The sequence below is a fragment of the Pseudomonas sp. Y5-11 genome, assembly GCF_022368695.1.
Lineage (GTDB): Bacteria > Pseudomonadota > Gammaproteobacteria > Pseudomonadales > Pseudomonadaceae > Aquipseudomonas > Aquipseudomonas parakoreensis.
Window position 1 is genome coordinate 6,196,569 of the sequence record NZ_CP058974.1, and the last position, 57,671, is coordinate 6,254,239.

General features: G+C 60.2%; 54 protein-coding genes (2 of these 54 cut by a window edge). 22 read left to right on the plus strand and 32 right to left on the minus strand.

Annotated features, from left to right (window positions below; translation table 11 throughout):
• From clpB to rluD, 3 genes are all read right to left on the minus strand, one after another.
• Nucleotides 1–589 carry the start of an ATP-dependent chaperone ClpB gene (gene clpB, locus HXW87_RS27875; RefSeq protein WP_047296631.1) on the minus strand. 1,976 nt of this gene lie to the left of the window's left edge, so 589 of the gene's 2,565 nt are visible here — the first part of the coding sequence; it begins with the start codon at nt 587–589; its stop codon lies off the left edge, out of view.
• Between the two features lie 131 nt (nt 590–720).
• Complete coding sequence (gene pgeF / locus HXW87_RS27880; protein ID WP_182402525.1) at nt 721–1,443, minus strand: peptidoglycan editing factor PgeF; 723 nt, start codon at nt 1,441–1,443, stop codon at nt 721–723.
• On the minus strand, nt 1,440–2,402 hold the full coding sequence (rluD, locus tag HXW87_RS27885; protein ID WP_047296633.1) for a 23S rRNA pseudouridine(1911/1915/1917) synthase RluD: 963 nt from the start codon (nt 2,400–2,402) through the stop codon (nt 1,440–1,442). Before rluD ends, pgeF begins: the two co-directional genes overlap by 4 nt.
• Nucleotides 2,403–2,553: 151 nt before the next feature.
• Here rluD and HXW87_RS27890 point away from each other — a divergent pair, with 151 nt between their 5' ends.
• The 4 genes from HXW87_RS27890 (at nt 2,554) to HXW87_RS27905 (ending at nt 6,857) form a co-directional block, all read left to right on the plus strand.
• Nucleotides 2,554–3,576, plus strand: a complete 1,023-nt coding sequence (locus HXW87_RS27890; RefSeq protein WP_047296635.1) for an outer membrane protein assembly factor BamD — start codon at nt 2,554–2,556, stop codon at nt 3,574–3,576.
• Between the two features lie 125 nt (nt 3,577–3,701).
• Nucleotides 3,702–3,935 carry a PP0621 family protein gene (locus HXW87_RS27895; protein ID WP_027612810.1) on the plus strand — a complete coding sequence of 78 codons (234 nt, stop codon included), beginning with the start codon at nt 3,702–3,704 and terminating at the stop codon, nt 3,933–3,935.
• On the plus strand, nt 3,925–5,514 hold the full coding sequence (locus HXW87_RS27900) for an ATP-binding protein (protein ID WP_047296636.1): 1,590 nt from the start codon (nt 3,925–3,927) through the stop codon (nt 5,512–5,514). Before HXW87_RS27895 ends, HXW87_RS27900 begins: the two co-directional genes overlap by 11 nt.
• Nucleotides 5,511–6,857 (plus strand): sigma-54 dependent transcriptional regulator, encoded by a 1,347-nt coding sequence (locus tag HXW87_RS27905; RefSeq protein ID WP_108183840.1) that lies wholly within the window; start codon nt 5,511–5,513, stop codon nt 6,855–6,857. The genes HXW87_RS27900 and HXW87_RS27905 overlap by 4 nt, the downstream gene beginning before the upstream one ends.
• A gap of 114 nt (nt 6,858–6,971) precedes the next feature.
• Here HXW87_RS27905 and thiO read toward each other — a convergent pair whose 3' ends face one another.
• The 7 genes from thiO to HXW87_RS27940 are packed head-to-tail and all read right to left on the minus strand — an operon-like array spanning nt 6,972 to nt 13,744.
• Nucleotides 6,972–8,072: a glycine oxidase ThiO gene (gene thiO, locus HXW87_RS27910; RefSeq protein ID WP_239778161.1), complete on the minus strand. Its 1,101-nt coding sequence runs from the start codon at nt 8,070–8,072 to the stop codon at nt 6,972–6,974.
• A gap of 58 nt (nt 8,073–8,130) precedes the next feature.
• The gene (locus tag HXW87_RS27915) at nt 8,131–8,532 is read right to left on the minus strand and encodes a type IV pilin protein (protein WP_041065326.1); all 402 of its coding nucleotides are present in this window, start codon (nt 8,530–8,532) and stop codon (nt 8,131–8,133) included.
• A gap of 15 nt (nt 8,533–8,547) precedes the next feature.
• Complete coding sequence (locus HXW87_RS27920; protein WP_239778163.1) at nt 8,548–11,637, minus strand: PilC/PilY family type IV pilus protein; 3,090 nt, start codon at nt 11,635–11,637, stop codon at nt 8,548–8,550.
• Entirely contained in the window at nt 11,624–12,103 is a 480-nt protein-coding gene (locus HXW87_RS27925; protein ID WP_239778164.1) for a PilX N-terminal domain-containing pilus assembly protein, read from the minus strand. Before HXW87_RS27925 ends, HXW87_RS27920 begins: the two co-directional genes overlap by 14 nt.
• 11 nt (nt 12,104–12,114) lie before the next feature.
• A complete protein-coding gene (locus tag HXW87_RS27930; protein ID WP_047296646.1) occupies nt 12,115–12,828 on the minus strand; it encodes a prepilin-type N-terminal cleavage/methylation domain-containing protein in 714 nt (237 codons plus the stop codon).
• Nucleotides 12,825–13,274 carry a type IV pilus modification protein PilV gene (pilV, locus tag HXW87_RS27935; RefSeq protein WP_041065314.1) on the minus strand — a complete coding sequence of 150 codons (450 nt, stop codon included), beginning with the start codon at nt 13,272–13,274 and terminating at the stop codon, nt 12,825–12,827. The genes HXW87_RS27930 and pilV overlap by 4 nt, the downstream gene beginning before the upstream one ends.
• Nucleotides 13,271–13,744: a GspH/FimT family pseudopilin gene (locus tag HXW87_RS27940; RefSeq protein ID WP_121187261.1), complete on the minus strand. Its 474-nt coding sequence runs from the start codon at nt 13,742–13,744 to the stop codon at nt 13,271–13,273. Before HXW87_RS27940 ends, pilV begins: the two co-directional genes overlap by 4 nt.
• Before the next feature lie 131 nt (nt 13,745–13,875).
• Here HXW87_RS27940 and HXW87_RS27945 point away from each other — a divergent pair, with 131 nt between their 5' ends.
• Nucleotides 13,876–14,445, plus strand: coding sequence for a GspH/FimT family protein (locus HXW87_RS27945; protein WP_239778166.1), 570 nt, complete (start codon nt 13,876–13,878; stop codon nt 14,443–14,445).
• Here HXW87_RS27945 and ispH read toward each other — a convergent pair.
• From ispH to murJ, 6 genes are all read right to left on the minus strand, one after another.
• Nucleotides 14,402–15,346 (minus strand): 4-hydroxy-3-methylbut-2-enyl diphosphate reductase, encoded by a 945-nt coding sequence (gene ispH, locus HXW87_RS27950; protein ID WP_086792860.1) that lies wholly within the window; start codon nt 15,344–15,346, stop codon nt 14,402–14,404. The genes HXW87_RS27945 and ispH overlap by 44 nt on opposite strands.
• A 233-nt stretch (nt 15,347–15,579) precedes the next feature.
• Entirely contained in the window at nt 15,580–16,017 is a 438-nt protein-coding gene (gene fkpB, locus HXW87_RS27955; protein ID WP_179295010.1) for an FKBP-type peptidyl-prolyl cis-trans isomerase, read from the minus strand.
• A gap of 7 nt (nt 16,018–16,024) precedes the next feature.
• A complete protein-coding gene (lspA, locus tag HXW87_RS27960; protein ID WP_007963824.1) occupies nt 16,025–16,537 on the minus strand; it encodes a signal peptidase II in 513 nt (170 codons plus the stop codon).
• On the minus strand, nt 16,530–19,361 hold the full coding sequence (gene ileS / locus HXW87_RS27965; RefSeq protein ID WP_047296655.1) for an isoleucine--tRNA ligase: 2,832 nt from the start codon (nt 19,359–19,361) through the stop codon (nt 16,530–16,532). Before ileS ends, lspA begins: the two co-directional genes overlap by 8 nt.
• 13 nt (nt 19,362–19,374) lie before the next feature.
• Entirely contained in the window at nt 19,375–20,313 is a 939-nt protein-coding gene (ribF, locus tag HXW87_RS27970) for a bifunctional riboflavin kinase/FAD synthetase (RefSeq protein ID WP_003228347.1), read from the minus strand.
• A gap of 129 nt (nt 20,314–20,442) precedes the next feature.
• The gene (murJ, locus tag HXW87_RS27975) at nt 20,443–21,981 is read right to left on the minus strand and encodes a murein biosynthesis integral membrane protein MurJ (RefSeq protein ID WP_095668282.1); all 1,539 of its coding nucleotides are present in this window, start codon (nt 21,979–21,981) and stop codon (nt 20,443–20,445) included.
• Nucleotides 21,982–22,233: 252 nt separating this feature from the next.
• Between murJ and rpsT the strand changes: the two genes are divergently transcribed.
• Nucleotides 22,234–22,506 (plus strand): 30S ribosomal protein S20, encoded by a 273-nt coding sequence (rpsT, locus tag HXW87_RS27980; protein WP_003228351.1) that lies wholly within the window; start codon nt 22,234–22,236, stop codon nt 22,504–22,506.
• A gap of 120 nt (nt 22,507–22,626) precedes the next feature.
• On the opposite strand, the gene HXW87_RS27985 is transcribed toward rpsT, so the two are convergent.
• The 5 genes from HXW87_RS27985 to rplU all read right to left on the minus strand — a co-directional run bounded on the left by HXW87_RS27985 (nt 22,627) and on the right by rplU (nt 26,371).
• Nucleotides 22,627–23,094, minus strand: a complete 468-nt coding sequence (locus tag HXW87_RS27985) for a CreA family protein (protein ID WP_003228353.1) — start codon at nt 23,092–23,094, stop codon at nt 22,627–22,629.
• Between the two features lie 12 nt (nt 23,095–23,106).
• Nucleotides 23,107–24,225 (minus strand): glutamate 5-kinase, encoded by a 1,119-nt coding sequence (gene proB / locus HXW87_RS27990; RefSeq protein WP_041065290.1) that lies wholly within the window; start codon nt 24,223–24,225, stop codon nt 23,107–23,109.
• Nucleotides 24,226–24,348: 123 nt separating this feature from the next.
• Complete coding sequence (gene cgtA / locus HXW87_RS27995; protein WP_041065287.1) at nt 24,349–25,572, minus strand: Obg family GTPase CgtA; 1,224 nt, start codon at nt 25,570–25,572, stop codon at nt 24,349–24,351.
• A gap of 194 nt (nt 25,573–25,766) precedes the next feature.
• Complete coding sequence (rpmA, locus tag HXW87_RS28000) at nt 25,767–26,024, minus strand: 50S ribosomal protein L27 (protein WP_003228360.1); 258 nt, start codon at nt 26,022–26,024, stop codon at nt 25,767–25,769.
• Nucleotides 26,025–26,059: 35 nt separating this feature from the next.
• The gene (gene rplU / locus HXW87_RS28005; protein ID WP_003228361.1) at nt 26,060–26,371 is read right to left on the minus strand and encodes a 50S ribosomal protein L21; all 312 of its coding nucleotides are present in this window, start codon (nt 26,369–26,371) and stop codon (nt 26,060–26,062) included.
• Nucleotides 26,372–26,612: 241 nt separating this feature from the next.
• On the opposite strand from rplU, the gene HXW87_RS28010 reads away from it, so the two are divergent.
• The 3 genes from HXW87_RS28010 (at nt 26,613) to HXW87_RS28020 (ending at nt 28,546) form a co-directional block, all read left to right on the plus strand.
• Entirely contained in the window at nt 26,613–27,581 is a 969-nt protein-coding gene (locus HXW87_RS28010) for a polyprenyl synthetase family protein (RefSeq protein ID WP_047296661.1), read from the plus strand.
• Between the two features lie 159 nt (nt 27,582–27,740).
• Entirely contained in the window at nt 27,741–28,082 is a 342-nt protein-coding gene (locus HXW87_RS28015; RefSeq protein ID WP_041065279.1) for a zinc ribbon domain-containing protein YjdM, read from the plus strand.
• Nucleotides 28,083–28,288: 206 nt separating this feature from the next.
• Nucleotides 28,289–28,546 carry a hypothetical protein gene (locus tag HXW87_RS28020; RefSeq protein ID WP_008078558.1) on the plus strand — a complete coding sequence of 86 codons (258 nt, stop codon included), beginning with the start codon at nt 28,289–28,291 and terminating at the stop codon, nt 28,544–28,546.
• 135 nt (nt 28,547–28,681) lie between these two features.
• Here the strand turns inward: HXW87_RS28020 and HXW87_RS28025 are convergent, their stop codons facing one another.
• The 3 genes from HXW87_RS28025 to HXW87_RS28035 form a co-directional block, all read right to left on the minus strand.
• Nucleotides 28,682–29,299, minus strand: a complete 618-nt coding sequence (locus HXW87_RS28025) for an FKBP-type peptidyl-prolyl cis-trans isomerase (protein WP_047296663.1) — start codon at nt 29,297–29,299, stop codon at nt 28,682–28,684.
• 122 nt (nt 29,300–29,421) lie between these two features.
• On the minus strand, nt 29,422–29,727 hold the full coding sequence (locus HXW87_RS28030) for a DUF6482 family protein (protein ID WP_027612827.1): 306 nt from the start codon (nt 29,725–29,727) through the stop codon (nt 29,422–29,424).
• Between the two features lie 135 nt (nt 29,728–29,862).
• Nucleotides 29,863–30,351: a TIGR00645 family protein gene (locus HXW87_RS28035; protein ID WP_007963798.1), complete on the minus strand. Its 489-nt coding sequence runs from the start codon at nt 30,349–30,351 to the stop codon at nt 29,863–29,865.
• Nucleotides 30,352–30,525: 174 nt separating this feature from the next.
• Here HXW87_RS28035 and HXW87_RS28040 point away from each other — a divergent pair, with 174 nt between their 5' ends.
• Nucleotides 30,526–32,358 (plus strand): hypothetical protein, encoded by a 1,833-nt coding sequence (locus tag HXW87_RS28040; RefSeq protein WP_239778168.1) that lies wholly within the window; start codon nt 30,526–30,528, stop codon nt 32,356–32,358.
• Nucleotides 32,359–32,364: 6 nt separating this feature from the next.
• Here HXW87_RS28040 and HXW87_RS28045 read toward each other — a convergent pair whose 3' ends face one another.
• On the minus strand, nt 32,365–32,694 hold the full coding sequence (locus HXW87_RS28045) for a hypothetical protein (RefSeq protein ID WP_047296668.1): 330 nt from the start codon (nt 32,692–32,694) through the stop codon (nt 32,365–32,367).
• 324 nt (nt 32,695–33,018) lie between these two features.
• Nucleotides 33,019–35,457, minus strand: a complete 2,439-nt coding sequence (locus HXW87_RS28050) for an ATP-binding protein (RefSeq protein ID WP_239778169.1) — start codon at nt 35,455–35,457, stop codon at nt 33,019–33,021.
• A gap of 277 nt (nt 35,458–35,734) precedes the next feature.
• On the opposite strand from HXW87_RS28050, the gene HXW87_RS28055 reads away from it, so the two are divergent.
• From HXW87_RS28055 to HXW87_RS28070, 4 genes are all read left to right on the plus strand, one after another.
• A complete protein-coding gene (locus HXW87_RS28055) occupies nt 35,735–36,223 on the plus strand; it encodes a DUF3015 domain-containing protein (protein ID WP_007909797.1) in 489 nt (162 codons plus the stop codon).
• A gap of 259 nt (nt 36,224–36,482) precedes the next feature.
• Nucleotides 36,483–38,336, plus strand: coding sequence for a DUF4105 domain-containing protein (locus HXW87_RS28060; RefSeq protein WP_239778171.1), 1,854 nt, complete (start codon nt 36,483–36,485; stop codon nt 38,334–38,336).
• 154 nt (nt 38,337–38,490) lie between these two features.
• Entirely contained in the window at nt 38,491–38,847 is a 357-nt protein-coding gene (locus HXW87_RS28065; protein WP_121187276.1) for a hypothetical protein, read from the plus strand.
• 70 nt (nt 38,848–38,917) lie between these two features.
• Nucleotides 38,918–39,412 (plus strand): GreA/GreB family elongation factor, encoded by a 495-nt coding sequence (locus HXW87_RS28070; RefSeq protein WP_121187278.1) that lies wholly within the window; start codon nt 38,918–38,920, stop codon nt 39,410–39,412.
• Here the strand turns inward: HXW87_RS28070 and gdhA are convergent.
• Nucleotides 39,409–40,746 (minus strand): NADP-specific glutamate dehydrogenase, encoded by a 1,338-nt coding sequence (gdhA, locus tag HXW87_RS28075; RefSeq protein WP_121187280.1) that lies wholly within the window; start codon nt 40,744–40,746, stop codon nt 39,409–39,411. The genes HXW87_RS28070 and gdhA overlap by 4 nt on opposite strands.
• Nucleotides 40,747–41,094: 348 nt before the next feature.
• A complete protein-coding gene (ettA, locus tag HXW87_RS28080; protein WP_047296679.1) occupies nt 41,095–42,759 on the minus strand; it encodes an energy-dependent translational throttle protein EttA in 1,665 nt (554 codons plus the stop codon).
• 286 nt (nt 42,760–43,045) lie between these two features.
• On the opposite strand from ettA, the gene HXW87_RS28085 reads away from it, so the two are divergent.
• From HXW87_RS28085 to HXW87_RS28115, 7 genes are all read left to right on the plus strand, one after another.
• Nucleotides 43,046–46,894: a bifunctional diguanylate cyclase/phosphodiesterase gene (locus HXW87_RS28085; protein ID WP_121187282.1), complete on the plus strand. Its 3,849-nt coding sequence runs from the start codon at nt 43,046–43,048 to the stop codon at nt 46,892–46,894.
• A 236-nt stretch (nt 46,895–47,130) separates the two neighbouring features.
• A complete protein-coding gene (gene glyA / locus HXW87_RS28090; protein ID WP_041065242.1) occupies nt 47,131–48,384 on the plus strand; it encodes a serine hydroxymethyltransferase in 1,254 nt (417 codons plus the stop codon).
• A 226-nt stretch (nt 48,385–48,610) separates the two neighbouring features.
• Nucleotides 48,611–49,183: a hypothetical protein gene (locus HXW87_RS28095; protein WP_239778173.1), complete on the plus strand. Its 573-nt coding sequence runs from the start codon at nt 48,611–48,613 to the stop codon at nt 49,181–49,183.
• A gap of 83 nt (nt 49,184–49,266) precedes the next feature.
• Nucleotides 49,267–49,821, plus strand: coding sequence for a hypothetical protein (locus HXW87_RS28100; RefSeq protein WP_239778174.1), 555 nt, complete (start codon nt 49,267–49,269; stop codon nt 49,819–49,821).
• Between the two features lie 255 nt (nt 49,822–50,076).
• Nucleotides 50,077–51,390 (plus strand): C4-dicarboxylate transporter DctA, encoded by a 1,314-nt coding sequence (locus HXW87_RS28105; protein ID WP_239778176.1) that lies wholly within the window; start codon nt 50,077–50,079, stop codon nt 51,388–51,390.
• A gap of 84 nt (nt 51,391–51,474) precedes the next feature.
• The gene (locus HXW87_RS28110; protein ID WP_047296689.1) at nt 51,475–52,179 is read left to right on the plus strand and encodes a FadR/GntR family transcriptional regulator; all 705 of its coding nucleotides are present in this window, start codon (nt 51,475–51,477) and stop codon (nt 52,177–52,179) included.
• Nucleotides 52,180–52,202: 23 nt separating this feature from the next.
• A complete protein-coding gene (locus HXW87_RS28115) occupies nt 52,203–52,913 on the plus strand; it encodes a GntR family transcriptional regulator (protein ID WP_239778177.1) in 711 nt (236 codons plus the stop codon).
• Nucleotides 52,914–53,035: 122 nt separating this feature from the next.
• Here HXW87_RS28115 and yjiA read toward each other — a convergent pair whose 3' ends face one another.
• The 3 genes from yjiA to HXW87_RS28130 all read right to left on the minus strand — a co-directional run bounded on the left by yjiA (nt 53,036) and on the right by HXW87_RS28130 (nt 56,451).
• On the minus strand, nt 53,036–54,007 hold the full coding sequence (yjiA, locus tag HXW87_RS28120; RefSeq protein ID WP_239778179.1) for a GTPase: 972 nt from the start codon (nt 54,005–54,007) through the stop codon (nt 53,036–53,038).
• 164 nt (nt 54,008–54,171) lie between these two features.
• Nucleotides 54,172–54,369, minus strand: coding sequence for a YbdD/YjiX family protein (locus HXW87_RS28125; RefSeq protein WP_239778181.1), 198 nt, complete (start codon nt 54,367–54,369; stop codon nt 54,172–54,174).
• A 15-nt stretch (nt 54,370–54,384) separates the two neighbouring features.
• On the minus strand, nt 54,385–56,451 hold the full coding sequence (locus HXW87_RS28130) for a carbon starvation CstA family protein (protein WP_095668272.1): 2,067 nt from the start codon (nt 56,449–56,451) through the stop codon (nt 54,385–54,387).
• 159 nt (nt 56,452–56,610) lie between these two features.
• Between HXW87_RS28130 and HXW87_RS28135 the strand changes: the two genes are divergently transcribed.
• On the plus strand, nt 56,611–56,979 hold the full coding sequence (locus HXW87_RS28135) for a PilZ domain-containing protein (RefSeq protein ID WP_095668271.1): 369 nt from the start codon (nt 56,611–56,613) through the stop codon (nt 56,977–56,979).
• A 151-nt stretch (nt 56,980–57,130) separates the two neighbouring features.
• Here the strand turns inward: HXW87_RS28135 and radA are convergent, their stop codons facing one another.
• Nucleotides 57,131–57,671, minus strand: the final stretch of a protein-coding gene (gene radA / locus HXW87_RS28140) for a DNA repair protein RadA (RefSeq protein WP_003228407.1). 827 nt of this gene lie beyond the right edge of the window; 541 of the gene's 1,368 nt are visible here — the last part of the coding sequence; its start codon lies off the right edge, out of view; the stop codon is at nt 57,131–57,133.

Genomic DNA, 57,671 nt, shown 5'->3' on the forward strand with positions numbered 1-57,671 from the left:
GACGTTGCAGCACCTGAATGGTCCGGCGGATTTCGTCGTCACGGCCGATCACCGGATCGAGCTTGCCGTCTTCGGCGCGCTTGGTCAGGTCGACGGTGTACTTGTCCAGTGCCTGACGCGACTCTTCATGGTTGGCGTCATTCACCGCCTCACCACCGCGCAGGTTGTTGATCGCGTTTTCCAGGGCTTTCTTGCTCACGCCCTGGCCGAGCAGCAGTTTGCCCAGTTTGCTGTTCTCGTCCATCGCGGCGAGCAGCACCAGTTCGCTGGAAATGAACTGGTCGCCCTTCTGCTGGGCCAGACGATCAGCCTGATTGAGCAGACGCGCCAGATCCTGCGACATGTTGACGTCGCCGGTCGGGTTCTGGATTTTCGGTAATTGATCGAGCTCTTTGGTCAGCTCTTTGCGCAGGCTGTTGACGTCGAAGCCCACTTGCATGAGCAGAGGTTTGATCGAACCACCCTGCTGTTCAAGCATGGCTTGCATCAAGTGCGCCGGCTCGATGGCCGGATGATCGTGGCCAACGGCCAGGGATTGGGCGTCGGACAACGCCAACTGTAATTTGCTGGTTAAACGGTCTATACGCATGGGGTCACCTTCCTTTTGAGCAGGTCGGACCTAAAAACCATCCTGAATAAAGAAACCTGCCAGATACCACTGTAGATGCGGTCGATTCTGGGAGATTCAAGCGTCGGGAGATTGATGTAGATCAGACAAGCTTAGCGGGTGAGCCAGACAAGGGAGGCAAAGCGCCCCGTGCGCGACGCACGGCGGTAAGAAAAGAAGCGCGGATCGGTCACCGTGCAGAAACCGCCACCATAAACCGCCGTGACACCTTTGGCCGCCAGACGCAGACGCGCCAGCAGATAGATGTCAGCCATGAACTTGCCAGCATTGTGGCTGGGCACGAAGGCGGCTGCCGCTTCCGGCAGTTGCTTGACGAAGACTTCGCGTACTTCCGGGCCGACTTCAAAGGCTTTCGGGCCGATGGCCGGGCCGAGCCAGACCAGCACGTCCGCCGCAGCGGTGTCGAGATGATCGAGGGTGGCTTCCAGTACGCCCGCCGCCAACCCGCGCCAACCGGCATGGGCCGCCGCGACGCGAGTACCGGCCCGGTTGCAGAACAATGCCGGCAGGCAATCGGCAGTCATCGCCGTGCAGGCAATCCCGGGAGTTGCCGTCCAACTGGCATCGGCGGTGGCCACCACGCCCGGATCAGCATGGGCCACGACAATGCCGTGCACTTGCTGCAACCAGGCAGGCTTTATAGAGAAATGTTCGGTCAGACGCCGACGATTCTCGGCGACTGCGTCCGGGCGATCATCGACATGATCGCCCAGATTGAGGCTGTCGAACGGCGCCTCGCTGACACCTCCCTCGCGGCTGGTGACACAGGCCCTGACGCTGGCCGGCGCAGGCCAGTCCGGCGTCAGCCAGTTCATCCGACGAAGGCCTCGCGATCCTGCTTGAGCAAGGTCAGCAGCCAGACGAAATCTTCCGGCAGCGGCGATTCCCAGCTCATGCGCTCACCGGTGGTCGGATGATCCAGCTCAAGGAAGCGCGCGTGCAGCGCCTGACGCGGGAAGTGCTTGAGCGACTCGACCATGGTCGGGTTCGCAGCAGGCGGAATGCGGAAACGACCACCGTACGCCGGGTCGCCGACCAACGGGAAGTTGATGTGCGCCATGTGCACACGGATCTGGTGGGTCCGGCCGGTTTCCAGCTTGACCCGCACGTGGGTGTGGGACCGGAAACGCTCCAGCACACGGTAGTGACTGACGGCCGGCTTGCCGCCTTCCATCACGGCCATGCGCTGGCGCTGCTGACCATGGCGACCGATCGGCGCGTTGATCTTGCCCCCGGCGGTCACCACACCGATCACGATGCACTCGTAGATCCGGCTAACACTGCGGCTTTGCAGCTGGGCAACAAGCTTGGTCTGCGCCTGGATGGTCTTGGCCACCACCATCAGACCGGTGGTGTCCTTGTCCAGGCGATGCACGATACCGGCGCGCGGGACATTGATGATGTCCGGCACGTGGTGCAGCAAGGCATTGAGCAAGGTGCCATCGGCGTGGCCGGCAGCCGGGTGCACCACCAGGCCCGCAGGCTTGTTGATCACCAGGATGTCGTCGTCTTCATAGACGATGTCGAGTTCGATGTCCTGGGCGATCCACTCGCCCTGGGCTTCCTGCTCGGCAGTCAGCTCAAGGACGGCACCGCCATGCACGATGTCGCGCGGGCGGATGACCGCCCCGTCCACAGTCAGGCGACCTTCTTTGATCCAGGCGGAAAGGCGCGAGCGTGAGTGCTCAGCGAAGAGTTGGGCGGCGACTTGATCGAGGCGTTGGCCGCCCAAATCGGACGGCACCTCTGCGCGAAGTTCAATTTTATCGGACATGCTCTGACTGGGCGTCGGCACAGCCTTTGGTTTCGGCTGCGCGCTTGTGGTTAAATACGGCGTCTTTTGCCCCGAGGCTTTTCAACGGGGCGCTCATCATAACAGGACGGCCCCGCCCAAGACAGCGGCCGTCATAGGGACGCAAGCCGCCATGCAAGTGAAACACCTGCTGCTGATCGCCATCCTCGCATTGACCGCTGCTTGCTCATCGAAGGAAGTCGTCGACGAAAACCTGAGCGAAGCCGAGCTGTACCAGCAGGCTCAGACCGACCTGGACAACAACAGCTACACCAGCGCCACGGCCAAGCTGAAGGCTCTGGAGTCGCGTTATCCGTTCGGTCGCTACGCGGATCAGGCACAGCTTGAACTGATTTATGCCAACTATAAAAACGCCGAGCCGGAAGCTGCCAAGTCCGCCGCCGAACGTTTTATCCGTTTGCACCCACAGCACCCGAACGTGGACTATGCCTATTACCTCAAGGGGCTGACCTCGTTCGACCAGGACGTCGGCCTGCTGGCGCGCTTCCTGCCGCTGGACATGACCAAGCGTGACCCGGGCGCTGCCCGCGACTCGTACAACGAGTTCGCCCAACTGACCAGCCGCTACCCGAACAGCCGCTACGCGCCGGACGCCAAGCAGCGCATGATCTACCTGCGCAACCTGCTGGCCGCCTACGAAATCCACGTAGCCGACTACTACCTGACCCGTCAGGCCTACGTCGCCGCCGCCAACCGTGGCCGTTATGTAGTGGAAAACTTCCAGGAAACCCCATCGGTCGGCGACGGCCTGGCGGTGATGACCGAGGCTTACCAGCGTCTGCACCTGGACGAACTGGCCGCTACCAGTCTGGAAACCCTGAAACTCAACTACCCGAATCACCCAAGCCTGCAGGACGGTCAGTTCGTGCCTTCGGTTGCCGAAGCCGACAACCGTTCGTGGCTGAGCAAGGCCACTCTTGGCCTGATCGAGTCGCGTCCACCGCTGCCGCCGGGAGAAACCCGCGCCAACCAGGACGTGCAGAAGCAGTTCCAGGACGCGAAAGACGCGATCCCGAACGAGCTCAAGCCTAAAGACGAAAACGGCGACGTGATCGAGGAAGAGCGTCATGAAGCCGAAGGCAACAACGAAGATCGTTCGTGGTTCAGCTACATGACCTTCGGCGTGTTCGACTGATCACATCGGGTACATAAAAAGGGAGATCTGCGGATCTCCCTTTTTTGTGGCGGCGCGTTAATAGTCTGTGCGCCTGCCGGCTCCTTGGCTAAACTGCCGAATCATTAGCCGAAAAGCCGCCCATCATGCTTCGTTTACTGTTCTGGATTGTCCTGATTTTCGCCGCGGTATGGCTGTGGCGCAAATTCAAGGCGCCCGCCTCTTCTGCTCAATCGCCCCGTGAGCAAGACGCCGCCCCGATGGTGCGCTGCGCCCACTGCGGCGTGCATCTGCCCCGCGACCGTGCGCTGAACCTTCAGCAACAATGGTATTGCAGCCAGGCTCATCTTGAGCAAGGCCCGGGTGCCAGTGATCGCTGAGGCCGCCAACGCCGACCGTAAACAGGCGCAGCGCCTGCTGCGCCTTTATCATCTTTACCGTTTGAGCGTCGGCATCACGCTGGTGCTGCTGATCTCCAGCAATATGGACAATCGCCTGCTGACGTCGGCCGACGACGATCTGCTGCGCAGTGGCAGCTGGTTGTATCTGGTGCTGAACATCCTGCTGGTGGTGTTTCTGGAAAATACCCGGCGGCCCTCGCAGCTGTTCAGTCTGGCGCTGGTGGATGTGCTGCTGCTGTGCGGTTTGTTCTACGCGGCGGGCGGGGTGGCCAGCGCGATCGGCAACCTGCTGATTGTCTCGGTGGCGATCAGCAACACCTTGCTGCGCCGGCGCATTGGCCTGCTGATTGCCGCCATCGGCGCACTTGGCATTGTCGGCTCAAGCTTCCTGCTGAGCCTGAGCCATCCCCTGAGCGCCAATGACTATCTGCAAGCCGGAACCTTGGGCGCCTTGTGTTTTGCCGCATCGCTGCTGGTCCAGGGCCTGATCCGGCGCCTGGAAGTCAGCGAAAATCTCGCCGAACAGCGCGCCAGCGAAGTCACCAGCCTTGAAGCCCTCAACGCTCTGATTCTGCAACGCATGCGCACCGGCATCCTGGTGCTCGACGAGCAGCGTCGGGTACAGCTGGCCAACCACAGTGCGAAGACCCTGCTGGCCCAGTCGCATCTTGAAGGCCATTTGATCAGCGACTATTCGCCGGCATTGGTCGAGCGCCTGCAACTGTGGCTGAGCAACCCGACCCTGCGCCCGCAGAGCCTGAAGATTCCCGGCAACGGCCTGGAACTGCAACCGAACTTCATCGCCCTCGATCAGAGCCCCAACCAGCAAACCCTGGTGTTCCTCGAAGATCTGGCGCAAGTTGCGCAGCAGGCCCAGCAACTCAAGCTCGCCGCGCTCGGGCGTCTGACCGCCGGCATCTCCCATGAAATCCGCAATCCACTGGGCGCCATCAGTCACGCCGCGCAGCTGCTGGGCGAGTCCGAGGAACTCGATGGTGCGGATCGGCGTCTGACGCAGATCATTCAAGACCACTCCCAGCGCATGAACCGAGTCATCGAAAACGTCCTGCAACTGTCGCGCCGCCAGCAGAGCGCCCCTCAGCGCCTGGATCTCAAGCCATGGCTGGAGCACTTCGTTGCCGAGAGCCGCGAACAGGCGAGCGAGCGGCAGTCGATTCATTTGCGGATCAATTCCGGGGACTTCATCACGTTGATGGATCCGGATCAGCTCACGCAGATTCTCGACAATCTGTTACGTAACGGCTGGCGCCACAGCGCCCTGCTACACGAGCAGGCCGAGGTCTGGCTGGCGCTGTTCATCGACCCCGAGAGCCAGCTGGCGGTGCTTGAAGTCCAGGACAATGGCCCCGGTGTGCCGCTGGATCAACAACCGCATCTGTTCGAACCCTTCTTCACCACCAGCAGCCAGGGCACCGGTCTTGGGCTTTATCTGTCCCGTGAGCTGTGCGAAAGCAATCAGGCGCGCCTAGACTTCAAACCACGCCAAGGCGGCGGCTGCTTTCGCATCACCTTTGCTCACGGACGGAAACAAAGTTGAACACGAGCCCACGGCAAAAAATCCTCATCGTCGACGACGAGCCGGATATCCGCGAACTCCTGGAAATCACCCTGGGACGGATGAAACTCGACACCTTCAGTGCTCGCAACCTCGGCGAAGCCCAGGCGCTGTTGCAACGCAATGCGTTCGACCTGTGCCTGACCGACATGCGCCTGCCCGACGGCACGGGGCTGGACCTGGTGCAGCACATTCAGCAACGTCATCCACAACTGCCGGTGGCGATGATCACCGCGTATGGCAGTCTGGAAACCGCGATCAACGCGTTGAAGGCCGGCGCCTTCGACTTCCTCACCAAGCCGGTTGATCTGACGCGCTTGCGCGAACTGGTCAGCACCGCGTTGCGCATGCCGGCGGTGGGCGGCGCCGGCACGTCGATAGATCGGCGCCTGCTCGGCGACTCGCTGCCCATGCGCGATCTGCGCAAACAGATCGACAAGCTGGCGCGCAGTCAGGCGCCGGTCTACATCAGCGGAGAGTCGGGCAGCGGCAAAGAACTGGTCGCACGGCTGATCCACGAACAGGGACCGCGCGCCAGCAAGCCATTTGTGCCGGTCAATTGCGGGGCGATTCCGTCCGAGCTGATGGAAAGCGAGTTTTTCGGCCATCGCAAGGGCAGCTTCACCGGCGCGGTCGAGGACAAGCCCGGGCTGTTCCAGGCCGCGCACGGCGGCACCCTGTTTCTCGACGAGGTGGCGGACCTGCCGCTGGCGATGCAGGTCAAACTGCTGCGGGCGATTCAAGAGAAAGCCGTGCGCAGTGTCGGCGGGCAGCAGGAAGCGGTGGTCGATGTGCGCATTCTCTGTGCTACCCACAAGGATCTTGAGGCCGAGGTCGCCGCCGGGCGCTTTCGCCAGGACCTGTATTACCGCTTGAACGTGATCGAACTGCGCGTGCCGTCCCTGCGCGAACGGCGCGATGACATTCAGGTGTTGGCTGCACACATGCTCCAGCGTCTGGCGGCAGGCAGCGGTCGAGCGGCGGCCCGCCTGCACCCACAGGCGCTTGAGGCGCTGAAGAGTTACCGCTTCCCGGGGAATGTGCGAGAGCTGGAAAACGTCCTCGAACGGGCGCACACACTGTGTGAAAACCAGTTGATCGAGGCGGCGGACTTACGCCTCAGCGAAGGTAATTGCGCGGTCGAGGGCGGCATCGCCGATCTTACCCGGATCGACAACCTTGAGGATTATCTGGAGAACGTCGAGCGCAAGCTGATCCTGCAGGCGCTGGAGGAAACCCGCTGGAATCGCACGGCAGCGGCGCAGCGCTTGAGTCTGTCATTTCGCTCGATGCGCTATCGGCTGAAGAAACTCGGTCTGGATTGAGGGCCCCTTCGCGAGCAGGCTCGCTCCCACATTGGATTTTGTGACCGACAAAGATCAACTGTGGGAGCGAGCCTGCTCGCGAAAGCGATCTGCCAGGCTACAGAAAATATCAGACTAAATGCGACCTTCAGGCGCATACGGCGCCGGATCGATAATCGGCGTACGCCCGAGCATCACATCGGCAAACAACTGACACGACGCCGGCGCCAGCACCAGGCCGTTGCGGTAATGCCCACAGTTCAGCCACAAACCGTCAAACCCTGGCACCCGGCCGATATACGGAATCCCCTCCGGCGAACCCGGGCGCAAACCGGCCCAATGCCCCACCACTTCGGCCTCCGCCAGCGCCGGCAGCAATTCGACTGCCGAAGCCTTGAGGCTCTCCAGCGCGACCTCGGTCGGGCTCTTGTCGAAGCCTTCGTGCTCCAGCGTACTGCCGATCAGAATGTGCCCGTCGCGACGTGGAATCGCATAACGTCCCTTGGCCAGCACCATGCTCGGCAGGAAATCCGCTGCACACTTGTAGAGAATCATCTGGCCCTTGACCGGCTCCACCGGCAGCGTCAGATCCAATGTCTTGAGCAGATCACCGCTCCATGCCCCGGCCGTCAGCACGATCTGCTCGCCGCGGATCAGGCCCTTGGACGTCTCGACGCCAATCACTCGCTCGCCTTCGCGAACAAACCCGCTGACTTCGCATTGTTCGTGAATCGTCACGTTCGGCAGCGCCAGCAACGCCGCTTTCAGCGACTTCACCAGCCGTGGGTTACGCACGTTGGCCACATCGGCCATGTAGATCGCCCGGGCGAACCCGCCACCCAGCACCGGCACCGCGTCGTGCACCGCCGAGATATCCACAGCCCGCAGCGGACGGTTTTCCCGCTCGGCCCAGGCCAGTGCTTCGGTTTCATCTTCCAGATCCAGCCAGTACAGGCCGGTGGTGTGCACTTCGGGATCAACCCCGGTATCGGCAAACAGCCGCTCGCCCAGCTGTGGATAAAAATCCTGCGACCAATGCGCCAGCGCAGTGACGGCCGGGCTGTAGCGCCACGGGTACAGCGGGGAAACGATGCCGCCACCGGCCCAAGACGATTCCTGGCCGACGTTCGAGCGATCCAGCAGCACCACGCTGCGCACTTCGGAGGCGAGGTTGTAGGCGGTCAGCAGGCCAATCACCCCGCCACCGACAATCACCACTTGCTGTTGCCTGGTCATGTTTGATCCAACCGTAATGAAGACAGCGGGCGCAAAGAGGCGCCCGTAAGAAGTTACCTCAGCGGCCCCAGCAATCCTTGGTGGTCAGCCCGGTGGTAGCGTTGTTCATGCTTCTGACGCCGGTGTTGGTCAGGGTGAAATCCCCGCACTTGTCGGTCGCCATGGTCGTACCGGCCTTGCGGGTGGCGGTCAGCAGGAAAGTCTGGTCGGCGATCGTCGGGGTGATGGTGTAAAAATCATTGCCCGTGCTCAGACCGGTGATGCCGGTGTAGACGTTGTTTTTGGTGTAGAAGCGCTCGAGGATCTGCGCCTGTTCCGAAAGCAGCGACACCACTTCGGCGCGCCGGCCCTTTTTCAGGTACTCGGTGTAGCTCGGTGCGGCGATGGTGATGATGATCCCGATGATCGCAATCACGATCATGATTTCGATCAGGGTGAAGCCCCGGTTGAATCTGCGCATGCCTCAAACTCTCACTTACTGTATTTGTCGCCACATGATACGACGGCTGCCGCCACCGGATTTTTCCACCAGCGTGGTCACGGTGCCACTGGAATCGTTGACGAGCTTGCGAGTCCCGCCGTTGACGATGGCGTTCAGGGTCGGAATCCCGCCGGTGAACACCACGCCACTGGAAATCGTGTCGTTGCTGTCGACCACGCCATCGGAATTGGTGTCGAGCACCGCGTAGTTGAGCATCTTACCGCTGAACGCATCGAGTTCGACCAGTTTGCCGGTACCGAAACTGGCACATGGGTCCGTGGTGTCGACACTGGCGGTGGTAAACACGACGCGTCCGAGCACCAGACTGGCCTGATTGATCACCCGCTCGCCGGTCAGCACATTGTTGTACACCAAAGGCAGATACCAGCCCTTCTCCCCCGGATAGGTCGTGTCGTTCTGGCTGGTGGTGATGAACTGTCCGGTGCTGCCGGAGAACACGCCGGTCACCGCCTGCGCCTGCAGGCTGCTGACCGTCAACTGTCCGGAACCGCCGTCGGCATCCCACACCGAGTAGAACGCCTGCAAATCCTTGTTGGTCTTGTCGGCGGTCTCGTTGAATTTGCCGGTGCCGACGAAGATCTGTTTGCCCCCCAGCGAATTGTCCGCCAGCAACGGCTGCGCGGTGATCGGCTGAGTCGCCCCGCCCGCCGTGGTGAACAGTGGTTTGCCGGAAAACGCCACGCCCCAGCTGTCGGTCGACGTCGCGCTCAGATCGAATTTCCACAGGCGCCCTTTCAAATCACCGCCGTAGGCGGCCTGCACCACGTTCGAAGAATTGACCTTGAGCTTGACCGACGACAGACCATTGGTGGTCTCGGTGCTGTCGATGACGATCTTCTTGATCAACGAACCGTCACGCACATCCAGCACATACAAAGCCGCCACTCCGGAGTTGCTGCCATAACCATTGGCAATGAACGCTGCCCAGCGACCATCGGCCAAGCGTGCCACTTCCGGGCGCGCGTAGGCATAACCCAGATCATTAAATGCGTTGGCTGTGTTCGCTGTGGCGGGTGCGCTGACTTCCCACAAGGCATTGAGCACATTGCCCGCAGACGCGTCAAACAGTTGCAGCGCGTAGAAAGTCTTGCCGCCAGCACCGGTGCCGCCGATGGCCAGGGTTTTCCAGGCGCTGTTGATTTGCGCGTCATACACACCGACCTGACCGTCCACCAGAAATTTGTGGCTGACGCCATTGATGTACGCCGGATCGGCAATCAGCCGCAGGGACGGCAACACGCTGGACGGCATGTAGGCATAACGTCGAGTGCCGTTGGCCGCGTTGATCACGTTGACGAAGCCGTCGTTGGCGTTCACCACCAGACTCGAATTCATGTTCGCTGCCTTGGTGGTCAGGTACGTGGTGTAAGTGGTGTCGCCCGACAGGTCGGAGGCGGTTTTATCACTGGGCGAAGCCAGCACCAGTGGCGAGTTGATGATGTCGCCGAGCAATACGCTGCGCACCTTGAGCCCGGTCTTGTTGGTGCCCTTGCTCCACTCCACCAGATCGCTGCCGCTGATGCCGGTGGGCAGGCTCTGGCTGAGCGCCGTCTGTTGGGACGCGGAAAAGTTGCCGTAGGCCAGCGTCACGGCGGCGTTGCTGCTGGTGTTCCACGATTGATAGGTCGGTGCGGTCGCGCCCGGGACAATGGTGGTATCGGTGGTCCACAGGGCCGTCGAGGTGTTCACCGCGCCCGCCGAAGTGAAGCCGAATGACTTGATCGTGCCGCGCCAGTCCTTGGGGTCGTAGCTGGTCTGGAAATAACTGGTGCCACTGGCCAGCGTGGTGCCGCTGGTGACTCCCGCGCCACCGGAACCGGCCTTGGAGGTGATATCGCTCAACGCCGAAGACAATGCGGTGTTGAGACCGGTGCTGTCGGTCGCCTGATAATAGCGGCCCTGCCCGTAGCTGGCAGCGTCCGAGAGCATGTCGTTGTCGGCGGTAAAACCGACGGTGTAGGTATTCATGTTCTGCTTGGGAAAATCCACCGCGTTCCAGCTTTTGCCGGCAGCGTCGGTCCCCGTCGAACGCATGTCGATGTCGAACGCAAACTTGGCAATGTCATCCAGATACAGCGTGTCACCCTCGTTATCGCCATTGGGGTTGTTGCCGTCATTGTTGATGCCGTCCCAGTTCGGCAGACGACTGCCGCCCAACGGATCGTTGCTCGGGAAGGTGCGGTCGTAAGTCGGCAGACCGTCGGTGATGACCACGCCGTAGTTTTTCTGGCAGCGGTACTGGATTGGACTGGTGTAAGTCGTCGGCGTGCTGTTGTAGTACGGCGCCATGCCGCGCATGTAGCGGGTGATTTCGTAGTAGGTTTCCGCCAGCGGCGTGTTGGCCACGGCACCTAAAGCGTTGATCGAGGAAATCAGCGCGTTGTAGTTGGTGTCGGCCTGCGCCTGGGTCACGCTGCCGGACACCGGAGACAGGTCGCTGATGGCGCGGGCAATGTAGCCACCATTCCCGGGATTGTTGTTGGTGACCGGGTTGAAGGTCGACAGGCCCATGCGCAAGTTACGGTTGCTGGTGACCAGGGCGGTGGACACGTTGCGCGCGACGTTGATCCGGTAGTCGTTGGGAATCGCCCCGGTGGTGAAGTCGCGGGTGCCGTTGTTGATCGCCAGACTGACCACATAAGAAATGTAATCCCCCGTGTAGCGCGTATTGCCGCCGCCCACCGGATCAGGCAGTTTCAGGCACAGCGGTGCAATGCTGTTGTTGTAAAAGGCGAAGGCGCCGCCGGAACAGCCGGATGTCGGCAGGCTCGATAAAAACACCGGATCGCCGGTAATCGCGGGCGCATTCAATGCCGAACACAGGCCAAGGAACGCATTGCACTGCCGGGCCGGGGTGCGCGTGACGTTCGGGTCGAATCCTGCCGCGTAAATGATGCTGTTCATACTGCCGGAATCGTCGATCAGCAACATCACGTTGGGCGGCACCGCCGCTGCGCTCAAGAGTGGCGAATCGGACGGCGTGAACGCATACGCCGGCGCCGCCAGATACAAGCCCAGCAGCATGCCGGTCAACAGTGTCCGGCAGCGCTCAATACTTCGCATAGACACTCTCCACTACACTGCGCGAAGTGCCAGCGATACCGACCGCAGTGACCCGATACAGGGTCGCCGACGTGTTGCTCGGCACGTTGACCGCCGTCAGAGTGGTACCGATGTTCTGTACACCATAAAAGCCGTTACCGGCTGCGATCCACGTGACGCCGGAAGTCGAATTGAGCCCCGCCGCACTGACCACCGAGGACTCTGCTGGCGGCGCACACTGCGTGGTATTGGCACACACCGCCAGCGAGTAGCTGTCGAGTTGCACCGCACTCTCACCGATGCGCAACGCTGCCTCGGCGGTCTGGAACGACTGATTGCGCAGGCTGACGCTGCCGGCCATTTTTTCCTGCAGGTTGGCGCTCTGCATCGAGGACAGCCCGATCAAGGTCAACAGCAACAGGAACACCAGACTGACCAGCAGCGCCATTCCGCGCTGGTTTTGCCGCTGGTTGAAGCTTGTCTTCATCGGCCCGATCCTCACTGCAAGCGGTTGCGCAATGCGGCAACCACGTTGAAGGTTTGATTGGCCACCCGATTGCTCGGGTCGGTGAGGGTCAGGCTCAGGCGCACACTGCGGATACGCGCCGGATCACTGGGGTTGGCGCTGTAAGAGGAAGCCGCGACGTCAGTGGCGGACGCGGCCAGGCCGAAGGTCACATTAAAGGCACTGACGTTATTCACCAGCACCTGTTGGGTCGGGGTGCCGCTGCCGCTGCCCATGAGAATCTGGTTGTTGCTGAAGCTGTAGATCAAGCGGCGGATCGGAAAGGCGATCTGCCCGCTCGCCGCCGCCCGCAACCCGGTATAAGCCGTGGCGCTGTTGCGGCAATCAGAGAGCACCGTCCAGGTCGGAGTGCCGCCACTGCCGCCAACATCGGCGGTGACCAGGGTCAGCTTGAGGTTGCTGTTGTCCCAGTTGATCGGCGTGACCTGCGCCGCGTAGAAATCCCCTGCCGAACTCGCGTCAGTAATCGTGCCCAGGCAGCCAAACATGCCGACCATGCGCAGTTCCTGGATCATCTTGCTCAGGACAAAACGCGCGTCTTCCTGCATCGCAGCGGCGGTGTTCTGGCTGACGTAAGTGTTTTTGGCTGCAAGGAACGTCTGCACCACCCCCAGTACGATGATCAGCCCAAGCGCCAACGCGATGAGCATTTCGATCAGGCCGAACCCTCGCTGATCATGCTTCATGGCGTGGCCACCGGGTCGACCGTGGCGCGACTGGTCAGAACGAAGCTGCGTGTGGTACCGGTGGCATTCGCGGCCCGCGAGTCATTCCAGTTGATGGTGATGGTGTACACCCGCTGATTGAGGGTGATCGTGCCCGTGGCGGTGGGCCCGCCGAAATTGACGATGTTGGTGGTGAAGTCGTAAAGATCCTGATCGCGGGCCACGCCGAGATTGCCCGAGGTCGGCGGCGTCACCGTGTAGTCGGCGGCAGCGTTGGCGCGGATGCGGTCCATCATGTCGTAGGCGATAAAGCTGGCCTGACTGGTCATCCGTGAACTGTCGGTGTATTTGAGCGCATTGAGCTGCACGGCGGCTGCGCCCAATATCCCGACCGTCAGAATCAGCAACGCGACCAGCACTTCGATCAGCGACATGCCCTCCTGTGCCTGTGTGCTCCCTGCCCTCATCCGCAACTTCCACCCGATTGAATTCGTCCGTTCAGACACACGTTCAGCGTCCTGCTTTGCGTTCCCAGCACGTAACTGATGACCACCGCTGTCGACGGCGCCGCCAGGCCACCCAGATTATTGAAATCCAGTGCGGACACTCCTGAGGGTAGCGTCAGAGTCGCGCCGCTGCTCATCGCTGGAACAACCCGCAATACATTGGCCGCAGTGCCAGTACCGTCGTAGACCGACAATTCGCCGGTCCACACGCTGCCGCCGGCGCTCGGGCGCAAGCGTGTGGTCACGCCGCGATCAATCGCCTCCAGCCGCGCAAAGTTGATGGCACGCTGCAGGTCGCCCATTTCCGTATCGGCCTTGCTGCTCTGGATCGAGCGGGTGAAACCCGGCACCGCCAGGGTGATGAGGATCACCATCACGGCGACCGCAGCCAACAACTCGGGCAGCGTGAAACCTTTTGTACGATGATCCATCGATGCCCTCCGTTGCCGTCGGCTATACCTGCTTCTACAAACTAGAACATTCGACCGGCCTGCGTCGGTTGATTTGCCCTGCCCGACGAAAAGGATCGTGCCGGGCTTCATGCTCCACGGAGGGAGTCGTCATGCCGCAACAGGGTTTCAGCCTGATCGAATTGCTTATGGGACTGGCGATTGGCGCAATTGTTCTGTCACTGGTCAGTCCGGCGTTCGCCGCCTTCACCGAGTCGACTCATCGCGAGCAGGCAGCGCGGTCGCTGCTCGAGGGCATTCGCAACGCCCGCACCCTGGCCATCACCCGCAACCAGAGTGTGGTAATCCATGGCATCAATGGCGACTGGAGTCAGGGCTGGCGGATCATTCTGGATCTCAACGGCGAGGGGCCGCAGGACAGCAGCAATCCGCTGCTGGTAGAACAGGCGAGTGACGGACGAATACCGATCGTCGGCAATTGGACGGTGAGTCGTTATGTGCGTTTCAGCAGTCTGGGACAACCGCTGATGCCCGGGCGGGCGTTTCAGGCGGGAACGCTACATATTTGCTCAGCGCGCGAGCCGGTCAGCCAACTCCAGGTGGTGCTGGCGGCAACCGGTCGGGTGCGCCTGACCAGCGCAAAGGCTGAGCAGGCGCTGTGCCTGAAGACGAAGAACGTCAGATCGAGCGGACGCGCAGCTCTTTCGGCATCGAGAAGGTGATGTTCTCTTCGCGGCCGGCCAGCTCATCGGCCCCCGTCGCGCCCCAGGCCTGCAACTGCTGGATCACGCCGCGCACCAGAACTTCCGGCGCGGAGGCTCCGGCGGTGATGCCAATGCGCTCAACGCCATCGAACCAGCTTTTCTGCAGGTCTTCAGCGCCGTCGATCAGGTAGGCCGGCGTGGCCATGCGTTCGGCCAGTTCACGCAGGCGATTGGAGTTGGAGCTGTTCGGGCTACCCACCACCAATACCACGTCGCATTCGTCAGCCAGTTGCTTGACCGCGTCCTGACGGTTTTGCGTGGCGTAGCAGATGTCGTCCTTGCGCGGACCACCGATGGCCGGGAAACGTGTGCGCAAGGCATCGATCACGCGACTGGTGTCGTCCATCGACAGGGTGGTCTGGGTCACGAACGCCAGTTTTTCCGGGTTACGCACCTGCAGTTCGGCCACGTCTTTTTCGTCTTCGACGAGGTAGATCGCGCCGCCATTGCTGGCGTCGTACTGGCCCATGGTGCCTTCGACTTCCGGGTGGCCGGCGTGGCCGATCAGGATGCACTCACGACCATCGCGGCTGTACTTGGCGACTTCGATGTGCACCTTGGTCACCAGCGGGCATGTGGCGTCGAATACCTTCAGGCCACGGCCGGCGGCTTCATTGCGCACGGCCTGGGAAACGCCGTGGGCACTGAAGATCACGATGACGTCGTCCGGCACTTGATCCAGTTCTTCGACGAAGATCGCGCCACGGTTGCGCAGGTCTTCGACGACGAACTTGTTGTGCACCACTTCATGACGCACGTAGATCGGCGGCCCGAAGACTTCCAGGGCGCGGTTGACGATTTCGATCGCCCGGTCCACGCCGGCGCAGAAGCCACGGGGGTTGGCGAGTTTGATTTGCATGCTGTGCCTCGTGTCTTGCGCGCAAGAAATAGCGAAAACGGTTGAAAACATTGTGGGAGCGAGCCTGTTGTGGCGAGGGGATTTATCCCCGATCGATTGCGAAGCAATCGTCAAAACAGTCAACGCTTTCCGGCTCTGGATCGCGGTGATCGGATTCGGGGCCGCTTCGCACCCCATCGGGGATAAATCCCCTCACCACAAAAGCCCATTCCCACACTGGTTCTGCTGTGTACTCAGATCGCTTTGACGTTGATGATCTCGACGTCAAAGGTCAGCGTCTTGCCTGACAGCGGGTGGTTGAAGTCGATGGTCACTTGCGCGTCGTCGAACGCTTTCACCACACCCGGCAGCTCAGTATTGGCCGCATCCTTGAAGATCACCAGCAAACCCGGCGACAGTTCCATGTCGACAAACTGCGAACGCGAGATGATCTGTACGTTTTGCGGGTTCGGCTGGCCGAAGGCGTTTTCCGGCTCAACGGTCAGCGTACGCTTGTCGCCGGCCTTGAAGCCGAACAATGCCGCTTCGAAACCCGGCAGCAGGTTGCCATCGCCGACCTTGAAGGTCGCCGGGGCTTTGTCGAATGTGCTGTCGACCGTGTCGCCGTTCTCCAGGCGCAATGCAAAGTGCAAAGTGACTTCCGTGTTCTGGCCGATGCGTTGCTCAGCCAATACCTGTTCAGTCATGAACGGCTTCTCCGGTTTTCTTCGATTTGAACATGTCCAGTGCCAGCATCACCGCACCCACGGTGATAGCGCTGTCGGCGAAGTTGAATGCCGGGAAGTACCAGCGGTTCTGCCAGTGCACCAGAATGAAGTCGATCACATGGCCCAGGGCAATGCGGTCATACAGATTGCCCAGCGCACCGCCCAGCACCAGCGCCAGAGCGACGGCCAGCCAGGTATCGTTGCGGCCCAGACGCTTGAGCCAGACCACCAGCACCGCACTGACCACGATCGCGATCAAGGCGAACAGCCAGCGCTGCCAGCCGGAGCTGTCAGCCAGGAAGCTGAACGCCGCGCCGGTGTTGTAGGCCAGGGTCCAGCTGAAGTAATCGGGAATGATCACGATCTGCTGGAACATTTCGAGCTTGCCTTCGAAGTAGAACTTGCTGGCCTGGTCGATGACCAGAACCAGCAAGCTCAACCAGAGCCAGCTCAGCCGTCCGAAACGGCCAACGGCGTTAGGCATAGTGACGAACCTCGCCGGCGCCATCGATGTTGTCGACGCAACGGCCGCAGATTTCCGGATGCTCCGGGTTCACGCCAACGTCTTCGCGGCAGTGCCAGCAACGGGCGCATTTCGGGAAGGCCGATTTGACGATCTTCAGTTTCAGGCCGCTGACTTCGGTGGCTACCGCGTCCGCAGGAGCCTGAACGAAAGGTGCCACGCTGGCAGTCGAGGTGATCAGGACAAAGCGCAGCTCGTTGCTCAGCTTGGCCAGGTCGGCGCTCAGCGCGTCTTCGGCGAACAGCGTCACTTCGGCTTGCAGGTTGCCACCGACGGCTTTGGCCGCACGCTGGATTTCCATTTCTTTGTTGACCGCCACCTTCACTTCCATGATGCGATCCCAATAGGCGCGACCCAGCTCGAAGCCCTCCGGCAGTTCGGTCAGACCTTCGTACCAGGTGTTGAGCATCACCGACTCGTTGCGCTCGCCCGGCAGGTACTGCCACAGCTCGTCGGCGGTGAACGCGAGGATCGGCGCGATCCAGCGCACCAGCGCTTCGGAGATGTGGAACAGCGCGGTCTGGCACGAGCGACGGGCCTTGCTGTCGGCGCCGGTGGTGTACTGGCGGTCCTTGATGATGTCGAGGTAGAAGCCACCCAGTTCCTGCACGCAGAAGTTGTGGATCTTCGAGTAAACGTTCCAGAAACGGTATTCGCCGTAGTGTTCTTGCAATTCGCGTTGCAGCAGCAGCGTGCGATCCACCGCCCAGCGATCCAGCGCCAGCATGTCTTCAGCCGGCAGCAGGTCGGTGGCCGGGTTGAAACCGGTCAGGTTCGAAAGCAGGAAGCGAGCGGTGTTACGGATACGACGATAAGCGTCCGCGCTGCGCTGCAGGATCTGTTCGGACACCGCCATTTCGCCGGAGTAGTCGGTCGACGCGACCCACAGACGCATGATGTCGGCGCCCAGGGTGTCGTTGACTTTCTGCGGCGCGATCACGTTGCCGAGCGATTTGGACATCTTGCGGCCGGACTCATCGACGGTGAAGCCGTGGGTCAGCAGTTCGCGGTACGGCGCGTGGTTGTCGATGGCGCAACCGGTCAGCAGCGACGAGTGGAACCAGCCGCGGTGCTGGTCGGAACCTTCCAGGTACAGGTCGGCGCGCGGGCCGTTCTCGTGACCCATCGGGTGCGAACCGCGCAGCACGTGCCAGTGGGTGGTGCCCGAGTCGAACCAGACGTCGAGGGTGTCGCTGATCTTGTCGTACAGCGGCGCTTCATCGCCCAGCAGTTCGGCAGCGTCGAGTTTGAACCAGGCTTCGATGCCTTCGACTTCAACGCGCTTGGCGACTTCTTCCATCAGTTCGACGGTGCGTGGGTGCAATTCGCCGCTTTCCTTGTTCAGGAAGAACGGGATCGGCACGCCCCAGTTGCGCTGGCGGGAGATGCACCAGTCCGGACGGTTGGCGATCATCGAGTGCAGGCGCGCCTGGCCCCAGGCCGGCACGAATTTGGTGTCTTCAATGGCTTTGAGCGAGCGCTGACGCAGGGTGTCACCGGACACAGGTTCTTTGTCCATGCCGATGAACCACTGCGCGGTGGCGCGGTAGATCAGCGGGGTCTTGTGGCGCCAGCAGTGCATGTAGCTGTGTTCGATGACGGTGGTGTGCATCAGCGCACCGACTTCGGTCAGCTTGTCGACGATGGCCGGGTTGGCCTTCCAGATGAACTGGCCGCCGAAGAATTCCAGCGACGGCACGTACACGCCGTTGCTTTGCACCGGGTTGAGGATGTCATCGTTGACCATGCCGTATTTCTTGCAGGTCACGAAGTCGTCCACACCGTAGGCCGGAGCGGAGTGAACCACACCGGTGCCAGCGCCCAGTTCGACGTAGTCGGCCAGGTACACCGGCGACAGGCGGTCGTAGAACGGGTGGCGGAAGTTGATCAGTTCCAGCGCCGAACCCGGCGCGGTGGCCAGTACGGTGCCTTCAACGCCGTAACGGGTCAGGCAGGATTCAACCAGCTCTTCAGCCAGGACCAGCAGCTTGTCGCCGATATCCACCAGCGCGTAGTTGAACTCAGGATGAACGTTCAGTGCCTGGTTGGCCGGGATGGTCCACGGGGTGGTGGTCCAGATCACGATCGAAGCAGGCTTGCCCAGCGACGGCAGACCGAACGCGGCGGCCAGTTTGGCTTCATCGGCAATCGGGAACGCCACGTCGATGGTCGAGGACTTCTTGTTCTCGTACTCGACTTCGGCTTCGGCCAGTGCCGAACCGCAATCGAAGCACCAGTTCACCGGCTTGAGGCCCTTGAACACGAAACCGCCCTTGACGATTTCGGCGAGGGCGCGGATTTCACCGGCCTCGTTCTTGAAGTCCATGGTCTTGTACGGGTTGGCGAAATCGCCGAGGACGCCGAGACGGATGAACTCGGTCTTCTGCCCTTCGATCTGCTCGGTGGCGTAGGCACGGCACAGCTCGCGGGTCTTGTCCGCGCCCAGGTTCTTGCCGTGGGTCACTTCAACCTTGTGCTCGATCGGCAGGCCATGGCAGTCCCAACCCGGAACATACGGCGCGTCGAAACCCGACAGGGTTTTCGAGCGGATGATCATGTCCTTGAGAATCTTGTTCAGTGCGTGACCGATGTGGATCGTGCCGTTGGCGTACGGAGGGCCGTCGTGCAGGACGAACTTCGGACGATCCTTGCCAATCTCGCGCAACTTTCCGTACAGGCCAATACTGTCCCAGCGCTGCAGAATCTGCGGTTCGCGCTGTGGCAGGCCGGCCTTCATTGGGAAGGCGGTGTCCGGAAGGTTTAGCGTGGCTTTATAGTCGGTCATTTAAGGCTCTTCATTAGCGATGGGCGCTAGGTGCGGCTAGTGCACGGGCGGCGGCGACATCCGCGTTGATCGCCGTTTTCAGTGCCTCCAGGGAGGCGAAACGCTGCTCTTCACGCAGCTTTTGGTGGAAAACCACCGTCAGACGCCGGTCATACAGATCGCCGGCAAAATCCAGTAGATGAACTTCAAGGTGGGCTTTGCCGTCACCTTGGACCGTGGGCCGCACGCCGATGTTGGCGACGCCTGGCCAGGTCTTGCCGTCGATGTCCACATCCACCAGGTAAACCCCGGTGAACGGCACGCGACGACGCTTGAGTTGAATGTTGGCAGTGGGCGTACCCAGTTGCCGGGCCAGTTTCTGACCATGCAGCACGCGACCGGCAATCCGGTAAGGACGGCCGAGCAAGCGTTCGGCCAAGGCAAAATCGGCGGCGGCCAACGCATTGCGCACCTGGGTGCTGCTGACGCGAATGCCATCCAGCTCGACGGTTTGCGCGGCTTCCACGGTAAAACCGTGGACCTGGCCAGCCTGCAGCAGAAAATCGAAATCGCCAAGGCGATCGCAGCCAAAGCGGAAATCGTCGCCGACTTCCAGATGCTGCACGCCAAGGCCGTCCACCAGGATGGTATCGACGAACTCACTGGCGCTGAGCTTGCTCAGGCGCTGGTTGAATGCCAGGCACAACACCCGGTCGACACCTTCGGCAGCCAGCAGCTGCAATTTGTCGCGCAAGCGGGCCAGACGTGCCGGCGCGGTCTCCGGGGCAAAGAACTCCCGGGGTTGCGGCTCGAAAATCACCACGCAGCTGGGTACGCCCAACTCAAGCGCACGCTCACGCAGCCGGGCCAGGATAGCCTGGTGACCACGGTGAACACCGTCAAAGTTGCCAATAGTGGCGACGCAGCCCCGATGCTGGGGGCGCAAGTTGTGGAGGCCTCGAACCAGCTGCATAACGCGCTTCTTGCTCATAAAGTGGTCGATTATAACCACACCCGACGGTCGACGACAGGCAACACCGTAACGCAAAGTGCTCGAGCCGACAAAACTGCCGGCCCGCGCCCGTATTTAAAGGCTGAAACCTCAGCTCAAAGCCTTGCGATTGAAGTCACGCAGGCGGAAACCGAGCAGCAGCAACATACCGAAATACGCAACCACACCAGCAACCACCAGCGCCCCCAGACGCAGGAAGCGCTCCAGCATGTGCCCCTGATCCCAGGCCGGCATGAAATGCATGCCCAGCAACAGAACTGCCGACATCACCGCCACCGCTACCACCAGCTTGAAACCGAACATGTACCAGCCCGGTTGCGGCTGATACATCTTTTGCTTGCGCAGTTGATAGAACAGCAACCCGGCATTGAGGCAGGCTCCGGCACTGATCGCCAGCGCCAGACCGGCGTGTGCCAGCGGGCCGATCAACACCAGATTGAACAACTGCGTGCACACCAGCGTGAAGATTGCGATTTTCACCGGAGTGCGGATGTTCTGTTGCGCATAAAAGCCCGGCGCCAGCACCTTTATCACGATAATTCCGAGCAGACCGACAGAATAGGCAATCAGCGCACGCTGGGTCATAGACGCATCGAACGCGCTGAATTGCCCGTACTGGAACAGGGAAACGGTCAGCGGTTCGGCGAGAATCCCCAGCGCCAATGCACACGGCAGCACCAGCACAAAGCACAGGCGCAGGCCCCAGTCGAGGATCCGCGAATACTCGTGGCGATCCTTGCTCGCATAGGTCTTGGCCAATGTCGGCAGCAGAATCGTGCCCAGCGCCACACCGAGCACGCCGGACGGCAGCTCCATCAAACGGTCAGCGTAATACATCCACGACACCGACCCGGCCACCAGAAACGAAGCGAAAATGGTGTTGATGATCAGCGAAATCTGACTCACCGAGACGCCAATAATCGCCGGCAACATCTGTTTCATCACTCGCCAGACGCCGGTATCACGCAGGTTCAGGCGTGGCAGCACCAGCATGCCGATCTTTTTCAGGTGCGGCAGTTGATAGAGCAACTGCGCCAGACCACCGACCAGCACCGCCCAGCCCAACGCCATCACCGGCGGATCGAAATAGGGCGTCAGGAACAGCGAGAACACGATCATGCTGACGTTAAGCAAGGTCGGCACGAAGGCCGGCACCGAAAAACGGTTCCAGGTATTGAGAATCGCCCCGGCCAGCGATGACAGGGAGATCAGCAATATATAAGGGAACGTCACCCGCAACAGATCAGAGGTGAGCTGGAATTTTTCCGGCGTGTCGGTAAAACCCGGAGCCGTGGCCCAGATTACCCACGGTGCAGCGATCATCCCCAGCGCGGTAACCAGCGCCAGCACCAGGGTCAGCAGGCCGGAAACGTAAGCGATAAAGGTGCGAGTCGCCTCTTCGCCCTTTTGGCTTTTGTATTCGGCCAGAATCGGTACGAAAGCCTGCGAGAACGCCCCCTCGGCAAAGATTCGTCGCAACAGGTTGGGCAATTTGAAGGCAATGAAAAAGGCGTCCGTCGCCATTCCGGCGCCGAAGGTGCGAGCGATGAGCGTGTCACGGACGAACCCCAGAATCCGGGAAAGCATCGTGATAGAGCTGACAGCGGCCAACGATTTGAGCAGATTCATTGAGGAAATTAGTGCCTGTCGATAAACAGCAGGCGAACAATGCGCCCACTTGTGCGATACTCCGCGCCGCAACAGCACAGAGCCAAAGCTCGCGAGTTTACAGGTCAAGCGCCGGAAATAAATATCCCGCCTCTTTATACCTACCACTTAGCGGAACGTTTCAAGCGCCCTTGACAAGACTTCTCTTCATCGGCATGATTCGCGGCCTATTTTGTTTGCTATTTCCTAAAAAGTCTTTCGAGGAGCTCGACGGTGGCCAACTCACCTTCCGCCAAAAAACGTGCAAAACAGGCTGAGAAGCGTCGCAGCCACAACGCCAGCCTGCGTTCCATGGTTCGTACCTACATCAAGAATGTAGTTAAAGCCATCGACGCAAAAGACGCTGAAAAAGCTCAAGCTGCATACGTTCTGGCTGTGCCAGTTATCGACCGTATGGCCGATAAAGGCATCATCCACAAGAACAAGGCTGCTCGTCATAAGAGCCGTCTGAATGGCCACGTCAAGGCACTGAAAGAAGCTGCTTAATCGACGTAGTCATTAAAAAACCGACCTTAGGGTCGGTTTTTTATTGCCTGCAATTTGATAAACGCAGAGCAAAAAAATGCAGGAGCGAGCAAGCTCACCCCTGCAATTGGTTTTGCGCTGTTACTGCTGGACCGGCACCCACGGCACGATCGGAATTGCGGTTACCGCATTCTGCGGACTCCCTTCGATCACGCGATCGCTGTAAACCAGGTACACCAGCGTATTGCGCTTCTTGTCGAGGAAACGCACCACCTGCATGGTCTTGAACACCAGCGACGTGCGCTCCTTGAACACCTCGTCGCCATCTTTCAACTCGCCCTTGAACTTGATCGGACCAACCTGGCGACAGGCAATCGACGCTTCGGCGCGATCCTCGGCCAGACCCAGACCACCCTTCACCCCACCCGTTTTGGCGCGAGACAGGTAGCAGGTCACGCCGTCGACTTTCGGATCATCGAAAGCCTCGACTACGATTCGGTCATTCGGGCCGACGAACTTGAATACCGTCGACACCTGACCGATTTCCTCGGCCGAGGCCAGCAATGGCAACGCCATCAACAGCCCTAACAATCCTTTTGCCATGCGCATGCGTAATTTCCCTTAGACCAGAATCAGGTTGTCACGGTGAACCAGTTCCGGCTCAGCCATATAGCCCAGCACGCCGACAATCGCATCCGACGACTGACCGATGATTTTTTGCGCCTCAAGCGCACTGTAGTTGGCCAGGCCACGGGCGATCTCACGACCATCAGGTGCCACGCAGACCACCATTTCGCCCCGGCGAAAACTGCCCTGGACCAGTTTCACACCGACCGGCAACAGACTCTTGTGGCCCTGCGACAATGCCGACACCGCACCTTCGTCCAGCACCAGCGTGCCGCGAGTCTGCAGATGCCCGGCCAGCCACTGCTTGCGCGCCGCCAGCATGCCGCGCTCAGGCGACAGCAGCGTGCCGATGCGCTCGCCAGCCTTCAGGCGATCGAGCACTCGCTCCAGACGCCCACCGACGATGATGGTATGCGCCCCGGAACGCGCTGCCAGACGCGCCGCACGCAGCTTGGTCTGCATGCCGCCACGCCCCAGCGCACCGCCGGTGCCACCCGCCACCGCATCCAGGGTCGGATCATCGGCACGCGCCTCGTAAATCAGTTGCGCATCGGGGTTATTGCGCGGATCAGCATCGAACATGCCGTCGCGATCAGTGAGGATTACCAGCAGATCCGCCTCCACCAGATTGGCCACCAGCGCCGCCAGCGTGTCGTTGTCACCGAAACGGATTTCGTCGGTGACCACGGTGTCGTTTTCGTTGATCACCGGAATGACCTTCAGCTCGACCAGCGCACGCAGGGTGCTGCGGGCATTCAGGTAACGCTTGCGGTCGGACAGGTCGTCATGGGTCAGGAGAATCTGCGCCGTGTGCCGACCATGCTCGGCAAAGCTCGATTCCCAGGCCTGCACCAGACCCATCTGACCGATTGCCGCGGCAGCCTGGAGCTCGTGCATCGCACTGGGTCGCGCGGTCCATCCGAGACGGCTCATGCCGGCAGCCACAGCACCGGAAGACACCAGCACCAGCTCGACACCCGCCTCATGCAAGGCCACCATCTGCTCGACCCAGACACTCATTGCCGCGCGATCCAGCCCTTTGCCATCAGCTGTCAGCAAAGCGCTGCCGATCTTCACGACCCAACGCTGCGCACCTGTCACCTTGCTCCGCATCATCTTCAACCTTAGCTTGAGGGCAGCGCGACCCAGCGCCGCCCATGTCGTTATTTGTGACTTGCGATTTCCAGATACTAAAACGCCGCTCGATTGAGCGGCGCTTAAGTTTACTGCAACGAATCAGTCGCGCACGTAAATGATTTCCGGACCGTCTTCATCATCCACATCTTCTTCGTCCCAGTCATCGTCGCCGATGTCGTGGACCGACTTCACGCCGCTGCGGCGCAGGGCACGCTTGTCGTCCAGTGCCTGCAACTGTGCACGAGCTTCGTCTTCGATACGCTGATCGAGATCGGCCAGCTCTTCCTTGTACGCCGGGTCGTTAGCCAGACGATCGGCACGGTCTTCCAGGTAACGCATGATGTCGCGCGTCAGACGCTCAGTGCCTTCTTTGGCGATGGCCGAGATCACGTAGACCGGACCTTCCCACTGCAGGCGATCAACGATTTCCTTGACGCGCTCTTCGTGCTCTTCCTCAAGGATCTGGTCGCATTTGTTCAGCACCAGCCAGCGATCACGCTCAGCCAGCGAAGGACTGAATTTGACCAGTTCATTGACGATCACTTCAGCCGCGTCCGGTGCACTGCTGTCATCCAGCGGCGCCATGTCGACGAGGTGCAGCAACAGACGCGTACGCGCCAGGTGCTTGAGGAAGCGAATGCCCAGACCGGCACCGTCGGAAGCGCCTTCGATCAGCCCCGGAATGTCGGCAATGACAAAGCTTTTCCAGCGGTCGACGCTGACCACACCCAGGTTCGGCACCAGCGTGGTGAACGGGTAGTCGGCAACTTTCGGCTTGGCCGCCGACACCGAACGGATAAAGGTACTTTTACCGGCATTCGGCAAGCCCAGCAGACCCACGTCGGCCAGCACTTTCATTTCCAGTTTCAGGTCGCGCTGCTCACCCGGCTTGCCCGGCGTGGTCTGGCGCGGCGCACGGTTGGTACTGGATTTGAAACGGGTGTTACCCAGACCGTGCCAACCGCCCTGCACCACCATCAGTTTCTGGCCGGCCTTGGTCAGGTCGCCAATCACTTCCTGGGTGGCCGAGTCGATCACGGTGGTACCGACCGGCACGCGCAGGATCAGGTCTTCACCCTTCTTGCCGGTGCAATCGGTGCTGCCGCCGTTGGAGCCACGCTCGGCATCGAAGTGCCGGGTGTAACGGTAGTCGACCAGGGTGTTGAGGTTTTCGTCGGCCATCATGTAGATGGAACCGCCGTCACCGCCATCACCGCCGTTCGGGCCGCCGTTTTCAATGAATTTTTCCCGACGGAAACTCATGCAGCCATTGCCGCCGTCGCCAGCTTTTACGCGGATCGATACTTCGTCTACAAACTTCATAACTCAACGCCTCTCGCCATACGGACGAGCCGAAAAACAATCAAGACATAAGACTCTTGCAAAAATGAGCGCAGCGACCCCAAAACACGACCTGCATCGCACGCCGACAGCCCATACAAACAGTTTTGCAAGAGACTCACCCCACAAACGAAAAAGCCCCGTCGCAAGACAGGGCTCTTCCAGCGATCTCGCGATTAAGCCGCGACAACGCTCACGTAACGACGACCGAAGGCGCCTTTTACTTCAAACTTGATCACGCCTTCGATTTTCGCGAACAGGGTGTGATCTTTACCCATGCCAACGCCGTAGCCAGCGTGGAATTGGGTGCCGCGCTGACGTACGATGATGTTGCCGGCCTTGATGACCTGGCCGCCATACATCTTCACGCCAAGGCGTTTGGCTTCTGAGTCGCGACCGTTACGGGTACTACCACCAGCTTTTTTGTGTGCCATGAGTTCAATTCTCCTAGTGAGGAATTAGGCTGTAATTAAGCCTGAATACCGGTGATTTTGATCTCGGTGAACCACTGGCGGTGGCCCATACGCTTCATGTGGTGCTTACGGCGACGGAACTTGATGATGCGGACTTTATCGTGACGACCTTGGGAGATCACTTCAGCCTTGACGGTTGCGCCAGCAACAACAGGTGCGCCGATGTTCACGTCGTCGCCATTGGCGACCAGCAGAACGCGGTCAAAAGTCACGGATTCGCCAGTAGCGACTTCCAGTTTTTCGATCTTCAGGTATTCACCTTCAGCGACCTTGTATTGCTTACCGCCGGTAACGATTACTGCGTACATGGTATTTCTCCGATAATCCTGCTCACCCAGCTCTTTATAAGAAGAGGTATTGGCTGGCATGGCTGCATGGGGCTGGAACGGCCCAAGTGCAATTGCGTAAGGCAGGTGCTGCCCAGGAAGTTCAGGGTGCGCGATTGTACGCAAGCATCGAGAGTCACGCAAGAGGCCGTCCATCGCGCCTTGACAGGCCCCGGTGGGGGTCCTAGCATGCCGCGCAACCCTTCTGGAGCAACTGTCGCTGATGCAACCCCAAGCTTTCTACCGCGCGGTGGCGGACGATTTTAGCGCCGTCGACGGCATCATCAAGAAGCAGCTGACTTCCCGAGTGCCGCTGGTATCGAAAATCGGCGATTACATCACCTCGGCCGGCGGCAAACGCCTGCGTCCTTTATTGGTGCTGCTGTGCGGCAAGGCCCTCGGTCGCGAAGGCGACGACCTGCGTCTGCTGGCCGCCACCATCGAATTCCTGCACACCGCGACCCTGTTGCATGACGACGTGGTCGACATGTCCGGCATGCGCCGTGGTCGTTCGACCGCCAACGCCATGTGGGGCAACGCGCCAAGCGTGCTGGTCGGCGATTTCCTGTACTCGCGCTCGTTCGAAATGATGGTCGAACTGGGCTCGATGCCGGTGATGAAGATCCTGTCCCAGGCCACGCGCATCATCGCCGAAGGCGAAGTGCTGCAACTGTCCAAGGTGCGCGACGCCAGCACCACCGAAGAAACCTACATGGAAGTCATCCGCGGCAAGACCGCGATGCTCTTCGAAGCCTCGACCCACAGCGCTGCCGCACTGGCCGGCGCCACCGCCGAGCAGAGCGAAGCCCTGCGCACCTTCGGCGATCACCTCGGCGTGGCGTTCCAACTGGTCGACGACTTGCTGGACTACAAGGGCGACGCCGAGACCCTGGGCAAGAACGTCGGTGACGATCTGGCCGAGGGCAAACCAACCCTGCCGCTGATCTTTACCATGCGCGAAGGCACGCCGGAACAGGCTGCCCTGGTACGCCAGGCGATCCAGAAAGGCGGAATCGAAGACCTCGAAAGCATCCGCATCGCCGTGGAGGCCTCGGGTTCGCTGGAGTACACCGCGCAACTGGCCCGTGACTACGTGGCCCGTGCGATCAAGTGCCTCGACGCGCTGCCGGCCAGCGAATACCGCGATGCACTGGTAGAACTGAGCGAGTTTGCGGTCGCCCGCACGCACTGAATTCGCCAGGCAGATCAAAAGATCGCAGCCTTCGGCAGCTCCTACATCAATCACCTGTAGGCGCTGCCGAAGGCTGCGATCTTCTGCTTTTGGCTCCATCAAAGGCTAAAACCTTATACAATGTGCGACTTTTAGCGATCCACATCCCAAGGAGCCTTAGTGAGCACGTTGCCACCCTGCCCGAAATGCAATTCCGAATACACCTACGAAGACGGTGCCCAGCTGATCTGCCCTGAGTGCGCCCACGAGTGGTCGGCCAACGGCGAAACCGAAGTGGCGTCCGATGATGCCGTGAAGAAAGATTCGGTCGGCAACGTCCTGCAGGACGGCGACACCATCACCGTGATCAAGGACCTGAAGGTCAAGGGCACCTCGCTGGTGGTCAAGGTCGGCACCAAGGTCAAGAACATCCGCCTGTGCGATGGCGACCACGACATCGACTGCAAGATCGACGGCATTGGCCCGATGAAACTCAAGTCCGAGTTCGTCAGAAAGGTCTGATCCGCTTGTCATCCATCCCGCGCCCGCCGTGGGATGGAGCTCCGACCTCTCCTGCTTTGCTCCCGCATACTCGCGTAATAGCCAGACGCCAGCCGTTTTGACCTTACGCAATCTTTACCCGGAAAAAATCGCATTCCGCCAATAGGCACTTGCTATTTGACGAATAAGAATTATTCTCATTGAAACCTTTCAAGGAGATGAGACCCATGACTTATTTGATCGATGCCTGGCTGGATCGCCCACACCCGTACCTCAGGATCCTGCATCGGGAAACCGGCGAAGTCTGTGCGGTTCTGGAAGAAGAAGCCCTGCATGAGCTGCAGGATCAGGGCGACCTGGACGTCAGCAGCCTGAATTCCAGCGAGCCGCTGGTGCTCAAGGAGCTGGTGCGCAATCTGTTCCTGTTCTGCTATGCCCGGGCGTTGCGCCCGACCCATGAGCTGCATCACAAGATCGAAATATGAGTAGCGCGGAAAAAACTGTGGGAGCCAGCCTGCTGGCGAAAGCGGTGTGTCAGGCACGGATGATTGCCTGAAAGGACGCCTTCGCGAGCAAGCCCGCTCCCACATTATTGACCTGTCACCGGGACAGGCCAGGCATTACAGAACGTCCAGCAGCTCGACGTCGAATACCAGAACGCTGTGCGGCGGGATGCTGCCAACGCCTTGAGCGCCGTAAGCCAGTTCGCTCGGCACGTACAGGCGCCATTTGCTGCCGGCGTTCATCAGTTGCAGGGCTTCGGTCCAGCCGGCGATCACGCCGCCCACCGGAAACTCTGCTGGCTGGCCACGATCGTAGGAGCTGTCGAACACGGTGCCGTCGATCAGCATGCCGTGGTAGTGAGTACGCACGGTGTCTTCACGGGATGGCTTGGCGCCTTCGCCCTGGGTCAGCACTTCGAATTGCAGACCGGAAGCCAGGGTGGTGATGCCGTCTTTCTTGGCGTTTTCAGCCAGGAACGCACGACCTTCGCCAGCAGCCGCTTCAGCTTTGGCGGCGGCTTCGGCTTGCATGATCTCGCGGATCACCTTGAAGCTGGCGGACATGGCTTCCTGATCGACACGGCTTGGCTTGCCGGCGAATGCGTCGGTCAGACCGGCCAGGATGGCGTCCAGGCTGACACCCGGTGGCGGGTTGTCGCGCAGCTGGTCGCCCAGCTGACGGCCAATGCCGTAGCTGACGCGGGTTTCGTCGGTGGACAGATTTACTTCGGACATGACACTGCTCCGCTGTGCGGACGGCCGCAAGACTTGCCGTGCGTGCACAGCGCGTCCCGGCGCGCCCGGAACCTAAAAGGGCGAGCAGACTAGCACAGATGCCCAGCGATGGCGCGCAACGCCTACAGGGCCGAGCGCCACGCCAGCGGCACTTTCAGGCTTTCATCGACGCTGCCGCCCAGGCCGCACATTTCATCGTGCACCGAGGTATGTACGAGGTTGAACGGCAGCACCGGGAAGTTATGCAGCAAATCCCGCGCGTGCTCCACCGAACGCAGCTGCAGCATCTCGCCCTTGAGATCACTCAACGGATACGCGGCGCCATGCATCCGCGCTTCGAGCAGATAAATCCCGCCCTCCATGGAGATCAGGTTCAGCTCATCGACCTTTCTGGCGATGGCAAACGCATTCAACTCTTGCAGGTTCATGAAGGCACCTCGTGCGATGGCGAGCCAGGACCTTTACAGGGATATGCCCGCGCGCACCAAAGCACAAGCCACAAACGACACCGCCCGTCTGTTTCGCAACAGACGGGCGATGCATTTGCAGCGAGCAATCAATGATCAGTGCTTGGTGAGCTTGTCCAGATAGCCCATCGCAAACGCCGAGATCACGAAGGTCATGTGGATGATCACGTACCACATCAGGTGCTCGGGATCGACGTTCTTGGCGTCCATGAAGATCCGCAGCAGGTGGATCGAGGAAATCGCCACGATCGACGCCGCCACTTTCATCTTCAGCGACGAGGAGTCCATGGTGCCCAGCCAGCTGAGCTTCTCTTTGCCTTCGTCGATGTTCAGCTCGGACACGAAGTTCTCGTAGCCGGAAATCATCACCATCACCAGCAAACCGCCCACCAGCGCCATGTCGATCAACGACAGCAGCACCAGGATCAGATCCGATTCGGCCATGGAGAACACGTTGGGAATGACATGAAACACTTCCTGGAAGAATTTCAATGCCAGCGCCAGCAGCCCGAGGGACAGCCCGATATAGATCGGCGCCAGCAGCCAGCGCGTGGCGTACATTGCATTTTCGATAAAGCGTTCCATTGACTCTCACACAATAAGGATTGAAATCGGCGGCGAGTATACCAGCCGACCGTGACAGCCAGAAACGGCCCGGCCCGCCCCTCCAATCAGCGCAACCTGCGTGTGTGTATGATTTTTTTTCTGCTACTGTCCAAACCATTGACCGCCTAGCGAAAGTGGACAGGACGACTGGAAATGCATGTGCGATTGCCGTTGAAAACTGCCGGGATTTGCCTCGCTCTGCTGCTGGGCGGCTGCTCTCCCGGCGAAGAGAAAAAAACCTCGGTCAGCCTCGACGCGAAGACGGCAACCTTCGAACATTCACTGGACGCCATCACCGATCCGAAGCTCAAGGATGCCGTGACCGAACTCGGCGGTTCGCTGCTGTTGCTCGAACGCGCGCAACTCAAGCTCGATAGCCCTCCCCTGAAAACCGTCTACGGCGAAGACACCCTCGGCATCCTCAAGCACTACCCTTCGCCGCAGGCGCTGGTCGATACATTCATCAACGGACTGTTCGTGCTGCACAAGGACGCCAGCTCCGACTACCTCACCGACCTGCAACCAGTGTTCCCGTTCAACCTGAACATTCCCGGTGGTTTTCTGTTTCCGCATGGCGTGGAATGGCAGTCGGTGACCCTGAGCAACAAGCGCGTGATCACCTATCAGCCGGAATGGTCGGAAACCGATCCCGGCATTCAGTTGAGCCCGTCCAGTTCCAATGTCAACAACCCCGATGACCTGACGGTGACCTACCCGTTCATCGAGGGGCTGGATGTCGACAAGAAGACACAACCGCAGCCAGTGAGCCTGCAGGGCAACGTCGAAGTCATCACGCCGCGCCGCCTGTTCACCTTCAACCTGAGCCAAAAGGATGTCGGCCAGACCCGTACCGACGACAACCTCAGCGTCACCCTGCTGAAGCTTGCAAAAAACTACGCCGAAATCGAATTCAGCAACAGCCTGCCATTGGCCCCAGAGGTTGAGGGTGCGCAGCTCAATCCGTTGATCGTTCAGGCCCGCGACACCACCGGGCAATACCTGGTGCGCGCCGGCTCAATCAATGAGAGCCCGGCACAGGTGGCTTTCTACGAGAAACAACTGGCACATCTGCAACAGCAGAAAACCTGGAGCGAGGCACTGGAAAAACAGCTGGAGGACGAACAGCGCGCCTTCGAGCAGCAACATCCGCACCGCTATAACAAGGTTTACTTCAACGGCCCCGTCGACACCCTTGAGGTCAGCGTGCTCGATTTTTCATCGGCGACCGTGACCCGCAAGGCGCTGGATTTGCCGGTGCGCACTTTCAGTCAGCACACCACGGAAAAGACCATCCAGCCGCTGGACCCGGACGTAGTGGTCTATGACGATCTGGCGCCGAACTGGCTCAAGGGCGCGAGCCTGACCGAGGAAGCGTTGAAGGCCGGCATCCGCATCCATCAGTCCGTGGAGGATCCGAGCGCCGCGCGCATCCAGTTCTCCCACCGGCGTACCTTCAACGATGAATTGCTCGGCGATGATTTCAGCCCGGGAGAAAGCCCGGTGACGTTCTTCACCGAGAAACGCAGCGGCAAACTCGACGAGCCGATCGAACTGCCAGCCGAGGCCTATCAGGTCGATCCGCTGCAAGCGACGATCACTTACGATTTGAACCTGTTCCCGGAAACTCCGGCAATTGCTGTGGGTTCGATGCCGCTGTTTCTGGCGAGCGTCGACAAGAAAACCTACGACGCCAAGGCCCTGCCCAAAGGCCTGGAGATCAAGAACAACACACTGGTGGTGGACCTGAAACGGTTCCCGGCCAACGCCTGGCGTTTCTTCGTCAAGGACGACAGCGGCAACTACCTGAAACAGATTCTCTCGGTCAGCCATGACGCGAGTGCGCAAGGCCCGGCGCTGTTCGGCGTGCATTACTTCTATGGCCGTCCAACGCAAGTAGAGACCTATCAGCGAACTGAACTCAATACCGTGCAATACGGGTTTGAGGTCAAGCTCGACAAGGCGCCGTTGCCCGACACGGCGCGGTGATTGCGCCTAATGGTCGAACACGCCGACCGGACGCCCACGGCCACCGTTGATCTGGCGCAGCTGCGCCTGCAGGTGCAGGCTCCAGATCTGCGGATCGTTGGCCAGTTCGTAGCCGTGCATCGTCAGGCTTTCCACAATGGTGTCGAGAATCGACTCGGCGGCAACCGGCCCGTGAAACGGGCCCTGGGCCTTGATGGCGGAGGGTTGTTCGCCGGCCATGCCGGCGGCGAAGAGCAAGGTCCACATGCCGTTATCGCCGGCCAGGGGTTTAATGGCGCATTCGATACGGGTCACAAGACCCAGGCATTGACGGGTGAGGCAGAGGTTGCGCGACATGGCGGCGACCCTCGGTAAAACCTGTATTCAGCCTTCACGCGAAGGCTGTTTCGATCCAGTGATACTGTCGATGTCCTTGAGCTGAGAATAGAAGAAAAGTCCGCTGCGCAAGCCGGATAGAACCAGAAGGCGCCGAATGGTCATTGTGTGAATTCTGACGCCAGAGTAGTGGCACTTTTCCCGAAGATCAGCGCAAAAATCAATCTGGAAAAACACAGTGGGAGCGAGCCCGCTCGCGAATGCGGACTGTCAGGCAACTTATTCGTCGTCTGATACAGCGCTTTCGCGAGCAGGCTCGCTCCCACTGCTTTACTGCATGAAGGCTCAGGCTGGTTTGGCCTCTGCCAACGCTTCTTGCGCCAACTCCTTCTCCGCTTCCTTCAGATCCTCTTCGCTGATCATCTCGGCAATCACCCGCAGACGTTCAACCACGCGTGCGTTGACGCTGCCCTCAGGAAATTCGCCTTCGGCATTCGGCTCACCGGCCGGCTCGCCGACCAACAGGCTCAAAGCCTCGTCAGCCTGACGCACCGCGTACACGTGGAACTGCCCGGCGCGCACGGCCGCCAGCACCTTCTCGTCGAGCATCAGCGTGGCGACGTTGGCCTGCGGAATGATCGCGCCCTGCTCGCCGGTCAGCCCACGCGCTTCGCAGAGACGGAAGAAGCCTTCGATCTTCTCGTTGACGCCACCGACCGCCTGCACTTCGCCGAACTGGTTGATCGAGCCGGTGATCGCGAAGCACTGCTTGAGCGGGGTTTTCGACAACGCCGAAATCAACGTGCAAGCCTCGCCCAGCGACGCACTGTCGCCATCGACGTAACCGTAGGATTGCTCGAGCGCAATGCTCGCGGAAATCGCCAGCGGGAATTCCTGGGCGTAACGGCTGCCCAGATACCCGGTGAGGATCATCACGCCCTTGGAGTGGATCGGCTGACCGAGATTAACCTCGCGTTCGATGTCGACGATGCCGCTGCCGCCCGGGTACACCGTGGCGGAAATCCGCGCCGGTACACCGAACGCCGAATCGCCGACTTCCAGCACGGTCAGCCCGTTGCACTTGCCGACCGCGGCGCCGTCGGTGTCGATCAGGATGATCCCGGCGAGCATGTCGTCGAGAATCCGCGCCGATACGCGGCCAGTGCGAGTGGCTTTGGCTTTCAGCGCACGCTCGATGTGCCCGGCGTCGGTCATTTCATCACCGGCCAGATGGCGAATGAAATCCGCCTCGCTGACCAGTTGGAACAGGTCGCCGATACGCGCCGACAAACGCCCCTGATGCTCTGCCAGGCGTGCGCTGTAGGTCGCCAGACGCGCCACCGCATCGGCGGTCAGCGGCGCCATGCCTTCTTCCGAAGTGCGGGTTTTCAGCAACTGGGCGAACTGCTCCAGGCTTTCGTCGACCATCGGGATGTCTTCGTCGAAGTCGACCAGCACGCGGAACATCTCCTGGAAGTCCGGATCCAGGTCCTGCAGCGTGTAATACAACTGCCGCGCACCGATGATCACCACTTTGACCTGCAACGGAATGTGCTGCGGATTCAGGGTTACGGTGGCGAAACGGCCCATCTCCCCCAGCGGCGATTCCATCTTCAGTTTGCGCGATTGCAGGGCGCGCTTGAGTGCGTCCCACACGAACGGCTCACTGAGCATTTTTTCCGCTTCAAGAATCAGGAAGCCGCCATTGGCGCGATGCAATGCGCCCGGGCGCAACTGGCGATAAGTGGTGTAAAGCGCCCCTTGATCGGTGGTGTATTCAATGCGGCCGAACAGGTTTTCGTAGGTCGGATGCGGCTCGAACACCACCGGCGCACCACCACTGTGCGGATGACCGACCACCAGGCTCGGCGCGTATTGCTCTTCCAGCAGCTTGCGCGCCACGGCGTCGGTCTTGCTGTCGTCGACCAGTTGCTCGACCACGGTTTTCAGCAGATACACCTGCATCGCTTGCAGGTAACCGCAGACCGCGGCGTTCTCCGCGTACTTTTCCGACAGCGGCGACAGCAACGGCTGCAAGGCCAGGGTGATGGTTTCTTCGTTGAGCTGACGCAGCTGATTGTTCGACTCGCGCTTCCACTGCGGCAGGCTCGCGAGCTCTTCATTCAGCCGTTCTTCGAGACCGGAAATATCCTCGTGGAAACGCTCGCGCTCGGCTTCCGGCAATTGCGAAAACTCGGCTTCATCCAGCGCCTTGCCTTCGAGCATCGGGGTGAAGGCGATGTTGCTGCTGTCGCGGTACAGGGCGACGTCTTTTTCCAGGGCCAGACGTTCGATGACGTCCAGCGCCTTGTCGTAGCGCTGGTTGAAGGCGCGGTCGATGGCGCTTTTTTTCTGCTGGTAGGACGGGTGCTCAAACACCGCCGGGAACGTCGCCAGCAGGTTGTCGATCAAGCCGTTGATGTCGCCGATGAACGCGCTCGCCGTGCCCGACGGCAGCTCCAGCGCGCGGGGCTCGCGCGGCTCATCGAAGTTGTTGACATAGACCCAGTCCGCCGGGGTCTGCAGGCGTTTGCCTTCGGCCTTCAGGTAGCGTTTGACGAACGAGAAGCGACCGGTGCCCGGTTCGCCCATGACAAAGACGTTGTAACCGGGGCGTGGCATGGCCACACCGAACTGCAAGGCTTCGACCGCACGTTCCTGGCCAAGCACACCGCGAAAGGGCTCCAGATCATTGGTGGTAGTGAAGCTGAACTGTTCAGCGGAAAACGGACGGGTCAGCGCTTCGGGCGCTAGACGCAAGCTGGCAGCAACAGGATCAGGCATCGGGCTTCCTTAACAATCAGGCGGGGCAGATAGCGGCATTCTGGCGCTGCCCGTGCCCCACTGGCAAGGCGCGCCACACGACAAAGCATAGACAACCGGGTGACCCTGCCCCGCCCCCCGGCAAATCGGGGTTATCGCCAAATCTTTTGTAAAAACTCACGGAACCCCAGGAACGTGCCTAAACTCCAAACTGCGCGGCTGGAACGAATACTGGCCCACTGGCACCGTCAGGTGTCAGAACCCTGTCCATTGGTATGCACACAAAGAGAACAAAGCTATGAAACGGATTCTTCTCGGTACTCTCTTCACCGCTGTTTCCATCAACGCCATGGCTCAGGCGCCAGGCGGTCCGGATTGCGGTTGGGGCAACATGCTGTTCGAAGGTCAGCGTGGCACCCCGGCCCACTTCCTGGCATCCACCACCAACGGCACCTCCGGTAACGCTACGTTCGGTATGACGTCCGGCACCAACGGTTGCTCGACCAACGCGTCACTGACCTACGGCGGTAAATCCTGGTTCGCCATGAATGGCATGATGAACGAGCTGTCCGAAGACATGGCAAAAGGCAACGGCGAAGCGCTGACGACTTACGCTGTGGTACTGGGCGTGGCGCCGGAAGACCGTGCGCATTTCGCCGCTGTCACTCACGAGCACTTCCAGCAGATCTTCAGCAAGGCTGACGTGACCGCCGAAGACGTGCATACCAACACCCTGGCTGTACTGAAATCAGACCCACGTCTGGCCAAGTACGCCACTCAGGCTTAAGCTCGACCCCACCCGCTTCTTTCGGGAAGCGGGTTTTGTTTTGAGTGCAATCACTCGAATGTGACGCTGAACCTGTGGTGAGGGGATTTATCCCCGATCGGCTGCGTAGCAGTCGTGAAACCATTCAATTGGTGTATCTGATACACCGAGTTTTGCAGGTATGAGGGCCGCTTCGCAGCCCATCGGGGATAAATCCCCTCGCCACAGGGAGTGATCGCAGCCCGATCCGGTTTTTTTCTTTCGACTTAAGTTGCCACTTATGCTCAAACGCCTTGCCTGGCTGGCGCTCTGTGTCTGCGCCCCGCTGTCCGCCGCGCCTCACATCGACCCTCAACGTTTGCAGCAACTGGCCAACGACCGCTTCTGGATTTCCCTCGGTCATTACGAAACCGCCAAGCTCGGCGGCTGGCGCAGCTATGTCAGCGACAGGAAATTCTTTCTCGCGCCTGATGGCAACGAACACCCCGACCATGAGTTGGCCGCCACCGTGCAAGCGCTGTATGCCCCGGCCAGTCTCGGCGAGCAGCACGCGCAGTGCGTCTATCCGGCCCGCACCCGCTGGCTGAAAGCCCAGCTCAATCTCAGCGATCTGCCCGCCCCCGATTGCGCCGAATTCAAGAAATGGTTCAAGGATGTCTCGCCGCACAGCGCGGTGATGATCTTTCCTGCGGCGTACCTCAACAGTCCGTCGTCGATGTTCGGCCACACCCTGCTGCGCATCGATCAGGCCGACGTGCAGGCCGACAAGACTTCGCTGCTCAGCTACGCCATCAACTTCGGCGCCTACATCGAAGGCTCTGACAACAGCATCCTCTACGCCTGGAAAGGCTTGATGGGCGGCTACCCGGGGCTGTTCGCGCTGGTGCCGTATCAGGAAAAACTCTCCGAGTACCGCAGCCTGGAAAACCGCGACCTGTGGGAATACCGGCTGAACCTGACGCAAGCAGAAACCGCACGCATGGTCGAACATGTGTGGGAGCTGAAGCAGATCCAGTTCGACTATTTCTTCTTCGACGAAAACTGCTCCTATCGCCTGCTCGAACTGCTGCAGGTGGCGCGTCCAAGCCTGCGCCTGACCGAGCAATTCCCGCTGACTGCCATCCCTACCGACACGGTCAAAGCCGTGAAGGAAGCCGGACTGGTGGAAAGTATCGAATACCGCCCATCCCGCGAACGTGAACTGCTCAGCCGTGCCCAGCCGTTGAGCAGTGACGAACAGCAATGGGTGCTGAACGTCAGCGCCGATCAACAGGTATTGCAAGAGCCGACCTTCAAAGCCCTGCCCCGGGATCGGCAGGCGCTGATCATCGATGCTGCGTATCGTCTGGAACGCTACCGCGCCAACGGTCAGGAACGTGATCCGCAACGCGCACAGCGCAGCTTCGAACTGCTGCGGGCGATCAACAAAAACCCGGCGCCGGAGCTGCAGATCCCCCAACCGGGCCTGCCCGAAGACGGCCACGAATCACGCACCTGGCAGGCCGGCATCGGCACCCGGGGCGACCGTGCGTTCGGCGAGTACGGTTTGCGCATGGCCTATCACGACCTCAACGACAACGCCGAAAGCTTCCCCCTCGGCGCACAGATCGAAATCCTGCAGATGAAGCTGCGCCAGTACGAAGGTAACCAATGGCAATTCCAGCAACTGGATCTGGCGACCATTCGCTCGCTGACCCCGCGCAATGAGTTGCTGCAGCCGCTGTCGTGGCAAGTCACTGGCGGCCTCGAGCGCGTACCGGGCAAGCATGATGACGAGACGCTGGTCAGCCACGTCAACGGTGGCGGCGGCGGCACTTGGGCGCTCGGTGATGACGTATTGGGTTTTGCTCTCGGCACCGTGCGCGTTGAACACAACAATGACTTCGCCGAATTCGTCTCCCCGGCCGGCGGTTTCAATACCGGCGTGTTGTGGAAAAACCCGCTGGGCAATCTCAGCCTGGAAGCCAAGGGCGATTACTTCTTCAATGGTGAAGTGCGCCGTAGCCTGAGTCTGAACCAGCAGTGGGAATTGTCGCGCAACCTCGGTTTGCGCCTGAGTGCGCAGCGTGAGTTCAGTCATGTGGCGACGCCGGAAAACGAAGTGATGCTCGAAGTGAAGTGGTATCACTATTAAAAGATCGCAGCCTGCGGCAGCTCCTACAGTGGGAATGCATTTTTCCTGTAGGAGCTGCCGCAGGCTGCGATCTTTTGATCTTCCTTTCACACCCCATCAACGAATCACCTTCTAGACTTTCCCTATCAGCCGAGAATCGGCGCGGGAGAGTGCGATGTGGCGGTGTGCGGGACTGTTGGGTGTTTTGCTGTTGCTCGGGGGTTGCCAGACCACCCATGAAGACTTGATCGCCAAAGGTTATCCACCGGCCTTCGCCGACGGTTTCGATGACGGTTGCGTCAGCGGCCGGCAAGCCGCCGGCTCGATCAGTGGCGAGTTTCGCAAGAACGTGCCGCGCTACCTCAAAGACAAGCAATACGCCGAAGGCTGGACCGACGGCTTTCGCCAGTGTCAGGCGATGCTCGAGAACAAGGATCGCGAAGAGTATCGCAATGAACACTGGGACGAGCGCGAGCGCGTCTGGCAGCAACAGAAGGATCAGGACGCCGGACGGGCTTATCGCTCGCAATAGGTCGTTTCCAGACATCCAGTGAAACCAAATGCCGGCGACCATGGCCCAATTCCTATCACAGGAGGACACCATGAGCCGCGCTTTCGTCAACGAAGACAATGCCGCTGCGCAAGCCGACCAGCCCGTCGAACGGCAGGTCAGCGCGCAGCCCAATTACGTCACACCGCAGGGGCTGGCGCAGCTGCAGGCCAAAGTCACCGAGCTGCAAGCCCTGCACGCTGAACAATCGGCCAAGGGCGAACAAGCCGACAAGCAGCGCCAGGCTGATCTCGAAAGAGATTTGCGCTACTTCAACCAACGCCTCACCAGCGCGCAGGTCGTTGCCCCCGCGACCTCTACCGAAAAAGTGCAGATTGGCAGTTGGGTGACCTTTGCCGACGAGCACGACACCGAAAGTCGGGTGCAACTGGTCGGCGAAGATCAGGCCGACGCCAGTCAGGGCCTGATCAACTGGGGCTCGCCGCTGGGCCGGGCGCTGCTCGGCGCCCGCCTCAATGACGAGGTGCTGTGGCAGCGCCCCGCTGGCGATCAGGTGATTGAAGTGATTCGCATCGAACCGGCTTAAACCACGCCTTGGGCCAACATCGCATCGGCGACTTTGACGAAGCCGGCGATGTTCGCGCCTTTGACGTAGTTGATCCGCCCGTCCTCTTCGCCGTAATGCACGCAAGCGTGGTGGATCGACTGCATGATCGCGTGCAACTTGCTGTCCACCTCGCCTGCGTTCCACAGCAGGCGCATGGCGTTTTGCGACATCTCCAGCCCGCTGACCGCGACCCCACCGGCGTTCGACGCCTTGCCCGGGGCGAACAGAATGCCGGCCTCGATAAAGATATCCACAGCCTCCAGCGTGGTCGGCATGTTTGCGCCCTCGGCGACGCACACGCAGCCGTTGCGCAGCAGTGTGCGCGCGGCGTTGACGTCGAGTTCGTTCTGCGTGGCGCACGGCAACGCGATGTCGCACGGCAGCGACCACGGCAACTGCCCGGCACGGAATTCCAGACCGAACGCCGTGGCCAGTTCGCTGATGCGTCCGCGTTTGACGTTTTTCAGTTCCAGCAGCGCCTGCCACTGTTCTTCGCTCAGGCCCGATTCGCAGTACAGCGTGCCTTCGGAATCGGACAGGGAAATCACCTTGCCGCCCAGGTCCATGACCTTGCGCGCCGCGTACTGCGCGACATTGCCGGAACCGGAGATCGCCACGCGTTTGCCTTCGACGGTCTGCCCGCGGCGCTTGAGCATTTCTTCGGCGAAGTACACGCAACCGAAACCGGTGGCTTCCGGGCGAATCAGGCTGCCGCCGTAGGTCATGCCTTTGCCGGTCAACACGCTGGTGAACTGGTTGCTCAGGCGTTTGTACTGGCCGAACAGGAAGCCGATCTCCCGCGCCCCGACACCGATGTCGCCAGCCGGCACATCAACGTCCGCGCCGATGTGGCGGTACAGCTCGCTCATGAACGCCTGACAAAAACGCATCACTTCAGCGTCGCTCTTGCCCTTCGGATCGAAGTCCGAACCGCCCTTGCCGCCGCCCATGGGCAATGAGGTCAGAGAGTTCTTGAAGGTCTGCTCGAAGGCGAGAAACTTCAGCACGCCCAGGTTCACCGAAGGATGGAAACGCAAGCCGCCCTTGTACGGGCCGATGGCGCTGTTCATCTGGATGCGGAAACCGCGATTGACCTGGACCTTGCCCTGATCGTCGACCCACGACACGCGGAACACAATCGCCCGCTCCGGCTCGCAGATACGTTCCAGAATCCCCGAGGTCAGGTAGTGCGGATTGGCTTCGAGAAACGGCCACAGACTGCGCAGGACTTCTTCGACGGCCTGGTGGAATTCGGGTTGATCCGGGTCGCGTTTTTTCAGGCGGGCGAGGAAGGATTCGACGGATTCGATCATGGGAAAAGTCTCGGCAAATTTATTGTCGTTGGAAGCGATTGAGCCGGACTGTAACAAACGAATTGCGCACAGGAACAGCGCAAAATGTCGCAGTTATGAAATTAAATGGTGCACAGGATATAAATCAGAGGGCTTTTCGGACTGATATTGCACCTGAATGGGGAGTTAAAATTGAAGTCATGCACCAACAGTTATACCGCCTTCGCGAGCAAGCTCGCTCCCACACTTGAAATGCGCTCCCCTGTGGGAGCGAGCTTGCTCGCGAAGGGTTCGACTCGGTTGCATCTGAAAAACCAGACAAAAAAAAACGGAGCCCGAAGGCTCCGCTTTTCATCCAACCAACCCGAATCAGGCCAGTTTCTTGTGGCGTACCCGGTGTGGCTGGGCCGCCGCTTCGCCAAGACGCTTTTTACGGTCGGCTTCGTACTCGGTGTAGTTACCTTCGAAGAACACCGCTTGCGAGTCGTCTTCGTACGCCAGGATGTGGGTCGCGACGCGGTCCAGAAACCAGCGATCGTGAGAGATCACAATGGCGGCGCCCGGGAAGTCCAGCAGGGCTTCTTCCAGGGAACGCAGGGTTTCGACGTCGAGGTCGTTGGACGGTTCGTCGAGCAGCAGGACGTTGCCGCCCTCCTTCAGGGTCAGCGCCAGGTGCAGACGACCGCGCTCACCACCGGACAGGTCCTTGACGAACTTCTGCTGGTCGCCGCCCTTGAAGTTGAAGCGACCGACGTAGGTGCGCGACGGGATCTCGTAGTTGCCGATGCGGATCTGGTCGGAACCGTCGGAGATCTGCTGGAACACGGTCTTGCTGCCGTCGAGGTCTTCACGGCTCTGGTCAACACAGGCCAGTTGCACGGTTTCACCGACTTCGATGCTGCCCGAATCCGGCGTTTCCTTGCCCATCAGCATGCGGAACAGGGTCGATTTACCAGCACCGTTACCACCGATCACGCCGACAATAGCGCCCTTCGGCATGGAGAACGACAGGTTGTCGATCAGGACGCGATCGCCGTAGCCCTTGGTGACGTTCTTGAATTCGATGACCTTGTCGCCCAGACGTGGACCGGCCGGGATGTAGATCTCGTTGGTTTCCGAACGCTTCTGGAATTCCTGCGACTGCATTTCTTCAAAGCGTGCCAGACGAGCCTTGGATTTCGACTGGCGGGCCTTGGCGCCTTTGCGCACCCACTCCAGCTCTTCCTTCATGGCTTTTTCGTGAGCCGACTGTTGCTTGGACTCCTGGGCCAGACGATCGGACTTGGCTTCCAGCCAACCCGAGTAGTTGCCCTCGTAAGGAATGCCCGCGCCGCGGTCGAGTTCCAGAATCCAGCCAGCAACGTTATCCAGGAAGTAACGGTCGTGCGTGATCGCGACCACGGTGCCCGGGAAGTCGTGCAGGAAGTGCTCCAGCCACGCCACGGAGTCAGCGTCCAGGTGGTTGGTCGGTTCGTCGAGCAGCAGCATGTCCGGAGCGGACAGCAGCAGGCGGCACAGGGCCACGCGACGCTTTTCACCACCGGACAGGTGTTCGACCTTGGCGTCCCAGGCCGGCAGACGCAGCGCATCGGCAGCGACTTCCAGTTGACGCTCAAGGTTGTGACCATCGCTGGCCTGCAGGATTGCTTCGAGCTTGGCTTGCTCGGCAGCCAGCTTGTCGAAGTCGGCATCCGGGTCAGCGTAAGCGGCGTAGACCTCGTCCAGACGCGCTTGCGCGTCCTTGATCACGCTGACCGCTTCCTCGACCACTTCACGCACGGTCTTGGTCGGATCAAGTTGTGGCTCTTGCGGCAGATAACCGATGTTCAGGTCCGGCATCGGACGGGCTTCGCCCTCGAACTCGGTGTCGACGCCGGCCATGATTTTCAGCAGCGTGGACTTACCCGAACCGTTGAGGCCGAGTACGCCGATCTTGGCGCCGGGGAAGAACGACAGCGAAATGTTTTTCAGGATTTCCCGCTTCGGCGGAACAACTTTGCCCAGCCGATGCATGGTGAAGACGTATTGAGCCATGGAGAACCTTGGGTCAGTGACAGATGAATGATTGGAGCGCAGGCGATGCCCGGCCAGACCGATGCGCGTCGTTCACTTGATGGTCATCAATGCGTGCGCGCTGAAAAAGTCTGAGTCTAGGAGCTGGAACGCTCCCGCGTAACCGGCAAAGCTACCTGAATGACGGAAGGCAGTCCAGCCGAGTGGGGCTGGCACTTCGCCACAACTCAAGGCATGCTAGCCGCCCTTCGGGCGTCCGGCTTATAGTGCACGTCGCGCCAGTCCAGCCAAACCGCAGGATTTCAGCTTGTCCAACGTTACCCCGCCAGCTTCTGTGAGCGCGTCCAATCCGGGGACCGGCTCGCCCCTGCGCGGAACATTGAAGGGTGCCTTGGCGACGCTGGTACTTTTGCTGCTGGCGTTGCTGTTCTGGCAGTTGCTCGACCAATTGCGCGAGACCCAGAAAAACCAGCGGCAGTACACCATCGACTACACCGCCGACCTCGCCTCGCAGGTCAGCCTGAACATGTCGCTGAATGCGCAAATCGCCCTCAACCTGCTACCGATCGTCGAACAGCCGCAGTCGTCCGACGAACAGCAGGCGCTGCTGCGCAAGCTCCAGCAATCGCTGCCGGACGTGCGCAGCCTGGCCCTGCTCAGCCCATCCGGGAAAATCCTCAACGACAGCGCCAGCGACAGCCACGACGCCGATTACCTCGCTGAACTGGTGCGCCGCAGCCGCGCCCAGGCGCATTACTTCAGCAACGCCGACGACGGCTCGGTGGTGCATCTGTTATTGCATCAGGCCAGCGGCAGCACGCGCGGCTACTGGGTGTTGCGCCTGACCCCGACCTTCTTCGACTCGCTGACCCAGCAGGGTGAAACCGGCATCCGCCCGTTGTGGCTGGTGGAAAACCGCCTCAACCACCAGATCATCAGCCGCGACGAAGCGCTGTCTTCAGCCAGGCCCGGCGTGCTGAGCCCCGACGACCTGGCCAACACTGTATTAACCGTGCCGCTGAGCAGCAGCGACTGGCAGTTGCGCGGGCTGTTCGACCGTCAGCGGGTGCTCGAAGAACTGCTGCCAGCGTTTATCGGCAAATGCCTGCTGGGCCTGGCGTTCTCGATGTTGCCGGTGATCGCGCTGCTGAACATGCGTCGCCGCCAGCGCCAGTTGCATGAAGGCCGCCGGCGTTATCAGGACATCTTCGAAGGCACCGGTGTTGCGCTGTGCGTGCTCGATCTGTCCGGCCTCAAGCAAGTGTTCGACAAGGCGCAGATCCAGACCAGCGACCAGCTCAAGGCCTGGCTCGACCAACCGGCCCAGCGCCAGCAACTGCTGCAAGAACTGCGCGTCACCGAGGTCAATCAGGTCGCGCTGCAACTGCTCAATGTCCATTCCTGCGAGCACGCCTGGCAACTGCTGATCGACGGCCAGCCGCACAGCCAGTGCGCCATCGGCAACCAGGTGCTCGACGCCGTTCTGCAGCAACAGAAACAACTGGAACTGGAAATCAGACTGCCAGACATCAACGGTCGCGATCAGCACCTGTGGATGGTTCTGCGCCTGCCTGAGGAGCTGCACGACTATAAAGCGGTGATCCTCAGCATCAACGACATCACCAGCCGCAAGCTGATCGAACTGTCGCTGCTGGAGCGCGAAGGCTTCTGGTCGGACGTGGTGCGCACGGTGCCGGATCATCTGTATGTGCAGGACGTGATCAGCCAGCGGATGATCTTCAGCAACCATCACCTCGGCCAGACCCTCGGTTACAACCGCTCCGAGCTGCACCAGATGGGCGAGTACTTCTGGGAAATCCTCCTGCACCCGGAAGACGCCGACTATTACCACCGCTCACGGCAGATGCAGCGGCACGCCGGTTACAGTCAGTTGCTGCAATGTCAGCTGCGCTTCCGCCATCGTGACGGCAAGTGGCGGCGCTTCGACATTCGTGAGCAAGCGCTGGCCCGTGACAAACACGATCAGGTCACGCGGATCATCGGCGTGGCCAAGGACATCACCGAGCAGATCGAGGCCAGTGAATCGCTGCGTGACAGCGAGCAGCGCTACCGCATGCTCGCCGAAAGCATCAGCGACGTGATTTTCTCCACCGACAGCAAGCTGTCGCTGAACTACGTCAGCCCGTCGGTGCAGGCGGTGCTGGGTTACGACGCCGAGTGGATTTTCCAGAACGGCTGGCAATCGACCATCGCCAACCCGCAACAACTGAGCGGCATCTATTCCCTGATGGACCGGGTCAGCAAAGCGCTCGACAAGCCTGAGCAACTCGCACAGCTGCGAAGCCAGGTGCAGACGCAGATGTTCCTGTTCGACTGCCTGCGTGCCGACGGTCGCAAGATCCCGATCGAGCTGCGCTTGGTGCTGGTGTGGGACGAACACGGTGCCTTCGAAGGCGTGCTAGGCGTCGGCCGCGACATCAGTCAGCAACGCCGCGCCGAAAAAGACCTGCGTATGGCGGCCACGGTATTCGAGCACTCGACTTCGGCGATTCTGATCACCGACCCCGCCGGCTATATCGTGCAGGCCAACGAAGCCTTCAGCCGGGTCAGCGGTTACGCGGTGTCGGAAGTGCTCGACCAGTTGCCGAACATGCTCACCGTCGACGAGCAACAGGACGCGCACCTGCGTTACGTGCTCAAGCAACTGCATCAGCACAGCACCTGGGAAGGCGAAGTCTGGCTCAAGCGGCGTAACGGCGAGCATTACCCGGCATGGGTCGGCATCACGGCGGTCCTCGACGATGAAGGCGACCTCGCCAGTTACGTGTGTTTCTTCAGCGACATCAGCGAGCGCAAGGCCAGCGAACAACGCATTCATCGCCTCGCCTACTACGACGCCCTGACCCACCTGCCGAACCGCACGCTGTTCCAGGATCGCCTGCACACCGCGCTGCAATCGGCCGAGCGGCAGAAGTCGTGGGTGGTGCTGATGTTCCTCGACCTCGACCGCTTCAAGCCGATCAACGACTCCCTCGGCCACGCCGCCGGCGACCGCATGTTGAAAGACATGGCCACGCGCCTGCTGGCCTGCGTCGACGAAGACGACACCGTGGCGCGCATGGGCGGCGACGAGTTCACCCTGCTCCTGCAACACCGCTCCAGCCGCGAAATGGCGCTGAACCGGGCGATTCATGTGGCCGAGCAGATTCTCGCCAGTCTGGTGCGCCCGTTCGTGCTGGAAGGCCGCGAGTTCTTCGTCACCGCCAGTATCGGCATTGCTTTGAGTCCGCAGGACGGCAACGAACTCAGTCAGTTGATGAAGAACGCCGATACCGCGATGTACCACGCCAAGGAGCGTGGCAAGAACAACTTCCAGTTCTATCAGGCCGACATGAACGCCAGTGCGCTGGAGCGTCTTGAGCTGGAAAGCGACCTGCGCCATGCGCTGGAACAGAACGAATTCGTCCTGTATTACCAGCCGCAATTCAGCGGCGACGGCAAACGTCTGACCGGTGCCGAAGCGCTGCTGCGCTGGCGTCATCCGCGTCGCGGGCTGGTGCCGCCGGGGGATTTCATTCCGGTGCTGGAGGAGCTGGGGCTGGTGGTGGACGTTGGCGACTGGGTGATCAGCGAAGCCTGCCGTCAACTCAAGACCTGGCACCAGAACCGGGTGCGCGTGCCGAAAGTCTCGGTGAACATCTCGGCGCGGCAGTTCTCCGATGGCCAGCTCGGTACACGCATCGCCACCATCCTGCGCGAAACCGGGCTGCCACCGGCGTGCCTGGAACTGGAGCTGACCGAAAGTATCCTGATGCGCGAAGTCAGCGAGGCGATGCAGATTCTCGCCGGGCTGAAAAACCTTGGCCTGAGTATCGCGGTCGACGATTTCGGCACCGGTTATTCATCGCTGAACTACCTCAAGCAGTTCCCGATCGACGTGCTGAAGATCGACCGCACTTTCGTCGACGGCCTGCCGTCCGGCGAACAGGATGCGCAGATCGCCCGCGCGATCATCGCCATGGCCCACAGCCTCAATCTGGCGGTGATCGCCGAGGGCGTGGAAACCCATGAGCAACTGGACTTCCTGCGCGAGCACGGTTGCGATGAAGTGCAGGGCTATCTGTTCGGCCGACCGATGCCGGCGAGCCGGTTTGAAGCGCAGTTCAGCAATGATGCGCTGTTCATGTTTGACTGAAGAAAAGATCGCAGCCTTCGGCAGCTCCTACAGGGATTGATGTCGGTCACAGTATTCGCAATCAGCCCCGATTACTGTAGGAGCTGCCGAAGGCTGCGATCTTTTCAGGCCGGCAAAAGCACCGCACATCTGTCATGAACGCCACTTGTCTGCGACATGATGTCGTTTCATATGCCATCCAAAACCCATTGGGTTAGAATGCCCCCCTTTTCTGCCCCCGATCCTTGAGGACCGCCATGTTCAGCCGTGATTTGACTATTGCCAAGTACGACGCCGATCTCTTTGCCGCCATGGAGCAAGAAGCTCAGCGCCAGGAAGAGCACATTGAGCTGATCGCTTCGGAAAACTACACCAGCCCTGCGGTGATGGAAGCTCAAGGCTCGGTTCTGACCAACAAATACGCCGAAGGCTATCCGGGCAAGCGCTACTACGGTGGCTGCGAGTACGTTGACGTCGTTGAACAACTGGCCATCGACCGCGCCAAAGAGCTGTTCGGCGCCGATTACGCCAACGTTCAGCCGCACGCCGGCTCGCAAGCCAACGCCGCTGTTTACCTGGCCCTGCTGCAAGGTGGCGACACCATTCTGGGCATGAGCCTGGCCCACGGTGGTCACCTGACCCACGGCGCCAGCGTGTCCTCCTCCGGCAAGCTGTACAACGCCGTGCAGTACGGCATCGACGCCAATGGCCTGATCGACTACGACGAAGTCGAGCGTCTGGCCGTTGAGCACAAGCCGAAAATGATCGTGGCCGGTTTCTCTGCCTACTCGCAGATTCTCGACTTCCCGCGCTTCCGCGCCATCGCGGACAAAGTCGGTGCCTACCTGTTCGTCGACATGGCTCACGTGGCCGGTCTGGTCGCCGCTGGCGTCTACCCGAACCCGGTGCCTTTCGCTGACGTCGTGACCACCACCACGCACAAGACCCTGCGCGGTCCACGTGGCGGTCTGATCCTGGCGCGCGCCAACGCCGACATCGAGAAGAAGCTGAACTCCGCAGTATTCCCGGGCGCCCAGGGTGGCCCGCTGGAGCACGTGATCGCCGCCAAGGCGATCTGCTTCAAGGAAGCGCTGCAGCCTGAGTTCAAGGCTTACCAGGAACAAGTGGTGAAGAACGCCCAGGCCATGGCCGAAGTGTTCATCGCGCGCGGTTTCGACGTGGTGTCCGGCGGCACCAAGAACCACCTGTTCCTGCTGTCGCTGATCAAGCAGGACATCTCCGGTAAAGACGCCGACGCCGCGCTGGGCAAAGCGTTCATCACCGTGAACAAGAACTCCGTGCCAAACGACCCACGCTCGCCGTTCGTCACCTCTGGCCTGCGCTTCGGTACTCCGGCTGTGACCACCCGTGGCTTCAAAGAGGCAGAGTGCAAAGAGCTGGCCGGCTGGATCTGCGACATCCTGGCTGACCTGAACAACGAAGCGGTGATCGATGCCGTTCGTGAGAAAGTCAAAGCCATCTGCAAGAAACTGCCGGTATACGGCGCTTGATGCGACGTTAAACCTGCAGCATGAAAAACCGGCCAAGTGATTGGCCGGTTTTTTTTCGTCTGCGTGAAAGTCCCTGCCGCCTCACTTAAAACTTGAAACAACAACTTCAAAGAAAAACAGGACATCAACAAAACTTAGCTGCTAGTGTTAAAAACAGAACACGCAACATCAACTAAAAATCCACACAAAACAAAGAAACACCCATCAAAAACTCAAGGAAGAGTTCATGACAACGAACAGGAAAAAGTCATTTATCGCAACATTAATGCTGGACCAGCACCACCTGAATATCCTGGGAGCGCTTTATGAAGAACCGGTCTTGCGCACCGACAAATCATTTTCCGGCGGTTTTTACACCGGCACTCCCAGATTAACCGATGATGCCCACCTATTGGGTTGCCGCTTCCAAAGGGAAGTAACAAACGTACAACCCATGAACATTTATTTCCGCTGTACCGATGACTATTACCACCTTTACATACGCGATCACGCCACGCACACCGGCTATTGCCTGAGCAAGGATCGCGCCGGGGTGTTAGGGGCTTTTCTGCCGGCGGGCAGCGACACCACCTCTTTCAACTTGCTGAGCCACGATAACCGGATCATCACCCTGCAGGATATGGGCGGTGATCGTCAGCGAGTGCGACTCAAGGCACGTAACGCCGGCCAGATCACAGCGTTGCGTCGACGAGGCGCACCCTACATTTATATGGCCGAGACGGATAACACAGGCCTGCCGTTCACACTGAAAATCATCGAGCGCAATGCATCGTTTCTCAGTGATCCCGACGAAATCTGACATCAACGTTTCAGCATTCAACACTTACGCCACTGAACAGCCCGGCTGTTTAATTATCAGCATTCAAAAGATCGAGTAATACCATGAGCACCAATCAGGAAAAATCCTTTATTGCAACATTGAGCACTCGCTATGGCTATCCACACTTTCCCAAGTTGACGTATGGCAGAAAGGTCACGACTCCACGTCCCGATTATGAAGCCTTTACGTTTTCCCACCACCTGGATGTTTCAAACTATCTCTTTCTCAAGCCAGATGTTGCACCGGACGCACTGACCCTTTACTTCCGCTGCCTTGATGACTACTACACTATTTATATCTTTACGCCGGGCGAGTACTACTACAGAACCATCAGCCGTGAAGAAAAAGACTTCCTGAACTCTTATGCAACCGAAGATGGGGACCAGACCACATTCAACCTGCTCAATGCCAAGGGCAATATCATCACGCTGGATCAGATCGACACGGATACGCCCACTGTCAGAATCCAGACCCGAGGCGGCGCGCTGTTGTGCGCCGGGCAAAGTCGTAACAAACATGATCCCAGAGTCGGCACGTTCGTACGCACCAATTTGAACCGCAGCGCCGGTGTTCTCGACTTCAAGCTCAATATCCTGAAGCGCAACGTGCCTTACTGAGCAGATTGAAATCCGCCAGCGTCAGTACAAACCAGCCCGGCGCAACAGCGCCGGGCTGGTTTTTCGTCGGGATTACCGGGCAGGGCACCACTGGTCAGACCGGTCATGCCAATTTCCGCCCTGCCCCTTGTATTTCAGGAAATCCCGCGCGTAGACTGCGCCTGCACTGGACATACCGGTAAGACCACAATAATTAAGTCCTCAATCTGATGTGCTCCGCACACGGCAGCCAGGACACCGACCAGGATTCCTCCCATGCTCAGATGGTGCTCGCGTTCAATCTTTCTCCAAGTGGTTCTCGGACTGGTGCTCGGCATCATCTGCGGACTGACCCTTCCCGAATATTCCGCTCAGCTCAAACCCTTGGGCGACGGCTTCATCAAACTGATCAAGATGCTGATCGGCCTGATCGTGTTCTGCGTGGTGGTCAGCGGCATCAGCGGCGCAGGGGATCTGAAGAAGGTCGGGCGTATCGGCCTCAAATCGGTGATCTACTTTGAAGTACTGACCACCATCGCGTTGGTGATCGGTCTGGTGTTCGCGTTCAGCACCGGGATCGGCAGCGGCGCGAATATCCATCTGGAGCAGTTGTCCGCCGCTGACATGGGCGACATCGCCGAACGCGGCCAGCACATGCACACCACCACGCAGTTCCTGATGGACCTGATCCCGACCTCGGTGCTCGGCGCCTTTGCCGACAACAACATCCTGCAAGTGCTGCTGTTCTCGGTGTTGTTCGGCAGCGCACTGAATCTGGTGGGTGAAGCGGCCTCGGGGATCTCGCGACTGATCAACGAACTGAGCCATGTGATCTTCCGGATCATGGGCATGATCGTGCGTCTGGCGCCCATCGGCGTGTTCGGCGCCATCGCCTTCACCACCAGCAAGTACGGCCTCGATTCGCTGCAGCACCTGGGCAGTCTGGTCGGTTTGTTCTACCTGACCTGCGTCGCGTTCGTCAGCGTGATCCTCGGTGTGGTGATGCGCGCCTCGGGCCTGCGCCTGTGGCCATTGCTCAAATATCTGCGTGAAGAGCTGCTGATTGTCATGGGCACCGCCTCCTCCGATGCCGTGCTGCCGCAGATCATGCGCAAACTCGAACACCTGGGCATCGGCAGCTCGACCGTCGGGCTGGTGATTCCCACCGGCTACTCGTTCAACCTCGACGGTTTTTCGATCTACCTGACGCTAGCCATTGTGTTCATCGCCAACGCCACCGGCACGCCATTAGCGATGACCGACCTGCTGACGATTCTGCTGGTGTCGCTGATCACCTCCAAGGGCGCTCATGGCATTCCCGGTTCGGCGCTGGTGATTCTGGCGGCGACACTTACAGCGATCCCGGCGATTCCGGTGGTCGGGCTGGTGCTGGTGCTGGCGGTGGACTGGTTCATGGGCATCGGCCGGGCGCTGACCAACCTGATCGGCAACTGTGTCGCCACCGTGGCCATCGCCCGTTGGGAAAAGGACATCGACGTACAACGCGCCAACACAGTACTCAGCGGTCAGCAGGGCTACACCTTTCAACCGCGTAAAACCGGAACTCCGGCGCACCAGCAAGAGTTCTGATTTTCAACCCCGCAGGAGCTGCCGCAGGCTGCGATCTTTTGATCTTGTTTGCGGCATCCCCTATGGGCTTACGGAGCTAGACAAGTGATCACCACATCAACCGTCGTCAACTCAGTCGTAGAAAAACTGCGCGCCGCCCTCGCCCGTGGTCAGTGGCGCTCCGGCGACATGCTGCCGGGCCAGCGCGAACTGGCCGAACAACTGGGCATCAGCCGTCCGAGTCTGCGCGAAGCGGTGATCGTTCTGGAGACCCTGGGCCTGGTCCGTTCGATGCCGGGCAAAGGCGTGGTAGTGCTCGACGCCCAGCTCAGTGACAGCCAGAGCCACGACAGCGCGGTCGCCGGCGCCAGCCTCGAAGACGTGCTGCAACTGCGCTATACCCTTGAGCCGTTCATTGTCGGCCTGGTCGCGCAGTCGATCAGCAGCAAGGAGGTCGGGCAGTTGCGCCTGACCTTGATGGACATGCGCGAAGCCCTTGACGCGGGCGACAGCGAAGCCGGCGTCAGCGCCTACATCGCCTTCCACGAAGAGCTGTTCACCCTGACCTCGAACCCGATTTTCCAGAGCGTGGTGCAGCAGACCAGCAATGCCCTCAAGCAAAGCGCCGAAGTGCTGCGCAATTCGCCCGAGCATCTGGCCGAGCGCCTGGAAGAAAACGAGGCGGTGGTGCGCGCGATCCGCAGCAAGAACAGTGCTCAGGCCAGCGCCGAAATGCGTCGGCACATCCTGCGCGAAGGCCAGCGGATGGGCATCGAACTGAATATCCCGGAAGACAACCTCAGCCACTGAATGCTTCACACTGGAGACCGGCCATGAACAGTCTTGCCACGTCGCCGCACACTCGTCAGATGTCGGCACCTTTGCCCTTCTCCCGCCTGCGAGCGCCGACAGATGCTCTGTACCCGCGGCTGTTCGAGGCGATTCTGGACCAACGAATCGACCCGGCCAGCCGCTTCACCGAAGACAGCCTCAAGCAGATGTTTGGCGTCAGCCGCGCCGATGTACGCCGGGTACTGACGCAGTTGTCCCATGAGCAGGTGATTGTGCTGCGCGCCAATCATCGGCCGCGGGTCGCCGCACCGGATGCAGAACAGACCCGACAAACCCTGCACGCCCGGCGCCTGACCGAAGCGACGCTGGTGCGTCTGGCTTGTCAGAATGCGTCAGCGGAGGGTTTGAAACGCTTGCGCACGCTGGTCGAACGCGAACGCCTGGCCGTGCTTCAGGAACGGCGTGCGGCGGCGATTCGTTTGTCCGGAGAGTTTCATCTGCAGTTGGCACAGATGGCGGGGAATGCACCGTTGGCGCATTTCCTTGGCAGCCTGGTGCCGTTGACGTCGCTGGCGATTGCGCGGTGTCAGCACCAGACGCATAGTTGTTGCGCATGGCAGGAGCATTTGGCGCTGCTTGAGGCGGTTGAATGTGGAGATGGGGTCAAGGCCAGTCTACTGATGAACCGGCATCTGGATGATCTGGAGCAGACGCTGCTGGAGCCAACCATCAAGCATTACGTTGTCGGTTGAATCGCCATCGCGGGCAAGCCCGCTCCCACAGGGTTATTGTCGTTCACAAATCATGTGTACACCTGTAAACCTGTGGGAGCGGGCTTGCCCGCGATGGCGTCAGCCCTGACACCGAAGAACCATCAGGCAGAAGCCACCTTGGCAAACCCCGCCCGGATCTTCTCTTCCGGCAGATCATCGGCAATAAACACGATCACGCTTTCCCGCGCCTCACCCTCGGCCCACTCGGTGTCCCAGTCGAAACCGTAGAGTTTCAGTACGCCCTGAAACACCAGCCGGCGATCCTCGCCAGCGATGTTCAGCACCCCCTTGTAACGCAGCAATTGCTTGCCGTGCTCTTCCAGCAACCCATTCATGAATTCGCTGAGCCGATCGATATCCAGCGGCTGGTCCGTGCGCAGTACCAGGCTGGAGATGCGATCGATGGAAGGCGCCTTGCTCACCGGACGCAGGCTGACCCCGCCGCCCAGATCGGCATTGAGGTTGAAACCCCGCACATCAAGCAGTTCCGCCAGATCGATGTTCCCGTGCTCGACCACGCGGATCGGCGCACGGCGGTTGATCCGCGTCAGGCGTTCGCTCAGTGCATTGAACGTGGCCTCATCCACCAGATCAGTCTTGCTGACCAGCAAGCGGTCGGCAAAACCGATCTGCGCCTGGGCGATGGTCTGGGTCAAGTGCAGGTCGGCGTGGGCGGCGTCGACCAACGTGATGATGCCGTCGAGCAGATAGCGCTCGCGCAGCTCTTCATCGATGAAAAAAGTTTGCGCCACAGGCGCTGGATCGGCCAGCCCGGTGCATTCGATCACCAGCCGGTCGAAGGCGATTTCGCCGCTGTCCAGGCGTTCGAGCAGCAGGTACAGGGCCTTGGTCAGATCAGTGTGAATGGTGCAGCAGACGCAGCCGTTGGCCAGGGTCATGACTTGCACCGGTTCATCGCCGAGCAACTGGGTGTCGATGCCGGCGTCGCTGAATTCATTCTCGATCACGGCGATTTTCAGACCGTGCTCGGCTTTCAGCAGATGGCGCAGCAAAGTGGTCTTGCCGGCACCGAGAAAACCGCTGAGTACCGTTACAGGTATGGGAGAAGACAAAACAGATCCCCTTCACAAAATGAATGAACAACACAAAAACAAATGTGGGAGCGAGCCTGCTCGCGAAAGCGGTGTGTCAGTCAAATCATTCATCAACTGACACTCCGTATTCGCGAGCAGGCTCGCTCCCACAGGGGGGATTGCATCAGCCGCCGGCTGTCAGCTCAACAGCACTTCGGCCCACCCTTGCCACCGTAACGCGCTTCCTGACGCTCGCGAAAGAACATCTCGTAGCTCATCACCGGTTTGTCCGGGTGTCTGGTTTGCATATGCTCGACGTAGGTGTCGTAGTCGGGCATGCCGACCATCAGGCGCGCGGCCTGACCGAGGTATTTACCGAGGCGACTCAGGTCATTGAACATGGTGCAATCCTCTGGTTACGCGTCCGGCAGGGCCTGGAATGGCGATTCTTTATCCGTACGCTCTTTTTTGCCCCAGGCGGCGATGCCGACCTTGAGCGCATAGAACAGGATGCTGAAGACCACGAACAGGAACAGTGCGGTGAGCGTTGCGTTGGTGTAGGCGTTGAAGATCACGTGCTGCATCTGCTCGACGCTTTTTGCCGGTGCCAGCACCTGACCATTGGCCAGCGCATCGCTGTACTTCTTGGCCAGCGACAGGAAGCCGATCGCCGGGTTGGCGTCGAACAGCTTGATGAAGCCCGCAGTCGTGGTGCAGATCAGCAGCCAGGCGGCCGGCAGCAGGGTGACCCAGATGTAGCGCTGGCGCTTCATCTTGATCAGGACCACGGTGCCGAGCATCAGCGCGATACCCGCCAGCATCTGGTTGGAGATACCGAACAGCGGCCACAGGGTGTTGATGCCGCCCAGTGGATCGATCACGCCCTGATACAGCAACCAGCCCCACATCGCCACACATCCGGCGGTGGCGATCAGGTTGGCGGTCCAGGATTCGGTACGTTTCAGCGCTGGCACGAAGGAGCCGAGCAGATCCTGCAGCATGAAGCGCCCGGCACGGGTGCCGGCGTCCACAGCGGTCAGGATGAACAGTGCTTCGAACAGGATCGCGAAGTGGTACCAGAACGCCATGGTGTTTTCACCCGGCAGAACACTGTGCAGGATCTGCGCGATACCGACCGCCAGGGTCGGCGCACCGCCGGCACGGGCGAGGATGGTGGTTTCGCCGATGTCATGGGCCACGGCTTGCAGGGCTTCCGGGGTAATTGCAAAGCCCCAGTTGCTGACTGCGGTTGCCACGGCCACCACGTCACCGCCGACCACGGCGGCCGGGCTGTTCATCGCGAAGTACACGCCCGGCTCGATCACCGAAGCGGCAACCATCGCCATGATCGCCACAAACGATTCCATCAGCATACCGCCGTAACCGATGTAACGGGCGTTGGTTTCGTTATCCAGCAGCTTCGGCGTGGTGCCCGACGAGATCAGTGCGTGGAAACCGGATACGGCACCGCACGCGATGGTGATGAACAGGAACGGGAACAGACCGCCCTTCCACACCGGGCCGGTGCCGTCGACGAACTGGGTCAGCGCCGGCATTTTCAGCTCGGGCATGGTCACCAGAATACCGATCGCCAGAGCGATGATGGTGCCGATCTTGAGGAACGTCGACAGGTAGTCGCGTGGCGCGAGAATCAGCCACACCGGCAACACGGCGGCGACAAAGCCATAACCGATCAGCATCCAGGTGATTTGCACACCGGTGAAACTGAAAGCCTTGGCCCACACCGGATCAGCGGCAATCTGCCCACCGAGCCAGATCGAACCGAGCAGCAGCAACACGCCGATGACCGAGATTTCGCCAATGCGGCCCGGGCGGATGTAGCGCATATAGATGCCCATGAACATCGCGATCGGGATGGTCGCCATCACGGTAAAGATGCCCCACGGGCTCTCGGCCAGGGCCTTGACCACGATCAGCGCCAGCACCGCAAGGATGATGATCATGATCAGGAAGCAGCCGAACAGGGCGATGGTGCCGGGGATGCGGCCCATTTCTTCACGGACCATGTCGCCCAGGGAACGGCCGTTGCGCCGGGTCGACATGAACAGGACCATGAAGTCCTGCACCGCGCCCGCCAGTACCACCCCGGCAATCAGCCACAACGTGCCGGGCAGGTAGCCCATCTGCGCCGCCAATACCGGGCCGACCAGAGGTCCTGCGCCGGCGATCGCGGCGAAGTGGTGACCGAAAAGAATGTGTTTGTTGGTCGGCACGTAGTCCAGACCGTCGTTGTTGAGCACGGCGGGGGTGGCCCGACGCGGATCCAGTTGCATCACCTTGTTGGCGATGAACAGGCTGTAGTAACGGTACGCAACCAGATAAATGGCCACCGCCGCGACCACGATCCACAAGGCGTTGATCGCCTCTCCTCGGCGCAATGCCACTACGCCCAGGGCGCACGCTCCTACGATTGCCAGCACTAGCCAGGGTAAGTGGCGTAGCAGGCTATTATTATTTTTCATTTTATTATTCCAGCCAGGGTGGACAAGAAAGACAGCCACCCCGAGTTTAGCGCTTACGGCGCCAAAGGCCATACCCCGACGTTGGTCTAGACGCCTTGTCGATTGGCAGTCACCCGCCGGTCGGGTCTATAGTCAGCGAACGCTTCCGAGGATTGCGCCATGAGCGAACACCCAGCCAATCGCCGTCGCTTCAAACGTATTGCGTTCGATGCCAGAACCGAGCTGAGTCAGGGCCAATTCATATGGCCGGTGAAGTTGATCGATCTGTCCCTCAAGGGGCTGCTGATCGAGCGGCCGGAGCCTTGGCTCGGGGACAAGGAACAGGATTTCTTCGTCGACATTCATCTGAGCGATGACGTGGATATCCAGATGGATGTGCATCTGGCCCATGAGGATCACGGGCAACTGGGGTTTGTCTGCCGGCATATCAGCCTGGAATCGATCCAGCGCTTGCGGCGGTTGATCGAGCTCAACCTGGCTGACGAAGCCGAGCTTGAACGCGAACTGGGCGCACTGATCGAAATCTAGCCCCCAAATCGATCTGTGGAAACAACCGTGTGGTGAGGGGATTTATCCCCGAGGGGGCGCGGAGCGGCCCTGATAAATTCGGGTCTGCTGCGCAGCCCATCGGGGATAAATCCCCTCACCACAGGTTTTCATTCAATCAAGGGAATGGCAGCTATTCGAACAGTGCGTCGAGCGCCTGTTCGAGGCGGGTCACGGCAATGATCTGCAGCCCCGCCGGCGCCTCTTTCGGCGCATTGCCTTTGGGCACGATCGCGCGTTTGAAGCCATGCTTGGCCGCTTCCTTCAAGCGCTCCTGCCCACTCGGCACCGGACGCACCTCGCCGGACAAACCGACTTCGCCAAACACCAACAGATCATGCGGCAACGGCCGGTTGCGCAGGCTCGACATCACCGCCGCCATCAAGGCCAGGTCGGACGCGGTTTCCAGCACCTTCACCCCGCCGACCACGTTGAGGAACACGTCCTGATCGTGAGTCGGAATGCCGCCGTGGCGGTGCAATACCGCCAGCAACATCGCCAAACGGTTCTGATCCAGACCCAGCGTAACCCGACGCGGGTTGGCCAGATGGCTGTCATCCACCAGCGCCTGGACTTCCACCAGCATCGGCCGGGTGCCTTCCCACGTGGCCATGACTACGCTGCCCGGGACTTCCTCCTGGGCACGGGTGAGAAAAATCGCCGAAGGGTTGGAG

Bases quoted from the DNA above. Each gene is read 5' to 3' on its own strand.
- pgeF (WP_182402525.1), bottom strand. From the start codon at position 1,443: ATGAACTGGCTGACGCCGGACTGGCCTGCGCCGGCCAGCGTCAGGGCC.
- rluD (WP_047296633.1), bottom strand. From the start codon at position 2,402: ATGTCCGATAAAATTGAACTTCGCGCAGAGGTGCCGTCCGATTTGGGC.
- HXW87_RS27890 (WP_047296635.1), top strand. From the start codon at position 2,554: ATGCAAGTGAAACACCTGCTGCTGATCGCCATCCTCGCATTGACCGCT.
- HXW87_RS27895 (WP_027612810.1), top strand. From the start codon at position 3,702: ATGCTTCGTTTACTGTTCTGGATTGTCCTGATTTTCGCCGCGGTATGG.
- thiO (WP_239778161.1), bottom strand. From the start codon at position 8,072: ATGACCAGGCAACAGCAAGTGGTGATTGTCGGTGGCGGGGTGATTGGC.
- HXW87_RS27915 (WP_041065326.1), bottom strand. From the start codon at position 8,532: ATGCGCAGATTCAACCGGGGCTTCACCCTGATCGAAATCATGATCGTG.
- HXW87_RS27920 (WP_239778163.1), bottom strand. From the start codon at position 11,637: ATGCGAAGTATTGAGCGCTGCCGGACACTGTTGACCGGCATGCTGCTG.
- HXW87_RS27925 (WP_239778164.1), bottom strand. From the start codon at position 12,103: ATGAAGACAAGCTTCAACCAGCGGCAAAACCAGCGCGGAATGGCGCTG.
- HXW87_RS27930 (WP_047296646.1), bottom strand. From the start codon at position 12,828: ATGAAGCATGATCAGCGAGGGTTCGGCCTGATCGAAATGCTCATCGCG.
- pilV (WP_041065314.1), bottom strand. From the start codon at position 13,274: ATGAGGGCAGGGAGCACACAGGCACAGGAGGGCATGTCGCTGATCGAA.
- HXW87_RS27940 (WP_121187261.1), bottom strand. From the start codon at position 13,744: ATGGATCATCGTACAAAAGGTTTCACGCTGCCCGAGTTGTTGGCTGCG.
- HXW87_RS27945 (WP_239778166.1), top strand. From the start codon at position 13,876: ATGCCGCAACAGGGTTTCAGCCTGATCGAATTGCTTATGGGACTGGCG.
- ispH (WP_086792860.1), bottom strand. From the start codon at position 15,346: ATGCAAATCAAACTCGCCAACCCCCGTGGCTTCTGCGCCGGCGTGGAC.
- lspA (WP_007963824.1), bottom strand. From the start codon at position 16,537: ATGCCTAACGCCGTTGGCCGTTTCGGACGGCTGAGCTGGCTCTGGTTG.
- ileS (WP_047296655.1), bottom strand. From the start codon at position 19,361: ATGACCGACTATAAAGCCACGCTAAACCTTCCGGACACCGCCTTCCCA.
- ribF (WP_003228347.1), bottom strand. From the start codon at position 20,313: ATGCAGCTGGTTCGAGGCCTCCACAACTTGCGCCCCCAGCATCGGGGC.
- murJ (WP_095668282.1), bottom strand. From the start codon at position 21,981: ATGAATCTGCTCAAATCGTTGGCCGCTGTCAGCTCTATCACGATGCTT.
- HXW87_RS27985 (WP_003228353.1), bottom strand. From the start codon at position 23,094: ATGCGCATGGCAAAAGGATTGTTAGGGCTGTTGATGGCGTTGCCATTG.
- proB (WP_041065290.1), bottom strand. From the start codon at position 24,225: ATGCGGAGCAAGGTGACAGGTGCGCAGCGTTGGGTCGTGAAGATCGGC.
- cgtA (WP_041065287.1), bottom strand. From the start codon at position 25,572: ATGAAGTTTGTAGACGAAGTATCGATCCGCGTAAAAGCTGGCGACGGC.
- rpmA (WP_003228360.1), bottom strand. From the start codon at position 26,024: ATGGCACACAAAAAAGCTGGTGGTAGTACCCGTAACGGTCGCGACTCA.
- rplU (WP_003228361.1), bottom strand. From the start codon at position 26,371: ATGTACGCAGTAATCGTTACCGGCGGTAAGCAATACAAGGTCGCTGAA.
- HXW87_RS28010 (WP_047296661.1), top strand. From the start codon at position 26,613: ATGCAACCCCAAGCTTTCTACCGCGCGGTGGCGGACGATTTTAGCGCC.
- HXW87_RS28020 (WP_008078558.1), top strand. From the start codon at position 28,289: ATGACTTATTTGATCGATGCCTGGCTGGATCGCCCACACCCGTACCTC.
- HXW87_RS28025 (WP_047296663.1), bottom strand. From the start codon at position 29,299: ATGTCCGAAGTAAATCTGTCCACCGACGAAACCCGCGTCAGCTACGGC.
- HXW87_RS28030 (WP_027612827.1), bottom strand. From the start codon at position 29,727: ATGAACCTGCAAGAGTTGAATGCGTTTGCCATCGCCAGAAAGGTCGAT.
- HXW87_RS28035 (WP_007963798.1), bottom strand. From the start codon at position 30,351: ATGGAACGCTTTATCGAAAATGCAATGTACGCCACGCGCTGGCTGCTG.
- HXW87_RS28040 (WP_239778168.1), top strand. From the start codon at position 30,526: ATGCATGTGCGATTGCCGTTGAAAACTGCCGGGATTTGCCTCGCTCTG.
- HXW87_RS28045 (WP_047296668.1), bottom strand. From the start codon at position 32,694: ATGTCGCGCAACCTCTGCCTCACCCGTCAATGCCTGGGTCTTGTGACC.
- HXW87_RS28050 (WP_239778169.1), bottom strand. From the start codon at position 35,457: ATGCCTGATCCTGTTGCTGCCAGCTTGCGTCTAGCGCCCGAAGCGCTG.
- HXW87_RS28055 (WP_007909797.1), top strand. From the start codon at position 35,735: ATGAAACGGATTCTTCTCGGTACTCTCTTCACCGCTGTTTCCATCAAC.
- HXW87_RS28060 (WP_239778171.1), top strand. From the start codon at position 36,483: ATGCTCAAACGCCTTGCCTGGCTGGCGCTCTGTGTCTGCGCCCCGCTG.
- HXW87_RS28065 (WP_121187276.1), top strand. From the start codon at position 38,491: ATGTGGCGGTGTGCGGGACTGTTGGGTGTTTTGCTGTTGCTCGGGGGT.
- HXW87_RS28070 (WP_121187278.1), top strand. From the start codon at position 38,918: ATGAGCCGCGCTTTCGTCAACGAAGACAATGCCGCTGCGCAAGCCGAC.
- gdhA (WP_121187280.1), bottom strand. From the start codon at position 40,746: ATGATCGAATCCGTCGAATCCTTCCTCGCCCGCCTGAAAAAACGCGAC.
- ettA (WP_047296679.1), bottom strand. From the start codon at position 42,759: ATGGCTCAATACGTCTTCACCATGCATCGGCTGGGCAAAGTTGTTCCG.
- glyA (WP_041065242.1), top strand. From the start codon at position 47,131: ATGTTCAGCCGTGATTTGACTATTGCCAAGTACGACGCCGATCTCTTT.
- HXW87_RS28095 (WP_239778173.1), top strand. From the start codon at position 48,611: ATGACAACGAACAGGAAAAAGTCATTTATCGCAACATTAATGCTGGAC.
- HXW87_RS28100 (WP_239778174.1), top strand. From the start codon at position 49,267: ATGAGCACCAATCAGGAAAAATCCTTTATTGCAACATTGAGCACTCGC.
- HXW87_RS28105 (WP_239778176.1), top strand. From the start codon at position 50,077: ATGCTCAGATGGTGCTCGCGTTCAATCTTTCTCCAAGTGGTTCTCGGA.
- HXW87_RS28115 (WP_239778177.1), top strand. From the start codon at position 52,203: ATGAACAGTCTTGCCACGTCGCCGCACACTCGTCAGATGTCGGCACCT.
- HXW87_RS28125 (WP_239778181.1), bottom strand. From the start codon at position 54,369: ATGTTCAATGACCTGAGTCGCCTCGGTAAATACCTCGGTCAGGCCGCG.
- HXW87_RS28130 (WP_095668272.1), bottom strand. From the start codon at position 56,451: ATGAAAAATAATAATAGCCTGCTACGCCACTTACCCTGGCTAGTGCTG.
- HXW87_RS28135 (WP_095668271.1), top strand. From the start codon at position 56,611: ATGAGCGAACACCCAGCCAATCGCCGTCGCTTCAAACGTATTGCGTTC.